Below are 56,973 nucleotides of genomic sequence, written 5' to 3' on the forward strand. Positions count from 1 at the left end.
ACCGCTTTTGATTGGCTGAGTATGCGCTCAATGGTGTCTTTCGTGACCATTGACATCCACGCAGCTACTATGAAAGCAGCAGGCACCACGGGTGCCGCGACCCGCGCGGAAGGAGATGCAGTGCCCGACTCGCCCTTTGGCTCGTCATTCTCGATGCTGCGTCCCGTGAGGGGTGGCAATGCGTTCGAAGAAACCATCGAGCACATACTGCAGACCATCAAGTTGGGTATTTTCGCTCCCTCCGAAAAGTTGCCCCCCGAACGTGAGCTGGCTGAACAGCTAGGGGTCTCCCGTGCAACACTCCGGGACGCTTTGGGGGAACTGCAGAGTGCTGGTTATCTTGAGGTCCAGCGGGGCAGGTATGGGGGGACGTACGTCTCCACCGCCACAGTGCAACGGACGCCTGATGACAGACCCTTGGATCCGGCCGAAGTTGAAGACGTCCTGCTCTTCCGGTCCATCATTGAACCCGCGGCGGCCGTCCTGGCAGCGAAAGCAGATCTATCGGCGGCAGCACGGCGGCACCTCCAGACCTGCCTTTCGGAAGTCAGTGCGTCCTCCGCGAACGGGTACCGCCCGCGGGATGCGCGGTTCCACATTGCAATCGCGGAATTGTCCGGATCCGCCAGCTTGGTCAGTGCAGTAGCTGAAACCCGTGCACGACTCAACGATCTCTTGGACCGCATCCCACTGCTAGCCACCAACCTGGACCACGCCAACGAACAGCACGCAGACATTGCGGATGCCATTCTGCGTGGTGATGCACCGGCTGCCGAACGGGCCACAGTGGAGCACCTTGAAGGTACCGCTTCCCTCCTGCGGGGCTTCCTGGCCTGAGTTCCTTTCCGCGCCCGCAACGGTCACGATCCAGTGGGTTCGCCGACGTCGAACTCGTTGGTCTTGCACGCCAGGTACAACGCCAAGTAGGCCACTGCTGTTCGCGTAGTCCAGCCTTGGAGTTGCTCGATCCTCTCAAGCCGATGAATAAGCGTGTTGCGGTGGATATGAAGGCGGCGTGCGGCGCCCACCAAGGAAAAGCCGCTTTCGCACCAGGCAATCACGGTGCTCCGAACGGTACTCCAATCGCCCACGGCCACAAGGGGCGCGGCCACGGCTGCCGTGTAGCGCTGCCTTGCACGCAGGCCGATGCCTGACAGCAACTGTTCCATGCGCACTTCATCGATGGTGGTGACGCTGCGGCGGGTGATCCGGCGACCCAGATGCAGGGCATCAGCCGCGTCTTCGTAAGCGGTGCGCATTTGGGTGGGACCGGCCCCTTCGGTTCCGATACCAATTTCGACGTCGGCGCCTAAGTGTGCGCGGAACTGGTCGACGCAGTGACGGGCTTGGGACAGGATTCCGACCATTCCATCCGGCGTGGGGCGGGCGAAAACGACGTAACGATTTGCGCTGATGGAGACGGCGATTGTCTGCCGGTGCTGAAAGCTTTCACGAAGCAGCACCAATGCGCGTGGTAGCCACTCCGTGGTATTCGAAGGAGCGGGCGTGCGGCCGGGAAGGTGGACAACCACTGCGATCCGCCGGGCAGAGAGGTCCACCCCTTGGTCGTTGGCTTGGTCCAGCAGGGTTGAATCGTCCGTCTCCTGCGGATCGAAGGCAAGAATGCTGCGTACAAGGTCCTCCAGCTCGCGCTCCCGCTGCAAGGTGGACCGGAGCAGTGAAGCTTGGTGGAGCAGGATTTCCGTCTGGCGTTCCACCATCAATCCAAAGCGCGTGACTTGGGCCGGAGCGCCCGTAATTCCGACCGTGCCCACCGCCTGGCCATTGAGCAGGATGGGCAGCGTGACCCCGGGCTTGACCCCCTCCAACGCCCGGGCCTGGGCGGCAGAATGGGTGGCCGATAAGCGCGTGCGGATCACTTCCAGAGACGCTTCATGGAAGCTGCCAACACGGCTCGTATCGCCGCTGCCGATCACCGTGCCGTGGGCGTCGGTGATAAGGATGTTGAAGCCCACGATTTGGCTGGTGTCACCGGCAATTTGCTGGGCAAGTGCCGGGGTTAGGGGGCCGGCTCCGGTGCGGATGGTGGTCACTGCCATGACGGATCGCTTTCGGTTCTTTCGTACAACAGGTTGGGCAGGAATTGCTAAGAACATGGATGAATAGTCCAATGACTTTCGTCACACCCAAGCCTACGGTTGTTACTAAGCGGCGCAAAGCCGAATCAGCAGAAGGCGTTCTGCATCAGCATTGAACCCATCGAAAGGCGACCACCATGTTTCGTCGCATCCACAAACCCATCCGTTCGTCCGTCGTCGCAGTCCTGGGTGCCGCGACCTTGGCTCTGACAGCCTGTGGCGGCAACGGCGCCGCCAGCAATTCAGATGCCCTGGACACTATCGAACCGGGCAAACTGAAGGTAGCTATCCAGCCGTATATGCCATACACGGCAATGAAAGACGGCCAGATGGTTGGCCTTGATGCCGAGATCCTGCAGGCCGCAGCGAAGAAGCTGAACCTCACGATCGAACCCCAGGTCACAGACTTCAACGGCATGCTTGGAGGTGTCCAAAGCCGTCGCGTTGATATCTCCATTGGGGGAATTGCCTGGACCAAAGAACGCGCCAAGGCTGGATTGTTCACCGATCCTCCCTACTACTCCCCGCCAGCGATGGCCGTGCAAGGCGACAGGGACGTCAAGACCCTTGCAGACCTCCGGGGGAAGAACCTGGGCACCGTTACGGGCTACGTCTGGGTGAAGTCGATCAAAGCGGTTCCAGAAGCCAAACTCAATTCCTATCCTGACGCCAACGGACTGTTCGCTGATGTCGGCTCGGGGCGGGTTGACGTAGGTTTCGTGGACCCCTTGCTCATCTCCTACACCCAGGCGCAACGCCCTGATCTGGGCATCCAAACCAAGTATTTGACGCCGCCCACGGACGAAGAAGTGCAGAAATCTCCGGATCTGGCCTATTTTCAGCCGTACATGACCAGCTTTTACGTGCCCAAGGAGGCCCCGAAGCTGGAGAAAGCGGTCTCCGGAGTGATTCGCGAAATGTACACCAACGGGGAGCTGGCCAGCCTAATTACCAAATACGGTGGCGACCCGGACCAGTACCTGAAGCCGTCGCCGTCCATGACAGCGGATCGGCGGGCCGAGGACCGCCCGGCCGACTGGACGGCTCCTTCGAACTGAACGCCAGATACCACTCCCAAAGGACAGGAACAAACATGAACCCCGCACCCGGCCTGTTTCAGGTGCCATGGCAGGAATATGTGCCAGCACTTGCCGATGGTCTGCTGAGGTCCCTTGGCTACACTGCAGCCGGCTTCGCCGGCGCGGTGGTGATTGGACTCGGCGTCGCGCTCCTGCGCATCAGTTCCCGTCGGCTACTCCGGATTCCGGCTGCCATTTACACGGAACTGTTCAAGAACATCCCCTTGTTGGCCATCATCTTCATTACGTACTTCGGCTTGGCTTCCATCGGAATCCGGCTTGACGCCTTCCAGGCCGGCACCCTTAGCTTGGTGATCTTCTACGGGGCGTATCTTTCGGAGATTTTCCGGGCTGCCCTCCTCGGTGTGCATGCCGGACAACGGGAAGCAGGCCAAGCATTGGGCCTCGGTCCGACGGTGACTTTCACCGGCATCATCTTCCCGCAGGCGCTCCGGCTCGCACTGCCGGGAACCGGCACCATGTTGGTGGACCTTCTAAAGTCCACATCCCTGCTGGTGGTGATTTCGGCGGCGGAGCTCATGTCCCAGGCGCAGCTGATCGCCAGCGAAACGTTCCGTGCCCTTGAGGTCTACATAGTCATTTCCGCCATCTACTTTGTGGTCTGCTACCCGCTCTCGCAAGTGGTCCTGAGGCTTGAACGCCGTGTTCAAGCCGGCGCGCCCTTGTCCCTGCGCCGGTACCGCAGGTTGGCCCAGGCACGCGCCCTCTTGGCAGCCGCGGAAACCACGTCATACTCGGAGGTAAAGCCATGACGATCGGAAGAGCCGAAACCAAAGGCCAAACAGTGAACAATGCCCGTCCAGTGGTGGAGATCAAGTCGCTGGTGAAGTCCTTCTCTGGCCGCGTCGTGCTGGATACCGTGGATTTCACAGTCAAGCCAGGCAACATCGTCAGCATCATCGGCCGAAGCGGCGGTGGCAAGACCACCTTGATGCGATGCATCAACCTCCTTGAACAACCCGATTCGGGCACCATAACGTTGCAGGGTGAGCCCGTGTTTGCTGGGCGGAAGACGGTGTGCAAGGATCTGGCCAAGCTGAGGCAACGGGTGGGGATGGTCTTCCAGCGCTTCTATCTGTTTCCCCACCTGACAGCCGTGGAGAATGTCATGCTCGCCCAGATGAAGGGGCTTAAGATCCCTGAGAAGAAGGCTCTCCATACTGCCCTGCAGTTGCTCGCCGAAGTGGGATTGTCGCACCGGGCCCTCGCATTTCCGGAACAGATGTCCGGCGGCGAACAGCAAAGGGTAGCGATTGCAAGGGCATTGGCACTGGGTCCCAGTCTCCTGTTGTTCGACGAGCCCACGTCCGCGCTCGACCCCGAGTCCACCCGGGACGTGCTGGCCGTCATGCGCCGTCTGGCCCGGTCCGGTATGACCATGGTCATCGTCACGCACGAAGTCCCCTTTGCCAGGGAGATCTCAGACCAAATCGTGTTCATAGATGGCGGACGCATCATCGAACAAGGTCCTCCGTCCGAGGTGATCGACAACCCTCGCGAAGAACGCACCAAGGTGTTCCTCCGCTCCTACAACTCGACCAGCTAAGTTCACTCCACCAGCGGCGCCCCTTCGTCGTAGTACCCCTTTGCCACATCGCGCTTATACGTGCCCAATTTCCTTGAAAGGGAACCATGACTTCGATTCAAAGCCCCGGCCGGACGGTTGATGTTGACGGCATCACAACCCCGGATTCGCCATACCCATCAGCCACCCGGGCAGGGGATACCGTCTACATTTCGGGTCAGGTTTCGTTTGGCGACCGTGGAACCGTGGTAGGTGAAGGTGATATCCAGGCTCAGACGCGGTGTTCCCTGGAGAGGCTTGTCACTGTCCTGTCCACCTACGGCGCCACCCTTGGTGACGTGGTTTCCTGCACGGTCTATCTCCGGGACGCCGCGCTAGCGGAGGCATTCAACAGAACCTGGGTCTCCGTCTTTGGAGGACATCGACCTTCCAGAGCCACTGTTGTTGCCGAGTTGCTGGACCCGCGACTCCTTGTGGAGGTGCAGGCAATCGCTTGTTTGCCACAAGGCGGACCTGACCGGGCGGAGGCACGGAAATGAAACTTCTGGTTGTTGGCGCTGGAATCATCGGTGTCACAACGGCCTACGAGTTGGCCCGACGGGGACACGACGTTGAAGTAGTGGACAGGGAGGCCGCTGAAACACTAGCCACCAGCGACGCTACGGCGGGCCTGATCGCGCCCGGGCACTCCTTTGCCTGGGCCTCACCCTCCGCACCCAAGGAATTGCTGAAGTCAGTCTTCAGTGCCGATACTTCTATCCGGGTAAAGCCACGCCTCGATGCTGAGCTAGTGTCTTGGGGTCTGAAGTTCCTGCGTGAATGCACAGGCCCCCGGGCGCATCGAAACACGCTGGCAAAGCTCCGCCTCGCCCAACGGAGCCAACAGCTCTTCAACGCGATGATCGAAGGAAAGGGCATGGACTTTCGGCCTTCAAACGGCGGCGTCCTCTACCTCTATAGGGATGCGGATGCCCTGGGGCGCGCAATGGCACACGGCAGCGTCATGCGTGAGAACGGCCAGGTCCAGCGGATCGTGTCCCGTGAGGAACTGCTTCATCTCGAGCCAGCGCTGGCCAACAGCCACGTCAGTTTCGCCGGTGCTGTCCATGACGAAACTGACGCAACGGGAAATCCCGCCAAATTTGCCGCGGAAGTCCGCAAGCTGTGTGAGGAGTTGGGAGTGCGGTTCACCTTCGACACTTCCGTTGAAGGCATCAGATTAGACAGATCACGGTCCGCTGCTCCCCGTGTGACAGCACTCAGGAGCAGTCAAGGTGAGCTTGTCGCTGACCGGTTCATCCTTGCAGGTGGCCCCGAAAGCGCGCGCCTGGCCCGAACCGCGGGTGTCCGGCTTCCGGTGTATCCGGCGAAGGGCTACAGCCTCACCGCTCCCATCAATGAAGGAGCCCTCGCCCCCGGCTTGGGCGGCATTGATGAGCGGTCCTTGGTGGCGTGGTCAAGGTTTGGGGACCATTTGCGGATGTCCGCTACGGCCGAGTTCGCCGGTTACTCGCAGCAGTACGCCCGGAAGGACTTTGCAAACATCCTCAAAGCAGGAAAGGAACTCTTCCCCGGGGTGCTGGATCTCAGCAGGGCTACCTACAAAGTGGGACTTCGCCCCATGACTCCGGACGGACCGCCCATCATTGGCCGGGCAGGCGAAAGCAACCTCTACATCAACACCGGTCACGGGCACCTTGGGTGGACCATGGCCTGCGGGTCAGCAGAGATGCTGGCGGACCTGATCGACGGTAAAACTACGGCGCTCGCGGCCGCGCCTTACGCCGTTGGCCGCTAGGTCAGGCTATTTCCACCACGTATCAAAGATCGTGACCGGAACTGTCCTCTTGTGGCGTGTCCGGAGGTACTTCTGCTCGATCAGCTCAGCGGCGCCCTCGGGGATGTCGCGGCCTTCGAGGTAGTCGTCGATCTGGTCGTAGGTGATGCCGAGCTCGTCTTCGTCGGTGCGGCCGGGCTTGTCGTCCAGGAGATCGGCGGTGGGCACCTTTTCCCAGACGCGGGACGGGGCACCCAGTTCTGCGAGGAGTGCGCGGTTCTGTCGTTTGTTCAGACCGAACAGCGGCAGGATGTCCGCGCCGCCGTCGCCAAATTTCGTGAAGAAGCCCGTCACGGACTCGGCACCGTGGTCCGTGCCGATCACCAGGTAGTTATGCTCGCCCGCCAGGGCGTACTGGGCGATCATGCGCGCGCGGGCCTTGGTGTTGCCCTTGTGGAAATCGGAGATCTCCGCGCCCGTGGTTTTCTGGAACTCTTCCTCGAACCCGTCGACGGCCTGGGAGATGTTGTAGGTCCACTCGGTCTTGGCCTTGATGAAGTCCAGGGCGGCCTGGGCATCGTCTTCGTCGTGCTGGATCCCATAGGGCAGGCGGACAGCGACAAAGTTCGCCTCCACGCCGTCGGCTTCCAATTCCTCGACTGCCAATTGGGCGAGGCGGCCGGCGAGCGAAGAATCGATGCCGCCCGAAATGCCCAGGACAAAGCCCTTGGTGCCCGTCGCTTTGACGTAGTCCTTCAGGAAGGCGACCCGTTTGCGGATCTCCTCCGCAGGATCGATCCGGGGCTGGACGCCCATTTCCTCAATGATGGTGGCCTGGAGTTCGCGCATGGTTCAACACTAGTCAGCCCGGCAATGAAGGCTCAACCATATTGCGCCTTTAGTTGGGGGACACCGGCCCTGTTGAGCCCCGGACCGTGAGATGGGTGGGCATGACGGAGCGGCTTCGGCTTCCGCCTCCGGCCAAGGGATTCAACTGCGCCAGCAGCATGGAGACAGCTACGCGGCCGGCTTGTTCGATGGGGGAGCTCATGGTGGTCAGGGGAGGGTTGCAGAAGTCTGCGCCGAAGATGTCATCGCAGCCCACAATGCTCATGTCCTCCGGGACGCGCAGTCCACGTTCGCGCAGCCGCTGCAGCATGCCGATGGCGATCAGGTCGTTGAAGACGATGCATGCCGTGACCCCGCTGTGCACGGCGGCGTCGGCGGCAGCGGCCCCGGACCGGGTGGTGGGCGCGAAAGGGCCCAGGCTCCGGACGTCAACGCCGCGGCTTTCAGCGGCGGCGGACAACGCGGCCCAGCGGCGTGCGCTCGATTGCGAGATGGCGGGCCCGGAAATATACGCCACAGAGGTGTGGCCTACGGAGATGAGGTGGTCAAGGGCCTGCGGCATGGCAGAGGGAGTGTCGATGATGACCGCAGGGACGCCGTCGACATCGCGGTTGACGGTGACCATCGGCATCCTGGACGCGGCAGCGGCGAGGGCTTCATCGGTGAGGCGGGAAGCAGCCACGATGACGCCGTCGGCACTTTTGCGCAATTGCTCCAGCGTGCTGGCCTCGACCTCGTCCGACTCTTCGGTATCCACCAGGAGCTGTGTATAACCGGCGGCCTTGAGTTGGAGCTGCGTCCCACGGATGAGATCGAAGTAGAAGGGGTTGGTAATGTCCGGGACCAGGACGCCTACGGCGCCGGTCTTTCCTGAACTCAGGGCTTTCGCCTGCGAGTTTGGCGTGTAGTTAAGCTCGACGGCGGCCGCCTGGATCCGCTCGCGGGTGCGGATATTGACGCGGTCGGGATTGGTCAGTGCCCTGGACACCGTCGATGCCGCCACGCCACACAGGGCGGCGATGTCATGGATGGTGGCGGGGCGTTCTGCCGCCACTGGGTGCGTAGCCACGGGCGTTCCTCTCTGAACGTTGGCTCATCCGGCTGTGACCGCTGCCACACCGTTGCTCAAGAGTGCCACACTATGGCAGGTTGTGGCAATCGGTTGTCATGATCCTGCCAAAATGGCTACACTCGTGGGGACAAGACACTCCTGTGAACTGGATCACCGCGCTTCGATCGGTGGCATCACGGGACTACCAAGGAGAATTCGTGACCCACCCCCATGCCGTGTGGAGCCTGTCCGGTTTCGGCGACGAAGTAGATCCAGATCCCACCATCCAGGCCGCAGTGCTGCTGGCCCTCGGCGCCAGCCACATCGAAGTGCGCAGCGCTTGGGGCACCAACGTCTCCGAACTGGAGCCGGAAGCCGTTCAGCGGTTGAAGGGAATCCTCGACGGGCAGGGCCTCAAGGTCTCTGCGGTCGCCAGTCCCATCGGCAAGGTGGATGTCAGCCTCCCCGTGGAGCACGAGGTCGCAAGGCTCCGCCGGATCATCTCCGTAGCCAAGGGGCTGGACGCCAAGTACGTCCGGATCTTCTCGTTCTACCGGGGCGAGGGCCGGAGTCAGGAAGAGATCCGGGATGCCGTCATGGAGCGCATGGCTGCGCTGGCTGCAGAGGCCGCTGCCAATGATGTGATCCTGCTCCACGAAAATGAGAAGGGTATCTACGGCGACACCCCGGAACGTGTCCTGGACATCATGGAAACAGTGAACTCGCCGGCACTGCGGGTCGCGTGGGACAACGCCAACTTCGTCCAAGTGGGAGTCAAGCCCTACACCGAGGGCTACGCCCTGCTGCGCCCGTACCTCGAGTACCTCCAGGTCAAGGATGCGATCGCCACCACGGGCGAGGTAGTTCCTTCCGGCGAAGGCGACGGTGAACTGGAGGCCACCATCGCTGCGCTGGCCGCCGACGGCTACACCGGTTTCGCTTCGTTGGAACCGCACCTGGCCAGCGCCCACGAACTCGGCGGCTACTCCGGCCCCGTGGCCTTCGGCATCGCGGCCCGGGCCTTCGCCGGCCTCGCCACCAGGAACGGCGTCACCCTCGCCTAAGCACGGCAGGGCCATCAGCAGCACTATCCGGCAGCATCATCCTTCGAAGGAGCAGGACATGCCTACAGCGGCAATCATCGGTTGCGGTGACATCTCCACCGTCCATTCAGGGGCACTATCCACGCTGGACAACGTGGAATTGGTGGCCGTCTGCGACATCGACCCCGGCAGGTTGGAGGCGGCGGCAGCCGCCCACGGCGTCACCGGCTACGCGGACTACCTGGACATGCTCGAGCAGGTGCGTCCCGACGTCGTGCATGTTTGCACGCCGCACCACCTCCACGCCTCGGTGGCGGCCGACTGTCTTGAGCGCGGAGTCAACGTCATTGTCGAGAAGCCGCTCGCGCACACGCTGGAAGAGGGACAGCGGCTGATTGAGGTGGCGGAGCGGAGCCCGGCGAAGATCGCCGTCTGCTTCCAGAACCGTTACAACGCGACGTCGCAAGCCATGCGTGAATTGCTCGACGGCGGCACGCTGGGTCAGGTGGTTGGCGCCTCGGCCACTGTGATGTGGCATCGGGACGGCGGCTACTACCGAAGCCGGCCGTGGCGTGGAACGTGGGCTGAAGGTGGTGGCGGGCTCATGATGAACCAGGCCATCCACACAGTCGATCTGCTCCAGTGGCTGGTGGGTGACGTGGCGAAAGTTGAGGGCCGGGCTTCCACCCGTGCCCTGGCCGGAGTGATCGAAGTGGAGGATACGGCGGAGTTTGTCGCCGAGCATGTCAACGGCGCCCGCAGCGTTTTTTATGCCACCTTGGCCAATGCCGTCAATGCGCCGGTGACGTTGGACATTGTCACGGAGAAGGCCGTTCTTAGCCTGCGGGGCGACCTTACGGTGACCCACGCCGATGGGACCGTGGAGGTGATCCCTGAACGGGTCGCCGACACGGGTGGCAGATCCTATTGGGGGGTCTCCCACGAGCTGTTGATCGCTGACTTCTACGCCCGGCTGGGCGACCAGGGGAAATTTTGGATCGATCCGGCCGAGGCTGGAAAGTCACTCCGGATCATCAAGGACATCTACGCCCAGAGCTACCCGGAAATGCTGGAACGCGTGGGCTGAGAGGCCTCCCCGCCACGGCTTGGCAACAATCTAAGAAACTTTTGACAATCGGTTGCCAAGCTCGGCCAAAGTCCGTACTGTAAATCCCACAACCAGAAAATGTGGCCCAGGCCACAGCCCTTGTTCTGATCGGAATCCGTTCGCATCAGGCAAAAAGACTCAGTAGGAGCCGACAATGAAGTTAGGTCCCAAGGCGGCAGCAGCCGCCCTCGTACTCAGCGCCTCCCTGGCGCTCACGGCCTGTGGTGGCGGCGGAACCGGTGCTGGAGCTGGTTCGACTGCCGGCGGCAAGACCGTCACCGCCCTGACGCTGGGCACCCTGCGTGACCTCACGTCCTGGGACCCGGCCCAGGCCCACGTTGGCCATGCGTTGCAGCCCTACCAGGCAGCCTATGATTCGCTGATCCTCCGCGAACCGGACGGCAAGCTCAGCCCCATGCTGGCAACAGCCTGGAAGTACAACGACACCAACACCAAGCTGACCGTGGACCTCCGCACCGATGTCACCTTCAGCGATGGAGCCAAGTTCGACGCCACGGCAGCCAAGGCCAACCTGGACCACTTCAAGAAGGCCAACGGCCCGCAGATGGCACAGTTGAGCTCAGTCTCCGACGTCGCCGTAGTGGACGCCGATACGATCGACATCAACCTCAGTGCTCCCGAGCCGGCCCTGGAATTCTTCCTCAGCCAGGCCGCCGGCCTGATGGGCAGCCCCGCAGCGCTGGGCACCGATGCCATCAAGACTGTTCCAGTGGGCTCCGGCCCGTACGTCATGGACAAGGCAGCCTCCGTGAAGGACTCCCAGTCGGTCTTCACTGCCCGCGAAGGCTACTGGAACAAAGACCTGCAGAAGTACAAGAAACTGACCCTCAAGGTCCTCCTGGATCCCACCGCCCGCACCAACGCGCTGGTTTCCGGCCAGATTGACGCCACGCTCCTTGACCCCAAGAACGGCAAGCAGGCCGAAGGCGCCAAGATGAAGCTTGAGACCAACCAGGTTGACTGGTCCGGACTGCTGCTGTTGGACCGCGACGGCACCAAGAACCCGGCGCTGGCCAACGTCAAGGTCCGCCAGGCCATCAACCACGCCTTTGACCGCAAGACCATCCTCGACCAGGTCATGCTGGGCCAGGGCACTCCTACCTCGCAGCCGTTCGGCAAGGACAGCGGAGCCTGGACCGAAGAGCTGGAGAACTACTACAGCTACGATCCCGGGAAGGCCAAGCAGCTCCTGAAGGAGTCCGGTTTTGAGGGCAAGGTCAGCATTGATGTTCCCACCCTCCCGGGCGCTGAGACCCTGATCTCGGTGCTCAAGCAGCAACTCGCGGATGTCGGCATTACGTTGAACCCGGGTGCAGCCATCACCAACACCTTCACCTCGGACGTTGCCGCCCAGAAGTACCCTGCGCTGTTCTACAACCTCTTCCAGGGGGAGCCCACGGTGGCAATCGACCAGATCGTCTCCACCAAGGCGCTGTACAACCCGTTCAAGACCACCACCCCCGAGCTCGAGGCCAAGATTGCGGCCGTACGCACGGGTGGCGAAGACGCCGGCAAGCTCGCCCAGGAAGTCAACAAGTACGTCGTGGAGCAGGCCTGGTTCGCCCCGCTGTTCCGCGTGAACCAGATGTACTACCACAACGACAAAGTGAACGTCACGCCGCAGGCGCAGCAGGCCGTTCCGTCCATCTACAACTACTCGCCTGCCAAGTAGGAACCCATGATCAAGTTCATTGCGAAAAGGCTGGGCAGCGGTCTGGTGGTGTTGTTCGTGGTCTCGGTGCTCACCTTCACCCTGCTGTATACCTCCAGCGGAAGCATTGCCCAGAACATCCTGGGCGACCAGGCAACACCTGAACAGGTCGCCTTGAAGGAACAGGAACTGGGACTCGACCAACCGCTTCTCGTCCGCTATTTCGCCTGGTTGGGCGATGCCCTGACCGGCAACCTTGGAGCCTCCTGGTTCACGTCGGAGCCGGTGGCGAACTCGCTGGCAACCCGGATCCCCGTGACCATGACCATGGTCTTCACCGCAATGATCCTGATCGCCATCTGCGCTGCACTGATCGGTGTTGCCGCGGCCGTCAAGCGCGGCTGGGTGGACAGGCTGGTCCAGATTGGGGCGATCGTGGGGGACTCCATTCCTGGCTACGTGATCGGCGTGTTCCTGGTGACCATCCTGGCCATACAGCTCGGCTTCTTCCCGGCCACCAGCACCATCTCACCCGAGGTGGGGCCGGAGGCCTGGGTTTACTCGATGACCCTTCCGGTGATTGCGCTGCTGATCAACGGAGTGACCGGTGGTGCGCAGCAGATCCGCTCGGCCGTCATCAAGCAGCTGGAACGCGACTACGTCCGGACGCTGCGCAGCCGCGGTATTGGGGAGCGTGAAATCCTCTTCAAGCACGTGCTGCGCAGCGCCGCACCCGCAGGCCTGACCGTTCTGAGCCTGCAGTTGATCGGCATGCTGGGCGGCGTGGTGATCATCGAGCAGATCTTTGCCCTCCCGGGAATGGGTCCGCTGGCTGTTGCCGCCACCACCCAGACCGATCTTCCCGTCGTCATGGGAGTGGTGATGTACACCGTGGTGGTGGTCATCGTCGTAAACCTCCTGGTGGACATCCTCAATGGCTGGCTCAACCCGAAAGTACGTGTGTCATGAGCGACTCCATAGATTCAGCTGCAGTTGCAGCAGACGCCACTGGCCTCGCGGCGAAACCGGAACCAGGCCAAAGCGGCACGGTGGTCCGTTCGACGGTCCTGCGGCGCCTCCTGAAGAACCCCATGGGTATCTCCTCGCTGGTGATCCTGCTGACCATCGCGGTGTTGGCCATTTTCGCCCCGGTGATCGCGCCCTTCGAAGAGAATTTCGCCAACATCTCCAAGACCCTGGCCGCGCCGGATTCAGTCAATATCCTCGGCACCGACAGCGCGGGCCGCGACACCTGGAGCCGCCTGCTCTTCGGAGCGCAGCTGACCTTGTTGTCCGCGTTGCTGTGTGCCGGTGTGGCTATTGCCATCGGACTTCCTGCGGGACTGATCGCCGGATACTATGCCGGAAAGTTCGAGGCAGTTTCCAACTGGGTGGTCAGCATCCTCATGAGCCTGCCGGGCCTGATTGTCCTGCTCACCATCCGCGCAGCCTTCGGGCCCTCGGTGTGGATCTCGATGATTGCCTTCGGCGTCCTGATCAGCCCTTCCTACTTCCGGCTGACACGTACCGCAGTGCAGTCGGTCCGGAATGAGCTCTACGTCGATGCCGCCCGGGTTTCCGGCCTGTCCGACCTGAGCATCATCGCCCGCCACATCTTCTCCGTGGTCCGCGCACCGATCATCATCCAGACCGCGGCCATCGCCGGCGTGGCGATTGCCATTCAGTCCGGCTTGGAGTTCCTGGGCCTGGGCGATCCCACCAAGGCAACGTGGGGCGTCATGCTCTCCGAAGGCTTCAAGAACGTCTACCTCACGCCCACCCTGCTGCTCTGGCCGGCCCTGGCCATGGCGCTCACCATCGGCGGGCTGGTCCTGCTGGGCAATGCCATCCGCGATGCGCTGGAAGACGGCGAAAAGATCAAGCACCCCAAGAAGCGTGCAACCGCCACGGCAGCAGGTGCGGGTTCTTCTGCAACCACGACGGCGGACCCCGCCACGGCGCGCCCGTCACGGAAGTCCGTGGCCGCCGTCGAGCGTGGAACCGAACACCACTTGGTCAAGGTGACCAACCTCGGCGTCGGATATCCGCAAGCTGATGGCTCCATCAAGAAGGTGGTGGACGACGTGTCGTTCCACGTGGACCGCGGCGAAATCCTGGGCATCGTGGGCGAATCGGGTTCGGGCAAGTCCCAGACCGCCTTCTCCATCCTGGGCCTGCTGCCGGACAACGCACGGATTGTGGACGGTTCCATCCAGTTCGACGGCAACTACACTGTTGCCCCGGGCGATGACCGCGTCAGCCAGGAACGGTTGTCCAAACTGCGCGGCAAGCGGATTTCCTACATCCCCCAGGAGCCGATGAGCAACCTGGACCCGGCCTTCACCATCGGCTACCAACTGGTGACCCCCATGGTCCGGGTTTTGGGAATCAGCAAGGCAGAAGCCCGCCAGCGTGCCATCAAACTGCTCACCGACGTCGGCATCGCCAACCCGGAACGCACCTTCAACGCCTACCCGCACGAAGTCTCCGGAGGCATGGCACAGCGTGTGCTGATCGCCGGAGCCATCAGCTGCGAACCGGACCTGGTGATCGCTGACGAACCCACCACCGCCCTTGACGTCACAGTCCAAGCCGACGTACTGGACCTGCTGCGCGAGCTCCAGCAGCGCCTGAACATCGGCGTCATCCTGGTGACCCACAACTTTGGTGTCGTCGCCGACCTGTGCGACCGCGTGGCCGTCATGCAGAACGGCAGGCTCGTGGAAGAAGGGACCGTCCGGGACATTCTCCGGAACCCGAAAGAGCAGTACACGCAGACTTTGCTGGGGTCCATGCTCGAAGGAAAGACGCCCATGACCATGCTTGTTTCACAGAAGGAGTCGGTGGCATGAGCGCCTCGCTTGACCTATCGCAGAAGTCCCCGCTCCTTTCCGTGGAGGACCTGGTGGTCGAATACCCCAGCAAGCGGTTCAGGGCCAAGCCGTTCCGCGCGCTGACGGACATCAACATCACCATCGGCCAAGGCGAAACCCTGGGGCTGGTAGGGGAGTCCGGCTCAGGAAAGACTACGCTGGGCCGGGCCGTGCTGGGCCTTGCCCCAGTGACCGCCGGCAAGGTGATCTTCGAAGGCAACGACATCAGCAACGCCTCCCGCAAGGAACGCCGGACGCTGAGCCGTGACCTGCAAGTGGTGTTCCAGGATCCGTACACCTCACTGAACCCCGCGCTGGAAATCGGTGACATCCTGGCCGAGCCATTGGGTGTCCAGGGGATGGATGCTGCCGCCGCCAGGAAGCGCGTCAAGGAACTGCTGGACCAAGTGGGCCTGCCGTCGGATGCGATCCACCGCCTGCCCCGCGAGTTCAGCGGGGGCCAGCGCCAGCGCGTGGCGATCGCCCGGGCCTTGGCATTGTCCCCGAAGCTGATTGTCTGTGACGAGCCGGTCAGTGCACTGGACCTCTCCACCCAGGCCCGCGTGCTGGATCTCTTCCTGCAAATCCAAAAGGACACCGGCGTTTCGTACCTCTTCGTGTCCCACGACCTCGACGTCGTGCGGCACATCAGCCACCGTGTCGCTGTCATGTACCACGGTGAAATCGTCGAACAAGGTCCGGCGGAGATCGTCACACGGGACCCTGAACACCCCTATACCCAGCGGCTCTTGCTGGCTTCGCCCGTGCCGGATCCTGACCGTCAGGAACAGCGCCGCGCAGACCGGCACCGGCTGATGGCGAACCAGCGCAGCCAGAACGAACAGGCCGGTGCCGTGGCCTGAATGGCCGGGGCATCCAACAGACACCCATCGGCCCGCACCAAGGGCCGGAACTTTCGGAGGAAAAAGTGGCCACAATAGGCGTACAAGCGATGATGTTGAAAGACAGCTTCGCGGAAGTCGGGGCGTTTGAGACGCTTCGCAAGGTCAGCGCGATCGGCTACAACGCCGTCGAGATTTCCCAGATCCCCATGACCCCGGACAACGTTGACGAGCTGGACCGTTCACGGTCGGAGTTGGGCATGGACATTGCCGCGCTCTCCGTGAACATCGAAGGCCGCAAGGGGATGCCGGTGGAATCGCTGGCGGACAATTTCGACAAAATCGTGGACGATGCCAAACGCCTGGATACCTCCTTGCTGCGGATTGGCATGTTGCCCTTTGGTGCCATGAAGTCCCTGGACTCCGTGATTGAGTTTGCCAAGCAGGCCAACGGCTATGCGGAGCGCCTTCAGGAACATGGCCTCAGCCTCTACTACCACAACCACCACATCGAGTTCGCAAAGTTCGACGGCACGTACATGCTGGACATCATCGCCGACAACTCGCCGGCCATGGGCATGGAAATCGACGTCCACTGGGTACAGCGCGGCGGCCTGGACCCCGTCCGTACCCTCGAAAAATATGCGGGAAAGACGGCCATGGTGCACCTCAAGGACTACAGGATCGGCCAGTTGCCGGACTCGTCCTTCGGTCTTCTGGAGAAGGGCGACTTCCCCGGATTCATGGTGGACTTCCGCAACGTGGTCCAGTTCGCCGAAGTAGGCGAGGGCAACCTGGACTTCCCGTCGATCGTTCCCGCTGCGGTGGCTTCCGGCGCCCAGTACCTCCTGGTGGAGCAAGACGAGCTGTATGGCCGCACCGTATGGGACGCCCTCCAGACTTCGTACGACAACCTGGTGGCCATGGGCCACGGCGACCTTTTCTAGACCTCAACACAGGAGATTGCATTCATGAGCAAGAAAGTACGCCTCGGCATTATCGGCCTGGGCCAGCAGGGCGGCGCCTACGCCAGGTTCATCGCCGAAGGCCTCGTCCCGAACATGGAGATCGGTGCCATCTGCGACATCGATCCTGCCAAGAAGGAAACCGCTGCCTCCCAGTATCCGGACGTCCCGTTCTTTGAGGACTACATCGCGATGCTGGAGAGCGGTTCCGTGGACGCGATCGTCACCTGCGTACCGCACTTCCTGCACCCTGAAATGGGAATTGAGACGCTCAAGCGCAACATCCATGCCCTGGTGGAGAAGCCCGCCGGCGTCTACACCAAGCAGGTCAAGGAGCTCAACGAGTTCGCGGCCTCCAAGCCGGAACTCTCTTTCGGCATCATGTTCAACCAGCGCAACAACCCGCTGTACAAGAAGCTCAAGGAAATCGTCGACAACGGCGAGATCGGCAGCATCCGACGCAGCAACTGGATCATCACCAACTGGTGGCGCCCGCAGGGCTACTACAACTCCAGCGAATGGCGCGCCACCTGGGGCGGAGAAGGCGGCGGAGTACTGGTCAACCAGGCACCGCACCAACTTGATTTGTGGCAGTGGATCTGCGGCGTCCCGAAGTCCGTGTACTCGAAGGTGGCGTTCGGCTTCCGCCGGGACATCGTCGTCGAAGATGAGGTGACGGCCGTTGTGGACTACGGCGACGGCGCCACGGGCGTTTTCGTGACAGCCACCCACGACATTGTGGGAACCGACAGGTTCGAAATCCTGGGCGACCAAGGCAAGATCGTGGTGGAAGACAGCAAGGTGGCTACCGTCACGCGGCTGGTCAGGCCGGAACGGGAAATCAGCGACTCCATGGACATGGAGGGTGTCCGGAAGCTCTTCATGGGGCAGTTGAACCGCGATGAGCTCTACAGCAGCGAGGTCATCGAGTTCGAATCCGTCTGGGGAGGCCAGCACGCCGGCGTCCTGGAGAACTTTGCCGCCAACATCCTGGACGGTACTCCGCTGCTTGCCCCGGGCTCCGACGGCATCAACGGTGTCCGCCTGGCCAACGCCATCCACCTGTCCGCCTGGACCGGCAGGGAAGTGTCCCTGGATTTCGACGAGGACGAATTTCTGCAGGAATTGAACAAGCGCATCGCCGAAGAGGGCAAGTTCCCCGAGCGAGGCTGAAACGCCGCGCTTGAAACGCCGCGCTTGAAACGCCGCGCCTGAAACGGCGGAAAAGGGGCCGGTTGCCGATTTCGGTTGGCAACCGGCCTGTTTTTGTTGCCATGCGGTCTACGATGGAGCGGTGACTGACGTGACGAGCACCGGAGCAGCAACAGCCCCCCCTAAACGTGGACGGGGCGAGAAGTCCTCTGCCACCATCTACGACATCGCCAAGCTTGCCGGGGTGAACCCGTCCACGGTGTCGCGTGCCCTGAGCAAGCCCGGCCGTGTCAGCGCCAAGACGCAGAAGATCATCGAGGACGCCGCGGCGGAGCTGAACTACCAGGTGAATCCCTTCGCCCGGGCCCTCCCTACCGGCCGCACCCAGACCATAGGCCTCATCGTCGCGGATATCACCAACCCCACGTTCTTCGACATTATCCGTGGGGCCGAAACGACCGGTTCTGCCCGCGATTACACGCTGGTTTTGGCGGAATCCGCAGAGTCGCCGGAAACGGAAGTGACCGCTGCCCGGAGACTGTTGAGCACCGTGGACGGCCTCATCCTGGCCAGTCCCCGCATGGACGATGACCAGATCCGCGCCCTGGCTGCGGACAAGCCCGTTGCCGTCATTAACCGCGAGATTCATGGCGTCCCGTGTGTTGTCCCGGACGTCAACAAGGGCATTAGTGAAGCGGTGCGCAGCCTGGCCGCCAATGGGCACGCGAAGCTCGCGTACGTTGCGGGCCCCAAGCAGTCCTGGATGACGGCCCGCCGCTGGGATGGCGTCAAAGCCGCCGCGGAATGGTCCAAGCTCACTGCCGTGCGCCTTGAATCGTCAAAACCAACGGTCGACGGCGGCCGGCAGGTTGCGCGCGACGTCCTGGAAAGCGGCGCGACGGCCGTGATCACGTACAACGACCTCCTGGCCATTGGATTGATGCAGGAACTCCAAGCCGGTGGCATGCGCGTTCCTGACCAGATCAGCATTGTTGGCTTCGATGACATCTTCGGCGCCGACTTCACAACTCCTGCCCTGACCACGGTGCGCTCACCATTGGGGGAGTGCGGCACCCGCGCGGTGACCATCCTGCTGGACATGCTGCAAGGCCACGATGCCCCCGACGAAGCAGTCCGGGTGGAAACAGAACTCGTGGTGCGCGGCTCCAGCGGGCGGCTCCTGGCCTGAACCCATCCGGCCAGTTCATCCTCAGTCCTGAGAAACATCCTGGCAACAACTAGTTGGCAATTTTTGGCAACCGGTTGACAAAAGTTGGCCTTGACGGTGAAGATTGATCCATGTCACAGTCCATCGCCGCACACCCTGACAGGCTCCTGCCCGCAGATCCCGGGACGCGCAGCATCGCGCGGTCCTTGCTGGAGCGCGTCCAGGACCTGCCCATCATTTCTCCGCACGGCCACGTTGACGCCGCTGTCATCGAGCAGAACACGCCCTTCCCTGATCCTGCTGCGCTTCTGGTCAGCCCGGACCACTACGTCACCCGCCTGATCCACGCCAACGGTGTTCCGATGGACCAGTTGCTGGCCGGCACCGCGTCCGCACCGGAGTCGCGGGAAATCTGGCGGACTTTCGTTGACGCCTGGCCGCTCTTCGAGGGCACGGCGTCCGGCTACTGGCTGCGCACCCAGTTCGACAACGTCTTCAAGCTGGGTGCCGACCTCAGTGAGCTGCCAGCAGATGCAAGCTACGACGCGATTGCCGCCAAGCTGGTGGAGCCGGACTTCCGCCCGCGCCAACTCTTCAAGGACTTCAATATCGAGGTTCTGGCCACCACGGATGATCCGCTGGACAACCTGGCGAGCCACAAAGCACTGACCGAGGATCCCAGCTTCAATGGTCGCGTCCTGCCCACGTTCCGCCCGGACGCCTACCTGAATGTTGCCCACCCCGGCTGGAGCGCCAACGTCGACCGGCTCATCGAGACCGCGGCCGACGGCGCAACCGGCTACGCCGGCTACATCGCAGCCCTGGAAAACCGCCGTCGTTATTTTGTGGACCATGGCGCGGTCTCCGCGGACCATGGCGTCCGGACCCCGGCGACGCTCAAGTTGGACCCTGCCGAAGCCGAAGCGCTCTTTGAGCGGGCCCGTGCCGGCAAGGCCACAGCTGAAGACCGCGATGCTTTCGAGGCCCACATGATGTACCAGATGGCCCGGATGTCCGTGGAGGACGGCCTGGTCATGACCATCCACCCGGGGTCGTACCGGAACCACCACGGGCCCACCTTCGAGAACTTCGGCGCCGACACCGGGCACGATATTCCGTTCGCAGTGAATTACACGGAGGCCATCCGGCCGCTGCTGCAGGACTTCGGCACGGCCAAGGACTTCCACCTGGTCCTGTTCACGCTCGACGAAACGGTCTTCTCCCGCGAACTGGCGCCGCTGGCCGGCTTCTACCCCTCCGTGTACATCGGTGCACCGTGGTGGTTCCTCGACGCCCCCGATGCCATGCTGCGCTTCCGCTCGGCCGTCACCGAGACCGCCGGTTTCTCGCGCTCCTCAGGTTTCATCGACGACACCCGCGCCTTCTGCTCCATACCGGCACGGCACGACGCGTCACGGAGGATCGAAGCCGCCTTCCTCGCGCGCCTCGTCGCCGAGCACCGCGTGACCGAAGACCGCGCGCACGAGCTGATTCTCGACGTCGTCGATTCCTCGCCGCGCAGGGTGTTCAAGCTGTGAGCGGCCACCCTCCGCGCCTTAACCGCCAGGTTTCGCCCGCAGCCAAAGCTCCGGTCCGGATGGTGCACCTTGGCCTCGGTGCCTTCCACCGCTCGCACCAGGCCTGGTACACGCAGCACGCCGGCGACGCGGGAGAGTGGGGCATCGTCTCCTTCACTGGCCGCCGTCCCGACGCTGCTGATGTCCTCGCCGCGCAGGACGGGCTGTTCACCGTGGTGGAGCGTTCCGATGCGGGCGACTCCTTCGAGTTAGTGGGAAGCATCGTCGAAGCTGTGGATGGCGCCAACGTCCGCCGGTTGGTTGACCTTGTGGCCGCGGCGCAGACGGCCCTGGTGACCCTGACCATCACGGAAGCGGCCTACGGCCTCGGTGCCGCCGACGTGCCACTGCTGCTTTCCGGTCAAGAACCCGCCACACCGCTGGGCCGCTTGGTCCTCGGGCTTGCCGCCCGCAAGGACGCCGACGCCGGTCCGCTCGCCGTGGTTTCCTGCGACAACCTCTCGGACAACGGAAACGTCGCCAAGGATGCCGTGCTGGGTATCGCACAGGATGTCGACGCCGGCCTGGCTGCCTGGATCGAGTCGAACGTCAGCTTCGTGAGCACTTCCGTCGACCGGATTACGCCGCGAACAACGGCTGAGGACCTTGCCTTGGTGAGCGGGAAGTGCGGCTACCGGGACGACGCGCCGGTGGTCACCGAGCCGTTTCGGAATTGGGTGCTGAGTGGGGACTTCCCGGCCGGCCGGCCACGATGGGAAGACGCCGGGGCCGTCTTTGTGGACGACATCGAGCCCTACGAAAACCGCAAGCTCTGGCTCCTCAATGGTGCACACTCGATTCTGGCCTACGCGGGCCAGCTGCGGGGGCACGCCACGGTGGCCGAAGCGTTGGCCGACCACGTGTGCTTGCAGGCTGTCGAAGAGTTCTGGGACGAAGCCGCCAGGCATCTTTCCGGCGCGGATCTGCGCGTTCCGGAGTATCGGGCAGCGCTCCTGGAGCGCTTTGGCAACTCCCGGATCGCACACCATTTGGCGCAGATCGCCCTGGATGCCAGCACCAAGCTGCGCATGCGGGCCCTCCCGGTGCTCCGCGCCGAACGCGCCGCGGGGAGAAGCGGTGAAGCCGCGGCCAGGATGATCGCTGTGTGGTCCGCCTTCGTAGCGGGTCAACCGGGACTTCAGGATCCCCAAGCTGCAGGGGTGGCCGCAGCGAACCAGCTGACAGGCGGGGAGCGCACTGCTGCGCTGGTGGCCCTGCTGGATGCCCGGCTGGCCGGGGACCGTGAGGTGGTGGAGATGATTCATGAGCTCAGCCAGGAGTTTGACCTGCTGGACACGCGGGCAGGCCTCCGCCACTAAGGCAATCGGTTGCCGCTGGCGGCAATCCAACCTACTATCAAATCCCCGAAAGGAAAAGCTGTGAAAATCATTGCCGCTGACGTCTTTGTGACCAGCCCCTCCCGCAACTTCGTCACCCTCCGCATCACCACCGAGGACGGTGTCACGGGCATTGGAGACGCGACGCTGAACGGCCGCGAACTCGCCGTCGCTGCCTACCTCAAAGAGCACGTGGCGCAGCTGCTCATCGGTAAGGATCCGCATCGGATCGAGGACACCTGGCAGTTCCTGTACCGCAGCTCCTACTGGCGCCGCGGACCGGTCACCATGGCGGCCATTGCCGCCGTCGACATGGCGCTGTGGGACATCAAAGGCAAGATGGCCGGCATGCCGGTGTACCAGCTTCTGGGTGGAGCGTCCCGTAACGGACTGCGCGCCTACGGTCACGCCTCGGGCTCGGACATCCCTTCCCTGTTCGACTCGGTCCGTGAGCACCTGGAACTCGGCTACAAATCAATCCGCATCCAGACCGCCGTCCCTGGCATCAAGGCTGTCTATGGCGTGGCAGCACAAGCCCAGGCCTCCGGTGAACGCTATGACTACGAGCCCGCCGGCCGGGGCAACTTCCCGTTGGAAGAGGACTGGGATACCCGCGCCTACCTGCGGCACCTGCCCGGCGTTTTCGAAGCCGTGCGCAACGAGTTCGGTCCCGAGATCCCCCTGTTGCACGACGGCCACCACCGCATGACGCCCATCCAGGCCGCCAAGCTCGGCAAAGCACTGGAACCGTACGACCTCTTCTGGCTGGAAGACTGCACCCCTGCCGAAAACCAGGAAGGCCTGCGCCTGGTCCGCCAGCACACCACCACCCCGCTGGCCATCGGTGAAATCTTCAACACCGTGTGGGACTACCAGACCCTCATCAAGGAACAGCTGATCGACTACGTCCGCGCAGCCTCCACCCACTTCGGCGGCATCTCCCCGCTGAAGAAGGTCATGGACTTCGCCGCGCAGTACCAGATCAAGTCCGGCTTCCACGGACCCACGGACATCTCTCCGGTAGGTTTTGCCGCGCAGTTGCACGTCGGCCTGGCCATCCACAACTACGGGATCCAGGAATACATGCAGCACTCGGACAAGACCAACGAGGTCTTCCAGCAGTCCATGACCTTCAAGGACGGCTACCTGCACCCCGGCGACAACCCCGGCATCGGCGTCGAGTTCAATGAGGAAGCAGCGGCGGCGTTCCCGTACCAGCAGGCTTACCTGCCCTACAACCGCCTCGTGGACGGCACTGTTCATGACTGGTGACCTGAATTCCCGCCATCACATCGTGGTGATGGGCGTGGCCGGCTGCGGGAAGAGCACCGTTGGTGCCGCGCTCGCGGACCGTATTGGCGCTGAATTCCTCGACGGCGATTCGCTGCACCCCCAGTCGAACATCGACAAGATGGCCTCGGGTACTCCGCTGAACGACGACGACCGCGCACCATGGCTGGCCGAAATCGGCAGGCGGTTCCCGGCGTCGAAGTCTGCTCTTGTCATCGCGTGCAGCGCGCTCAAGCGCTCGTACCGGGACATCATCCGCAGCGCCGATCCGTCAGTGGTGTTCGTCCATCTGCAGGGAACCCGGGGGTTGCTGGATGCGCGCATGAACGCCCGCCCCGGGCACTTCATGCCGGCCTCGCTGCTGGACTCACAACTGGCTGCGCTGGAACCGCTGGAGTCCGACGAAGCCGGGATCGTTGTGGACATCGCATCGCCCGTGGAGGACATCGTGAAGGACGTACACACCGCGCTGACGAGCGTTTCAGCGGCGTCGGCTGAGTCGATGAGGACCGGCCCGTTCCTGGTGGATCTCAAGGCTGCTCCGTTCAACCTGGACGACGCCGCGGTGGAGTGGGTGGAGAACACCATTGGCTCCATGACGCTGGAGGAGAAGATCGGCCAGCTGTTCATCAACCACAACAACGATTACTCCGCGGAGTACCTCGATAGGGTACTGGAGAACTTCCACGTGGGTGGCATGCGGTACCGGCCTGGCCCCTCAGCGGCCGTGCAGGAACACATCCGCTACGCCCAATCGAAGACCCGGATCCCGCTACTCATTGCTTCCAACCCGGAAATGGGTGGGGCGGGCAGTTGCGACGACGGCACCTTCGTGTCCACGCATCTGCAGGCCGGCTCGCACCCGGACAAGTCCATCGCCCGGCAAATGGGTCAGGTGGCCGGCGTCGAAACCGCTGCCCTGGGCTGCAACTGGGCGTTCGCACCGATCGTGGACATCCACTACAACTGGCGGAACACGGTCATCTCAACCCGCGCCTTTGGCAACACCCCGGAGATCGTTGTGGAGCGGGCCAAAGAGTACTTCGACGGCATCAGCGAATCACCCACGGTCTGCGCCATGAAACACTTCCCGGGCGATGGCGTGGACGAGCGCGACCAGCACGTGGTCACCTCGTACAACACCCTTGGCTATGACGAGTGGAACAAGACCTACGGGCATGTGTACCGCGAAATGATCGGGCACGGAGTGCAGTCCATCATGGTGGGCCATATTGGTGCACCCGAGGTCGCACGCCATTTCCGTCCCGGTATGGCGGATTCCGAGGTGCTGCCGGCAACGCTTGCTCCGGAACTGCTGCAGGATCTGCTCCGCGGCGAACTCGGCTTCAACGGGCTGGTCCTGACGGATGCCTCCTTGATGGTGGGCCTGACGCAGGCAATGAAGCGGCGCGACCTGGTACCTGCCACGATTGCCGCGGGTTGCGACATGTTCCTGTTCTTCCGGAACCCCGGGGAGGACTTCGGGTACATGCTGGACGGCTACAAGTCCGGTGTCATCAGCGATGGTCGTTTGCAGGATGCCTTGCGGCGGATCCTCGGCCTGAAGGCAAGCCTGGGACTGCACCTGCGGGATGACCTGGTCCCACCCGTGGAGGCCCTGGGTGTTATCGGCAGCGAGGCCCACCGCGACATCGCAGCGGAGATCGCCGACAAGACCGTCACGCTGGTGAAGGACACGGCCCACAACCTGCCGATTACTCCCCGGACGCATCCCAGGATCCGTCTCTACGGCATTTCGGGCGGAGCCGACTTCACCCGCGCAGATCCCCTGGCATACCTGGACACGGTCCGGGAAGAACTGGAAGCTGCGGGCTTCGAGGTCAGCGTGTTCAAGACCGCCGAGCAGCACGAAGCCGCCGGGGAGGCCGGCATGAACTTCATGCGGGTCGTGTCCGAGGAAGCCACCGGCGACTACGCGGAGCGTTACGACGCCGCCTTCGTGTTCGCCAATGTGAAGGGTTTCGCGCAGGAGGCTGCCATCCGGATCAAGTGGTCCTCACCCATGGCTGCCGAGATCCCCTGGTACTCCACGGAAGTTCCCACGGTGTTCGTCTCCTTGAACCAGCCGAACCACCTGATCGATGTGCCCATGGTCAAGACGGCCATCCACGCCCATGCGGGAACGCGCGAGGCCATTCGCGCCACCATCCGGAAAATCCAGGGCAAGTCCGCCTTCCAGGGGACGTTCAACCAGAACGTGTTCTGCGATTCGTTCGACACCCGCCTCTGATTTTCCTGTTCCAGCAGGGAAGAAGTTCCGCCCCGCCATCACGGAGGGACGGCCTGAACCCGGTACCGCTCACAAGCGGGGCCGGGTTTTCCTGCGTTCTGGAGGTGTCCCGATGTCGTGGCCAATTATTGTGAACGCTAACAACGATTCAAGTCAATAGCCTCGGGAGCGGTTCCTGTCCGCAATCAATTCGTGATCCACAGCACTTGACCAACGGTAATGTTAGCGTTCACAATGGCATTCGCACCACCTTTCAGTGGCTAGTGTCGCCCCACGGCACGCAAGCCCACACCGCTTTACCGTGCCGGACGCGCAGATGCTCCGGCTGCATCAGAGTTCGCGGCAATGCTGCCGCGGAAGGAGAGCATCGTGAGATTGAAGAAACTCCTGGGCGCCGTCGCGGTTGTCCTGACCTTGACGGTGGGAGCCACAGGCTGCGGCAGCCGCGGTGGCACTGCCGAATCCACCAGCAGCGCCAACCCCAGCGATTCCCTGGTGGGCATTTCGATGCCGACACAGACGTCCGAACGCTGGATCGCAGATGGCGCAAACGTCGAGAAGTCCTTGAAGGACCTCGGCTACAAGACAGACCTCCAGTTCGCCAACGATGACATTCCCACGCAGGTCTCGCAGATTGAAAACATGCTGACCAAGGGCGCGAAGGCCCTCATCATCGCAGCCATCGATGGCACGACCCTGACCGACGTCCTGGCCAAGGCCAAGGAACAGAATGTCAAGGTCATCGCCTATGACCGCCTCATCAACGGAACCCCCAACGTGGACTACTACACCACGTTCGACAACTACACCGTGGGCGTCCAGCAGGCCACCTCGCTGCTGACCGGCCTGGGCCTGGTTGACGCCAGCGGCAAGAAGGTTGAGGGCAAGGGCCCGTTCAACGTTGAGCTGTTCGCGGGCAGCCCGGATGACAACAACGCCAACTTCTTCTGGACCGGCGCCATGGACACCCTTAAGCCGTACATGGATGCAGGCACCCTGAAGGTCCCCAGTGGCCAGACCAAGTTTGAGCAGGCAGCCATCCTCCGCTGGCAGGCACCTGTAGCCCAGAAGCGCATGGAAGACATCCTCACCTCGGCCTACAGCTCCGGCACCAAGCTCGACGGCGTCCTGTCACCGTATGACGGACTGTCCATCGGCATCATCTCGGCCCTGACCAGCACCGGTGGCTACTCCACAGGCAAGCTGCCCGTTGTTACCGGCCAGGACGCAGAAAAGGGCTCCGTGAAGTCCATCGTCGCCGGCGAGCAGTACTCCACGATCTTCAAGGACACCCGCCAGCTCGGCGCGCAGGCCGTGAAGATGGTTGACGCCGTCCTCAAGGGCAACGAGCCGGAAACCAACGACACCAAGACCTACAACAACAAGGTCAAGGTTGTCCCGGCCTTCCTGCTGAAGTCCGTCATCATCACCAAGGACAACTACAAGAAGGAACTCATCGACTCGGGCTACTACAAGGAATCCGACGTCAAGTAGCCAGTCCCTGGTCTGTGGTCCCCGCCTGCCTGTGCTGCAGTGTGCAGTGCGGCGGGGCCACAGCCTCCTCCAGAGCCTCCGAGTCCTCGGCCTGGCCAAGTTTCAACCAGTCAGCGGGAATTGACGATGAACGTACCCATTCTTCAAATGCGAGGAATCACCAAGACTTTCCCCGGGGTAAAAGCCCTGCAGGACGTCACCCTGGACGTCAACCGCGGTGAGGTCCACGCCATCTGTGGCGAGAACGGCGCCGGGAAGTCCACCCTCATGAAAGTGCTGTCCGGCGTTTACGCCCACAACACGTTCGACGGCGACATCCTCTTTGAGAACGAACCGTGCGATTTTTCAAGCATCACGGACAGCGAGAAGCGCGGCATCGTGATCATCCACCAGGAACTGGCCCTGAGCCCGTACCTGTCGATCGCCGAGAACATCTACCTCGGCAACGAACTGGCCAAGAACGGCTGGGTGGACTGGCGGAAGACCAATCTGGAAGCTGCCAAGCTGCTGGCACGCGTAGGCCTCAGCGAAAATCCGGTCACGCCCATCCAGCACATCAGCGTGGGCAAGCAGCAGTTGGTGGAGATCGCCAAGGCCCTGTCCAAAGAGGTGAAGCTCCTCATCCTTGATGAGCCCACTGCAGCGCTGAACGATGAAGACTCCGACCACTTGCTGGACCTCATCCTGCACCTCAAGGGCCAGGGCGTCACCAGCATCATCATCAGCCACAAACTTAACGAAATCCGGAAGGTGGCCGACGCCGTCACCATCATCCGCGACGGCAAGTCCATTGAGACCTTGCGGCTGGACCAAGGCCAGATCACCCAGGAACGCATCATCCGCGGAATGGTGGGCCGCGACCTTGAAAGCCTCTACCCGGACCGGACGCCCAACATCGGCGAGGAAGTCCTCCGCATCGAAGACTGGACCGTCCAGCATCCCCAGGACCATTCGCGCATGGTGGTGAACAACGCCAGCCTCAATGTCCGCAAGGGTGAAGTAGTTGGCCTGGCCGGCCTCATGGGCGCTGGCCGTACCGAGCTCGCCATGAGCGTCTTCGGCAGGACCTACGGGCGGGCAGTGTCGGGCAAGGTCTACAAATACGGCCAGGAAATCAACACGTCCACCGTTTCCGACGCCATCGAGCACGGGATCGCCTATGCCACCGAAGACCGGAAGCACTTCGGCTTGAACCTGATCGAGGACATCAAGCGGAACATCTCCATGGCCGCACTGAACAAGCTGGCCAAGCGCGGCTGGGTGGACGGTAACCAGGAAACCACCGTTGCCAACCACTACCGCAAGAGCATGAACATCAAAGCGCCCTCCGTCGCTGCCATCACAGGCAAGCTCTCGGGTGGAAACCAGCAAAAAGTGGTGCTGAGCAAGTGGATGTTCTCGGACCCCGACGTCCTGATCCTGGACGAACCAACCCGTGGAATCGACGTCGGCGCCAAGTTCGAGATCTACACGATCATTGCCGAACTCGCGGCCGCGGGGAAAGCAGTCATTGTGATCTCCTCTGAGCTTCCGGAGCTCCTGGGCATCTGCGACAGGATCTACACGCTGTCCGCAGGCCACATCACCGGCGAGGTCCCCATCGCCGAAGCCACCCAGGAAACCCTCATGCACTTCATGACCAAAGAGAAGGAATAGCGAACATGTCCGCCCTACGAGAATCCCTTGGCTTCCTCACAAGCCGCCTCCGCCAGGTTGGCATCTTCGTCGCCCTGATCCTGATCGTCATCCTTTTCCAGTTCCTGACCGACGGCATCCTCCTGGAGCCGCAGAACGTCACCAACCTGGTGGTCCAGAACAGCTACATCCTGATCCTGGCCATCGGCATGGTGATGGTCATCATCGCCGGACACATCGACCTTTCAGTCGGCTCCATCGCAGGCTTCATCGGCGCCGTAGCCGGTGTGATGATCGTGCACTGGGGGTGGGCATGGTGGCTCGCCATCCCGGCCTGCCTCCTGGTCGGCGCCCTGGTGGGAGCGTGGCAGGGATACTGGATTGCCTACGTAGGTATTCCGGCCTTCATCGTGACCCTCGCCGGCATGCTGATTTTCCGTGGCCTGACCCTCATCACCTTGAAGAACCAGCAGATCACCCCGTTCCCGAACGAACTCCGTGCTCTGGGCGGCGGCTTCCTGCCGGACATTTCCGGCGGCACCTCGGTGCTGGAGTGGCTGACAGTCATCCTCGGTGTCGGTGGCACCGCGGCCATCCTCTTCCAGGCACTGAAGGAACGCCGGGTCCGCCGCAAGTTCAACCTCGAGAATGAGCCGATGGCCTGGTTTGCCGTCAAGAACGGCTTTATCGCAGTGCTGATGCTCATCATCACCTTCCTCCTGGCCAGCTACCGCGGAACCCCCATCGTCCTGATCGTCCTGGCTGTCCTGGTGATCGTTTACTCGGCCCTGATGAACAACAGCATCTTCGGCCGGCACACCTACGCCATTGGCGGCAACCTCCACGCGGCTGAACTTTCCGGCATCAAGACCAAGAAGGTCACGTTCCGTCTGTTCGTCAACATGGGTGTCCTGGCCGCCCTGGCCGGCCTGGTGTTTACGGCACGCCTGAACTCGGCACAGCCTGCGGGTGGTACCGGCTTCGAACTCGATTCCATTGCGGCCGCATTCATTGGTGGCGCAGCCGTCCAAGGCGGCATCGGTACGGTAGCGGGTGCCATGATCGGTGGCCTGATCATGGGTGTCCTGAACAACGGCATGTCCATCCTTGGCCTGGGCACCGACTACCAGCAGCTCATCAAGGGCCTGGTGCTCCTGCTCGCCGTCGGCTTCGACATCTTCAACAAGAACCGGACCGGGGCCGGTGGAGGGTCCGGCATGGGCAGGCGTTTCAAGTGGAAGACCACGCCTCCGGCAACCGAAGCGGCCCCGGCCGCCACAGCTGAGCCTGTCGGCGTCGAAGCGAAATAGTCGCTGATGTCCCGAGGGGGAGCGGCCAGGCCTCCCGTCATGGGGGACGTCGCGAAAATGGCCGGGGTGTCGCACCAGACTGTTTCCCGTGTGCTCAACAACCACCCGAATGTGAGCGGACAAACCCGCGAACGTGTGGAATCCGCCATCGCGCACCTTGGGTACACGCGGAACACGGCAGCCCGCAGCCTGGTCACCCGGCGGTCCCGGACCATCGGTGTGCTGGCTTGTGAGACAGGCCAGTTCGGCCCGGCGAACACGCTGCTGGGGGTTGAACAGGCTGGCCGGGAAGCCGGGTACTTCGTCAGCATCGCCAACCTTCGCGAAGTGACGGGTGCGAGCATCAACGACGCCATTGCCCATTTCCGCAACCAATCAGTGGACGGGATCGTCATCCTGGTTCCGCACCCCGATGTCCTGGCCGTCCTGGGCGATGTTTCGGTACCCGTACCGATCGTCGCCGTAGGGGCCGGGGCCGGAAACCAGTTGACGGGCGCGTCCCTCGACCAACGGCTGGGAGCGCGGTTGGCCGTTGACCACCTGATTGGGCTGGGGCACCGCAACATTGCCCATATCTCCGGTCCTCCGCACTGGATTGACGCCGCGGAGCGGATCAAAGGCTGGCAGGAGGCGCTGGGCTCGGCAGGGCTGGAAGCCAGGGTCCTCCTCGAAGGTGGTTGGGATGCCGCCTCGGGCTACCGCGCCGGCCGGGAACTGCTGCAGCACCGCGGTATCACGGCTGTCTTCGTCGCCAACGACCAAATGGCCGTCGGCGTCCTCCGGGCGGTCCAGGAAGCGGGGCTCAGCGTGCCCGGCGACATCAGCGTCGTCGGATATGACGACCAGCCCGAAGCCGAGTTCTTCATGCCTCCGCTGACCACCATCAAGCAGGACTTCGAGGAACTGGGCCGCCGATGCATGGAAGCCGTGCTGCAACAGGTGGACGGAGACGAACCCAGCGACGAACAGATGGTCAACCCGGGATTGGTGATCCGCTCCACCACGGCTGCCCCTGGCGGTCGCAAAGCCTGGCCCGAAGCAAGTTCCCACTAAACTAGGAGCCATGACTTCCTCGCCTGACACTGCAGCTGCCCGCGCCCGCCTTCTTGAACTCATCAAAGAACTCGCGGTGGTCCGCGGCAAGGTGATCCTCTCCAGCGGCAAGGAAGCGGACTACTACATCGACCTCCGCCGCATCACCCTGCACCACGAGGCCTCCAAGCTGGTGGGCCAGGTCATGTTGGCCATGATCGACGACGCCGGCGTTTCAGTCGAGTGCGCCGGCGGGCTCACCATGGGTGCCGACCCCGTCGGTACCGCTGTGATGCACGCTGCTGCCGACGCCGGCCGTGCCGTCGACGCGTTCGTTGTCCGCAAGGCCCAGAAGTCCTACGGCATGGGCCGACAGGTGGAAGGCCCCTCGGTTGAAGGCCGCAATGTTGTGGTCCTCGAAGACACGTCCACCACCGGCGGGTCCGCGCTGACCGCCGTCGAAGGTGTCCGGAAGGCCGGCGGCAACGTCGTGGCCGTCGCCGTGATCGTTGACCGCAACACCGGCGCCAAAGAGAAGATCGAAGCCGAAACCGGAGTGCCGTACCTCTTCGCTTTCGGCAAGGACGAACTCGGCCTCGACTAAAGAGTTTTGTACGGATTCGGCCCTTAATAGCGCATCTTAAGGGCATCAGCTGTACGCAACCTACAGGACTGTGAGGCACCACCTCCCGAAGCCTATGCTTGCTGCGTGGACGTTCAGGTAGGGAAGCTCCCGGCACCGGCGGAGGTGGAAGAAAACCTCCCGGTGCCGGCTTCTCCCGAGGCGGGGAAGGCAGAGGATCCGGGCGCATGGGCCCGGATCCTGCCCTACGCTGCCCGCCTCAAAAAGACGAGCCGCCGCAACTTCCTCATCACCGCCGGAGCCTCCGCAGCGCTCGCCGGGGACATGTTGTTCACCCGCCGGGTCCAAGCTGACCGACGGGCTACCAGGATCCTCCGGGTCCCGGACCCGTACTCCGATCTGTACTTCCCGAAAGCCAGCTGGATCCTCTTCCCCGGGTACAAGACCAGCTGGGAGGAAGCACAGTGGATCCTCAACTCACTTCGTCCCGCCCTCCACCAGCGCGGCCGCCTTGCCGCCGTCGGATATTCCAATCTGGGACTGGACGTGGATGAAATCGTCCGCGAAATCATCCTCCACGTCCGGGAACTGCATCTGGAGAAGCTGTACTTCTACGGGCACAGTTTCGGCGGGATGCTCGCTACGCAGGTTGCCGCCCGCCTGCTGGAACTCCATGGCGTGGAAACGCAGCTGATCGTGCTGGATTCAAGCCCGTTCAGCCGGGCGGACGTCCTGGACCAGAGCTGGTTCGACGGTGTGGTGTTCTTGTACGAGAACGGCTTCCGCATCCCGTCAGTACTGCGCGGTGGTTACGAACTGGGGGAGCGCGTGGCCCACAAGGACGAGCGCACGTGGCGGCAGATCCTTGACCAAAGCCTTGAACAGCTCTCGCCCATCGCCCCTTCCAGCGTGCTCATCCAGACAGAGTCGGCGTACATTTACCACTTTGACGGACTCCGGTTGGCCGGAAAGATCGGCGGCGCGAAGATGGCGTTCATGGGAAACGCCAAGGACGGCACCGTGGATTACGAGTCGGCGCGTGCAGGGTGGAGCAAGGTCTTCGGAGCAAACATGGCCCTGCCCACCCTCAGCACGGAAGGTGCCAGGCCCGCGCATGCCAGCCCTCAGTGGAACGGCGGCGTGTACCGGCCGCTGCTGGAACGGGTCCAGAACGAGCTTGAACCCCTTCCGCCGGAACCCGTGGAGCCGTCGTACCAGGAGCCGAACGGCAAGGTCATCCGCCCGGCCTGACGTCTCTTCGGCTGGGCCTGCAGGCCTTGCCCATTACGCCAAGCACCGGAGGCCCATCGGGCACATGCCGGACGAACGCGGCCTCTACCCACAGATGCCATCCACCCAGGCATTACAGAGCCAGCGATTCAACCTCGACGGCGGTGAGGCCCGCTTCGCGCAGGAAGCTCCGCGCGTCGCCGAACTCCTGCTCAAAGCCGGCCAGGAAATGCCGCATTGCAGCTTCCGGGCTCTGCAGGACCATCAGTTCCGGGCTGAAATATGCTGCGGGGGTGGAAGGGACGTGCAAATGCCACGTCTCAGCCATGACCTCCAGCATGGTGGGGAGGCTGACGGTGGTAGCCGTGTAATCCTTGACCACGGCATCGTCGGACTCGCCTGAGGCCAGAAGGGCAACCGCCGACACCACCCCGGTCCTGTCCTTTCCCAACGAACAATGAACCAGCGTGCGCTTCCCGCGGGCGACGGGTCTCAGGGCGTCGGCCACCCACTGCGGCCGCAACCGGATCCACCCCAAATACAGCTCGCCGAGGTCTTCGGCCGTTTCCACGGCCTGGAGCGACCCCGCGATGGCGTTCGGGTCCAGCGGGTTGTGGATGAGTTCGACGGCGGGCGGGGCGGCGGCAGGCCCGCCGCCGCCGTCGTGAATCAAGCTATCGTCGTGAACCAACCACGGAACCAAGGAACGCTCGAGTTCGCTGCGGAGGTCCACAATGGCCTGGATGCCGTGCTCCGCCAGGAATCCCGACGTGGCAGCGGCATCCAAGCCGAACGGCTGGCTCCCCCTGAGTATCCGGCCACCGGCCAAGGGACGCAGATTGAGCACAGCCATGGTTTTGTCCTCTTAGATTTGGCTCTTGAGGTCGGCCACGGAGTTCAGTATCTGGTTGGGCCGGAACGGGAAGGAGACGATTTCTTCGCGCTGCGTGATGCCGCTGAGCACCAGGACCGTGTGCAGGCCTGCTTCCATGCCGGCCACGATGTCCGTGTCCATGCGGTCACCGATCATCGCGGTGGTCTCCGAATGGGCGTCGATCTGGTTCATGGCGGAGCGGAACATCATGGGGTTCGGCTTGCCCACGATGTACGGCTCGCGGCCCGTGGCTTTGGTGATCATGGCCGCTATGGCGCCGGTCGCGGGCATGGGGCCGTCCTTGGAAGGGCCGGTGGCATCGGGGTTGGTGGCGATGAAGCGGGCGCCGGCCAGGATGTGGCGGACGGCCATGGTGATCGCTTCGAAGGAGTACGTGCGGGTTTCGCCGAGCACTACGAAGTCGGGGTCAGTGTCGGTGAGGATGAACCCGGCCTCGTGCAGGGCTGTGGTGAGGCCTGCTTCGCCGATGGTGTAAGCGCGGTTGCCGGAATCCGAGGACTGGACCTGGTCCTTGAGGAACTGGGCCGTGGCCAACGCGGAGGTCCAGATGTTCTCTTCCGGAACTTCCAGGCCGGACGCGCGCAGGCGTGCTGCGAGGTCGCGCGGAGTGAAGATGGAGTTGTTGGTCAGGACGAGGAAGCGCTTGGACGTATCCACCCAGCGCTGGATGAGCTCAGCTGCGCCCGGGATAGCCTGGTTTTCATGGACCAGAACGCCGTCCATGTCTGTGAGCCAGCATTCGATTTCGTGGCCGTTCCGGTAAACCGAGGTGGATGTGTGGGGCGTGGATTCTTCTGCCATATTTGCCTCCGGCTGGTATTGGTCATTCACTGCCCTCAGTCTTTCATCATTCCGCTGCCCTAAACATCCTGCGCTTTCGCTTATGTGGGTAGTTCTGCCCATGTGGATAACCGTTTTGGCTTGTGTGGCCCGCCCTGACCTGCACTACGCTGGTGGCTGCGCGGCACAGGCCACGCCGTGGGTCGGGGGATCATCACGGTGGCCACTCAGTGCCTGCCGTGCATCAGCAGGTCCCCTTTTTCCAGATTGTCCACCGTGTCCTCAGACACGGTGCCAGCACTGCACTTTGAAAGGGCCTGCCATGAGCAGTAACAACGGAGCACCGCAGCCTCCCTACAACCCCGACGGCGTGCCGCAGCCGCGCTACGACACCGGCCAGGGCCAGTATGGCCAGTACCGGCCGGGGCAGCAGCCGGAAGGTCAGACGGAGGCCTTCCCCACGCAGCCGGCTCCCACCCAGGCCTTCCCCACGCAGCAGCAGAGCCAGCCCGCCGGACAGGGCCAGCCCGGCTTTCCTCCGCCCGGTTCGGGCTACCCCGGCCAGTCCGGCCATCCGGGCTTTCCTCCGCCCGGCTCCGGCTACCCCGGCCAGCCCGGAGGACCCGGCGACCACAACAGGAAGTCGCTGTTCCTCATCCTGGGTGGCGTCGCCGTCGTCGTGATCATTGCGCTGGTGGTGGCGTTCACGTGGTTGATTCCGTCGATGGCCAAGCCGACGGCGGTGGACACCCCGGCCCCATCAGTGACGTCTTCGGATGAGGCTTCCGATGCCGCGGCCGAACCCTCGGCCGAACCCTCCGCAGAGCCGTCCGGCGACGCTTCTGCGTCCTCCGACATCCCGGCCGGCGCCATCCCGCTGCCGGCCGTGTGGGAAGAACTCGCCGGTCCCACCAATGTTCCGGCCGACGGCGATCCGCTGTTCAGCAAATGGGTCACAGGCGAATCGTCCTTCCAGTACTTGGCCGAATGGACCCACGACGAGTCGTTCGGGATCACCAAGGACCCCTCCACGGGTGAAGAGATCCAAAAGAAGGCCCAAGGCACCACGGAGACCGACGGCGACGGAATCGCGCTCGCCTACGCGTTCTTCGCGGAGTCCGAGGAAGGCAAGTTCGGCAAGGATCCCGTGGAGGTCAAGAAGGCCATCCAGGACATCGAAGCCCGGTACAAGGGCATGACGGCCACGGAACTCCCGCAGAACCTGGTGGGCCACAAGTGCACGTCTGACTTCAAGACCTCCATGCCGGAAATCCGCGAGTTCCGCCGTGGTGCCGCTGTTGTCATTGCCTTCACCTGCACCAACGCCCGCGGTGAAGCCATCGAGGCAGTGAACTTGTTCTCCGTAACCCCATGGGGCACTCCCCAGATGCTCGGCGTCAGCGGACACAAGGAATACTGGGATGCCCACCCGGGGCTCTTCGAGCAGTTGGGCAACTCATACCGCATCAACAAGTGGAAGATGAGCTAGGGCCGGCTGGGCGATGACACGGGCAGGGCTAAAGTTGAGGGGTGACTGACCTTCCCCCCGCTACAGCCCTGCCCACGCCCGCCGAATCCCCTGACGGAACCACAGCAGAGGGCGAGGCGGAAGCGAAACCCGAGGTCGGCGTCGGGCCTTGGGAAGGTGAGTGGCCCGTTGGCGAGCACTGGGACCCGGACCTGTTGAGGGATGGTGACCGCCGGAACGTGGTGGACCAGTACCGTTACTGGAAGCACGAGGCGATCGTGGCGGACCTGGATTCCAAGCGCCACGATTTCCACATTGCCATTGAGAACTGGCAGCACGACCTCAACATCGGCACCGTGGTTCGGACCGCCAACGCGTTCCTCGCCAAGGAGGTCCACATTATTGGTCGACGGCGGTGGAACAGGCGGGGTGCCATGGTCACCGACCGCTACCAGCACGTCCGCCACCACCCCACCGTTGAGGACTTCGTCCAGTGGGCCGAGGGGGAGGGGCTTGCCGTGATCGGCATCGATATCTTCCCGGATTCCGTGCCGTTGGAAACCTACGACCTCCCCAAGAACTGCGTCCTGGTGTTCGGGCAGGAGGGCCCCGGCCTGACGCCCGAGGTGCACGAAGCCGCCGTCGCTACCCTGTCCATCGAGCAGTTCGGCTCCACACGTTCCATGAACGCGGCGTCGGCCGCGGCAATCGCGATGCACGCGTGGGTCCGCCGGCACGTATTCCAGCAGCCCGTCGTTTAGCCCCCGAGATGCCATTTAATGACAGTCCCGGAGCGGCGGGATTGTCATTAAGGGCCAACCCGGCGGAAGTGTTAAGGGCCCCAGTGACCCGAAACACGGCGGTCCGGCGGATATCGCTAGGATGGGTGCTAGCCGTAAGCGGTCTACTCCAGGGTTACCAACCCACAGACGAATTCAGCATAGGAGTCACCATGCCCATTGCAACCCCAGAGATTTACTCCGAGATGATCGACCGCGCAAAGGCTGGCGGATTCGCTTTCCCCGCGGTCAACGTGACGTCGTCGCAGACTCTGAACGCTGCGATCCGCGGTTTCGCCGAGGCCGAATCCGATGGCATCATCCAGGTTTCCACCGGTGGCGCAGCCTACTGGTCCGGCGCTTCGGTCAAGGACATGGTGGCCGGTTCCCTCGGTTTCGCCGCGTTCGCCCGTGAAGTGGCCAAGAACTACAACGTCAACATCGCCCTGCACACGGACCACTGCCCGCAGGACAAGCTGGCGGACTTCGTTCTGCCGTTGCTGGCTGCGTCCGAGGAAGCCGTGAAGGCCGGCAAGGATCCGATCTTCAACTCGCACATGTGGGACGGCTCGCACGAGACCCTTTCGGAGAACCTGCGCATCGGCCGTGAGCTGCTGGAACGCGCCGCTGCCGCGAAGATCATCCTCGAAGTTGAAATCGGCACCGTTGGTGGCGAAGAAGACGGTGTTGAGAACGAAATCAACGAGAAGCTCTACACCACCACCGAAGACGCCCTCGCCACCATCGAGGCCCTGGGTGCCGGCGAAAACGGCCGCTACCTGACCGCGCTGACGTTCGGCAACGTGCACGGGGTGTACAAGCCGGGCAACGTGAAGCTCCGCCCGGAACTGCTCAAGCAGATCCAGTCCGAGGTTGGTGCCAAGATCGGCAAGGACAACCCGTTCGACCTCGTCTTCCACGGCGGTTCGGGCTCCACGGAGCAGGAAATCGCTGACGCTGTTTCCTACGGTGTGATCAAGATGAACATCGACACCGACACCCAGTACGCATTCACCCGCCCGGTGGCCGGCCACATGTTCTCCAACTACGACGGCGTCCTGAAGGTCGACGGCGAAATGGGCAACAAGAAGACCTACGATCCCCGCGTCTGGGGCGCTTCGGCCGAAGCCGGCATGGCCGCGCGCATCGTCGAAGCCGCCCAGCAGCTCGGATCGGTGGGCAAGACCTTCTAATGTCCGACGAATTCCGGAAGAACCTGATGGGGCCGGAGCCAACGCTCCTGCCCGCCGAAAACGAGATCTACCAGCACCTGGCCCTCGGCAAGGAAGCACTGGACCTCGTAGCGCAGAACCCCACATCCTCGCTGTTGTGGGCCATTCTTGCCGAGGAAGCCTGGGCAGAAGGCCGTACCATCGAGTCCTACGCCTATGCCCGCGTCGGTTACCACCGCGGCCTGGATTCCCTGCGCCGCAACGGCTGGCGCGGCGTCGGACCCATTCCGTGGGAGCACGAGCCAAACCAGGGCTTCCTGCGTGCGCTCTACGCGTTGGGCCGGGCCGCTTCGGCGATCGGCGAAGCTGAAGAACCGGAGCGGATCGAGAAGTTCCTGAACGACTCGGACCCGAAGGCCAAGGCAGCCCTCGAAGCCCGCTAAAGCCGCAAACAGCGACGGCGACCCGCACCGAAAAGGTGAGGGTCGCCGTCGTCGTTAACCGCCGAAGTGCCTGATCGCCGAAGTCGTTAAAGTTAGTCCGTGACGGCCGCATGCCGTGGACGCCCCAACGGGACCACCAACGGCGTGTGCGTCACGGGGTCGTCGATGATCCGGCAGGCCATCCCGAACACTTCCTCCACCAAGGACTCGGTGATCACGTCCGAAGGGGCGCCCTCGGACACCACCACTCCGTCCTTCATGGCGATGACGTGGTCCGCGTAGCGGCTGGCGTGGTTGAGGTCGTGCAGGACAGCCACCAGAGTGTGGCCCTTGTCCAGGTTGAGCTCACGGAACAGCTCCAACAGCTCGATCTGGTGGGCGATATCAAGGAAAGTAGTGGGCTCGTCCAGGAGCATGAGCGGCGTTTGCTGGGCGAGGACCATGGCCACCCACACCCGCTGCCGCTGGCCGCCCGACAGTTCATCCACCAGCCGCCCGGACAAGGCCGCCACGCCGGTGGCCTCCATGGCTTCAACCACTGCGGACTCGTCCTCCACACTCCATTGCCGCAGCAGCTTCTGGTGCGGGTAGCGGCCGCGGGCCACGAGGTCAGCCACCGTGATGCCGTCGGGGGCAATGGAGGACTGCGGCAACAGCCCGAGGCGCCGGGCCAGTTCCTTCGCCGGCAGCGATGTCACGGACTTTCCGTCCAGCAACACCTGCCCGCTGCGGGGCTTGATCAGCCGGGCGAGGGCGCGAAGCAGCGTGGATTTACCGCATGCGTTCGGACCAACGATCACCGTGAACTTCCCCTCGGGGATGCGCACGTTGAGGTTCTCGGAGATGATGCGTTGCTCGTAGCCGATGGTCAGTGCTTCGGCATGGAGCTGAGGGGCAGCAGTGGTCAGGCTCATGATTTCCTTGCTTCCCTGGCCAACAGCCAGACGAGGTAGATACCGCCGATGCACACCGTCACAACACCAACGGGGAGCTGGATCGGGGCGAACAAGCGCTGGGCCGCGAGATCGCTGGCGGCCAGCAGGAACGCACCCATGAACGCCGAGGGGACCAACGTGATGCCCGCGCTCCGGGTGAGCCGGCGGGCCAGTTGGGGAGCAGCCAGCGCCACGAACGCGATGGGACCCGCGACGGCGGTGACGGCCGCCGTCAACGCCACGCCCAGGATGAGCAGCAGCAAACGGGTGGGTTCGGCCCGGACGCCCAAGGCGCGTGCGGCGTCGTCGCCCATTTCCAGAAGCTGCATCCGACGCGCGGCTGCCAGCGTGGCCAAGCCAACCACAAGAACCACGACGGCGGCGGGCGCCGCTTGCTCCCAGGTGATGCCGTTGAGGGACCCGGCTCCCCAGACAGCTGCCGCCAGGGCGGCCTCAAGTTCGGCCTGCAGGATCAGCCAGTGGTTGAACGCGGCCAGCATTGCGCTGATGCCGATGCCCACAATGATGAGCCGGAAGCCCTGGGATCCGCGCCGGTATGCCAGCAGATAGACCGCCAGGGCTGTGAGGATGCCACCCACCAGGGCGCCTGCTGCCACCCCCGCGTAACCGCCGCCCACCGTGAGCATCACGATGAGCGCCCCGGTGTAGGCGCCCGTGTTGAAGCCGATGATGTCAGGGCTGCCCAGCGGGTTGCGGGTCATCGATTGGAAAATACCGCCGCTCATTCCCAACGCTGCGCCGAACATCAGCGCGGCCACCACCCGGGGGAGGCGCCACTCCACGACGATGGTTTGGGCGAGTCCGGGGGCGTCGCCGGTGAAGGCTTGGAGGACTTGGGGCACGGACACCTCGTAGTCGCCGGTGGCCAGCGAGACCACGGCAACTGCAAGGGCGGCCAGGACCAACGGGATGCAGACGAGGATGCTTCGGACATCGAATCGCAGGCTCAGCGAACGGTTGCGGACCAACGCGACAGGCCGGCCGAAATCGACGGGGTGGAGCCGGCTCACAGCCCGCTCACCTTCCGGCGCCGGGCCAGCGCTATGAGGACCGGCGCGCCGAGGAACGCAGTCACCACGCCCACGGGCAGCTCACCCGGAGCGGCAACCCTGCCCACGACGTCCGATACCAGCAGCAGGATGGGAGAGAGCAGCACGGTGGCCGCCAGGATCCACCGCTGGTCCGGCCCAACGATCCACCGGGCGACATGGGGAATCATGAGACCCACAAAGCCGATGGCTCCAGCCCCGGCGGTAGCGGCGCCACTAAGGAGCGTGATGGCTATGACGCCGAGGATGCGGGTGCGGTTGACGTTGGCGCCGAGGGAGGTGGCGAGGTCGTCGCCCAGCGCTACGGCGTTGAGTCCGCGGACGCAGAACAGTGCGAGCAGCAGCCCAACACCCATGAACGGCACCACTGTGGCAACAGCCTCCATGCTGCGGGTGTCCAAGGATCCGATGCTCCACGAGCGCAGGTGGTCGAACGCCTTAGGGTTCAAGAGCGTGAGCCCGGAGCCGATGCCCGTCAAGACCGCACCCAAGGCGACCCCAGCAAGCGTCAGCCGGATGGGATTTACGACGTTGCGGCCCGAGGTTCCGATCAGGTACACAGCCGCCGTGGTCAGGATGGCACCAATAAACGCGAACCAGATGTAGCCACTGAGCGAACCGATGCCGAAGACGCCAATCGCGATCACCATGGCAAATGAAGCGCCCGCATTGACGCCAAGGATGCCGGGATCTGCCAGCGGGTTGCGGGTGATCGCCTGGATCAGCGCCCCGGCAACGCCCAAGGCAATCCCGACGGCGATGCCCATCACAGTGCGGGGCAGGCGGCTTTCGAGAATGATCGCGTGGTCCGCGGTGTCCTGCGGGTTGGTGAAGGCCTCAAGGACCACCGATGCCGGAATGAACTTGGCACCGACACCCAGGCTCAGGAGGGCGGCGCCCAGGAGGACGGCCGCGGCAAGGGCCAGGACGAGAATCCGCCAGCGGGATTTACTCACGACGCCGGACCCGGCCACCGCGCCAGCAGCTGGAAGGGCGGGAGCGGCTACTTGGGACATAGCGCCGTCATGTGGGACACAGCAGGGGACCATTCCGGGGAGTTGGGCGGCAGGAGGGCGGCCAATCCGTGACTGTCATCACAACGTCACAGAAGTGTGCCTTAATTAGGTTAGCCTTACTCCGTGAAAAACGACGATTTTGAAGTACAGCCGCGTAAGGCTTCCCAAATGCGACGAGGTGGAGGCCGCAAACTCGCACTGAAGGTGGCCGGCGCCGCCGTGGCGATTGCCCTGCTCGCGGGCTGCGGCACCAGTGGCGGCTCGGGTTCGAGCGCCGGCAACGCCGACGTTGCCACCGGCGGTTCCAAGTTCACCACGGCCGACCAGGAAACAGCCAAGCTGGGCACGGACGCCGCTCCCGGTGTTTTCCCACGGACCCTGAAGCATGCCAACGGTGAAACCACCCTGGAGAAGAAGCCCAGCCGCGTGGTGGTCCTCGACACCGGCGAGTTGGACGATGTCGTCAGCCTGGGTATCACGCCGGTCGGCATGGCCACCACCGAAGGCGCCAACCCCGTCCCCACCTACCTGGCCGACAAGGTCAAGGATGTGGCTTCAGTCGGCACCATCCAGGACCTCAACCTCGAAGCAATCGCGGCGCTGAAGCCTGACCTCATCCTGGGCAGCCAGTTGCGGGCGGACAAGTTGTACAAGCAGTTGTCCGCCATCGCTCCCACGGTGTTCAGCATCCGCCCGGGCTTCCCGTGGAAGGAGAACTTCCTGCTGGTGGGCAAGTCGCTGGGTGAGGAGGACAAGGCCGTCAAGGCGCTCAACGACTACCAGGCTGAGGCCGACGCTCTCAAGGCTGACGTCAAGGGTGATCCCAAGATCTCCCTGGTTCGCTTCCTGCCGGGCAAGATCCGTCTTTACGCGAACAAGTCGCTCATTGGCGTCATCCTGAAGGACGCGGGCCTGGCCCGTCCCGAGAACCAGAACATTGATGAACTTGCCTCCGAGATCTCGGCCGAGAACATCGAGCAAGGCGACGCCGACTGGATCTTCTACAGCAGCTACGGCGACCCCGGAGCAACCGGTGAGACGTCGGTGGTGGAAGGCGCCGTCTGGCCCAAGCTCGGTGCAGTGAAGGCCGGACAGGCAAAGGCCGTCAGCGACGACGTCTGGTTCCTCGGCCTCGGCCCCACCGGCGCCCAGCTGATCCTCAAGGACCTCCGCAGCATGCTGGTCGGCTAACGCCGCCGGACACCCCTGGGCACTCGACCACAAGCACCCCCAACGACGACGGCGGCCCTCACCAAAAGGTGAGGGCCGCCGTCGTTTGCTGCTGGTGACTAGGCCTTGCGGGGGATGCCCGTGCGTGCCATGGCCTCGGCGTAAGCGCTGTGGATGGCATCCAGGTATTCCTGCTGGCGGGCCGGGGTTCCGGCGAAGGACCGGCCACCCAGTGAACGGACTTTGAACGTCTTGAAGCCACGGCGGGCGATGCTGGCCGGGGCAGCCTTCATGAGCTGATCGGCAAGGCGGTGTGCCTCGTTGCCGTGTGCCACCAACGCGGAGGTGCGCGGCAGGAGTTGCAGGAGACGCAGGAGCGGCTTGAGGCCTTCGGTGATGTTGGCCGGCGTGAGCTTGCCCGGTTCCTCGGTGGGTTCGATCCACGGGTACGCGTTCCACGGCATCATGAGGGCGGGACGGAGACCCAGCTGCCACTGCATGCCGAGCATGCGGGTGTTGGCTTCTTCGTCACCTGGATTGATGAAGCCCTGGCCGGTGGTGGTGCGCTGGTTGGAGAAAAGGCTGACGATGCGGCAGTCATCCATGCTGTGGGCGGGGTCGATGTAAAGGACCTCGCTGCCCGGCTTCTGCTCCTTGATGGAGTCGCACAGCTCGTTGACCTCGGCAATGTGCGGTTCGTAGCGGCGGTTCCAGAGGATTTCTTCGGGTGATTCAGTCGCCAGTTCTTGCATCAGGGGTTAGGTCTCCTAGGTGTTACAGCGCACCGATCCAGGGGGCCGCGGGCATGCCGCAGCCGAACCTCAAAGGGTGCTGTTGGGGGCTAACTAACCTTACCGGACTATGGGGGTTAACGGGGCCTGCTCCGGCGCGCCCCTGAATGCGACGCGGCGTGTTGCCCGCAAAAGTGGCAGGCATCTCGACGGCGCGTGGTTGGGTCCCGACGACGGCATGCGGCAGGTGAGTGCGGCGCATGAGCCCATTTGCGCAGGTCAAAGCCGTTGACTTTCAGGTGTGGGGATGATGGGTTGGAATTATCGGTTTTGGGGGAAACCAGCGGGGACCTCCACCTCCGGGCTCCGATCTCTTGATCGTCAGCATCACATCTATCGTGGGGGTAATAGTGGTTGCAACATCAGCATCAACAGAGACAGAACCCGATCACGGCGAAGGCAGTACGCGCAATGCGCCGAAGATCCGTGCCATCCTTGCCGGTGGCCTGGTGCTGGGGGTCGGTGCCGCCATCACCCTGGCCGCCTGGAACGACTCCGAATTTGCCCAAGGAACATTCACCGCCGGCGCGTTCAACCTCGAGGGCAGCACGGACGGGACCACTTTCGGTGAGAACCCCGTCACTGCCCCGGCAACGTTGGGCTTCACCGCCGCACCGGCCAACCTCGCGCCCGGGGACGTCGTCACGGCACCGTTCGCGGTAAGGCTGGACGACACCACAAGCAACGACGCCACTGTGACGGTGTCCACGGAAGCATCGACGGGGGCCCTGACCGGACTGAGCTACTCGCTCACGCAATCCACTGACTTCGGCTGCGCCGAACCGGTGACGGCGACATTGGTGGCGGCCGGGCAGGAATTGGGCACGACGCCGGGCAGTGTCACCTTCGCGCTGGCGCAAGGGACCGGGACCGATCCAGGTGCGCCGGTGAACCTCTGCTTCCGGATCACCGCAGATGATGACCTCGTCCAATCCCAGTCCGGGACCACCACCTGGGAATTCGCCGCGCAATCGCAGTGATCCATGGGCCGACGACTAGCCAAGACCAGGCGCGGTGCAGCTTTTCTCCGCATCCGCGCACTCCTTGCGGGGGCGTTGGTGATGGGGCTCGGGAGCTCCGTGACCCTGGCATCGTGGACCGACAGCGACTTTGCCACAGGTTCCTTCGGCGCGAGCGTGTTCCAAACGGAATCCAACGTCACCAAGCCCTACAACGCGTCAGGGACGTGGAGTCCCAATGACGTTGCGCCCGGTGCGGCGATGGTCTTCACCGCAGCTGCGATGAGCCCTGGCACCGTGGCCTACGCGCCCTTCGCCATCCGAACCAAAGCGACGTCGGTCAGCGGAGAAGTGGTCCTCGGCATCCCGACTGTTACCAGCAGCGCCACGGGAACAGCAGATCTGGGGGCCGCCCTGCGCTACCGGGTCGTTCGTTCGGCAACGTGCGATGCTGCAGCCTTCACCGGAACCCCTGCCTTCGTGGTGGGCAGCGACGGCGCCAAGCCGTTCACGCAAGGGCAAGCGGCCGGCGTCGTCAATCCCTTGGCTGCTGCTTCGGCCACGTTGCCCGGGGCGCCCACGCAGTTCTGCTTTGAGGTCACTCTTCCGGCCGGCGCGAATAATGCGCTGCAGGGCCAAACCGCCACCGCGACCTGGCAATTCACTGCCACCTCCAGTTCATGAGCCGCCGCCCATTCCGCAGCAGGCTGCGGGAAACAGTGTTGAACCTGGCGGCGGTGGGCGGCGCCGTCTGCATCCTGGCCGTGGTCTGCGCAATGCTGTTCAACATCACTTTGGTCATGTTCAAGACGGGATCCATGTCGCCGGCCATTCCGGCGGGTTCGCTGGCCGTGGTCCGCGGAATCCCGGCGGAACAGATCGCCATCGGTGATGTGGTGACCGTGGACAGGCCCGGGAAGTTGCCCATCACGCACAGGGTCCAATCGATCGAGGCCGCCGACGGCCCCGCGCGAACCATCACCATGAAGGGCGACGCCAACACCGAAGCCGATCCTGCACCCTATGTGGTGGAGGACGTCCGGTTGGTTCTCTGGTCCTTGCCGGGACTTGCACACCCGCTGGCGGCAGCGGCCAACCCGGTGGTCCTCGGCACCACCACCGTTGCCGTGTCGGCGCTGGTGACATGGGTGCTGTGGCCCCGGGGCGCACGTCGACGCAGGAGCGGGCAGCATGTGGCAGCGTAGGCGGGTGGGGACGGCATGGTTGCTGGGCGTAGTGATGCTTGGGGCAGCGCCCGTGGCGCCTGCGGTCGCCGCGGTCGGTGACCCGCCGGCAGTTGCCGCGGACGGTTGGTTGGAGCTCGACGCCGGTCCGGCGGGGGAAGTGCATCAGCTCGCCCCGGGCGGGAGCGCGGATTGGCCGATGGAGGTGGAGGTCCACGGCGAGCCTGCCACGTCCCTCGAGGTGGGTCTTCGGCCCGAACCGGCGGCAACGGAGGTGCTGCGGGAGTTCCTCAGCGTGGAGCTTCAGGCGTGTTCCCAGCCTTGGGACGGACATTTCTGTGCCCAGGGGCAACGTGTGGTCATGCCTCGGACGTCACTCACCAGCGCAGAGGGGATGCGGGTGGACCTGATGGATCCCGGCAGCCCCGAAACAACCAAAGCCCATGTCCTGCTGACAGCGACCTTGGCGGCGGATGTTCCCCGGGAGGTGCAGGGAAGCCGCACACGGATTGTGGTGGGCGTCCACGGTTCAGGTGACGTTCCCGCCAACCCGGCCGGGCCGCCGTCGGGCGTCCTCGCTGACACCGGTTTCCGGCTGGGAGGGTTCGCGGTCCTCGGTTTCCTGGCTGTAGCGGCGGGATTTGGGCTCGCTCGCCTGCGGGGTCCTGCCGGGTGCGCAAACGCGGGGGGAAAGACATGAGACTGCGGTTCGCATTTCTTGGCGCACTGCTCAGTACGCTGACCCTGCTCTTCGCTGCCTCAAGCCCGCCTTCGGTCACGGAGGCTGCGTGGCAGCGCACGCCTTTCTCCAATGGCAGCTTCGGGACCATCACGGTTCCGCCGGCAGCGCTCAACGGCCCCTGCGAGTTCCACCCCGTCATTCTTGGCGTTGGCGCCTACATCAGGATCTTCTGGAAACCGCCGGCCGGGTATCCCAATCTGACGGACGCCGTGATAGACGTTCACTTGACTACTTCAGGATCTGCCGTGACGACGTTGCAGGGGTATCCGGGAGCGGCTAACACCACCGGAACCTCGGCCGGCTACACCACGGATATTCCGGCAACCCTCCTGGGCGGCTTGTTGGGCTTCAACACACAATTCCAAGTCGATATTTACATCACGAGTGCCGGTTGGAGGTCCACGCCGGTGTCGGTCAGGGCGAACGCGGGCGTCATCGCCGGTATCGGTGGTTCCTGTACAAATGTCGCCTGACCGTCCACCGCGGACCCGGCGGGGTTTCCGTGCGGAAAACTTCACCGGGCCGCCTCATAAGACGCCTTGACACCAGAGAAAGCGGTCTCATCGGCTAAACTTGGCTGGTAAGAGCCCCGTAACTCTTGCGTAAGTCGCCGCTCGCGGCAGGCTGCACCGGTAACGTCGGGGCATTCTCATGTACGGCGCCAAACCATCGCGGTTTGGCCCGAAAGAATGGGGGAGGATCCCATGCCCGCTATCGTGATCGTCGGAGCCCAGTGGGGCGACGAAGGCAAAGGCAAAGCAACCGATCTGCTCGGTGGCCGCGTTGACTACGTGGTCAAGCCCAACGGCGGTAACAACGCCGGGCACACCGTGGTTGTTGGCGGTGAGAAGTATGAGCTGAAGCTCCTTCCCGCGGGCATCCTGAGCCCCAACGCCATTCCCATTATCGGCAACGGCTGCGTGGTGAACCTCGAGGCCCTGTTCCAGGAAATCGACGGCCTCGAAGCCCGTGGCGCGGACACGTCCCGCCTGCGCGTTTCGGCCAACGCCCACCTCGTAGCCCCGTACCACCAGGTGCTGGACAAGGTTACCGAGCGCTTCCTCGGCAGCCGCGCCATCGGCACCACCGGCCGTGGCATCGGCCCGGCCTACATGGACAAGGTGGCCCGCCTGGGCATCCGCGTCCAGGATGTCTTTGACGAGTCCATCCTCCGCCAGAAGGTGGAAGGTTCGCTGCGCCAGAAGAACGAACTCCTGGTCAAGGTCTACAACCGCCGCGACATCGTGGCGGACGAGATCGTGGAGTACTTCCTGTCCTTTGCCGAGCGCCTGCGTCCGCTGGTCATCGACAGCACGTTGGAGCTCAACAACGCGCTGGATGAGGGCAAAGTTGTGCTGATGGAAGGCGGCCAGGCAACGTTCCTGGACGTAGACCACGGCACCTACCCGTTCGTTACCTCGTCCAACCCGACTGCCGGCGGCGCTTCCGTTGGTTCGGGCATTGGCCCCACCCGCATTTCGCGGTCCATCGGCATCATCAAGGCGTACACCACCCGCGTTGGCGCCGGCCCGTTCCCCACGGAACTGTTCGATGACATGGGCGTTTACCTGCAGAAGACCGGCGGCGAGTTCGGTGTGAACACCGGCCGTCCCCGTCGCTGTGGTTGGTACGACGCCGTGCTGGCCCGCCACGCCTCCCGCGTGAACGGCTTCACGGACTACTTCGTCACCAAGTTGGACGTCCTCACCGGCATCGAGCAGATCCCGGTCTGTGTTGCCTACGATGTTGACGGAGTCCGCCACGACGAAATGCCCATGACGCAGACCGAGTTCCACCACGCAGTTCCGATCTTCGAGTACTTCGACGGCTGGACCGAGGACATCACCGGCGCCCGCACCCTGGAAGACCTCCCGGAGAACGCCCGCAACTACGTGCTGGCCCTCGAAAAGCTGTCCGGCACCCGCTTCTCGGCCATCGGCGTCGGCCCGGACCGCGACCAGACGATCGTCGTTCACGACCTGATCAACGACTGACTTTTCTGTTATTTACGACGGCGGCGGGTCACCTTGGTTCCTCACGGAACCAGCAGGTGGCCCGCCGTCGTTTATGCGCAGTTTGTAAAGCTTCGCCCATCCGGGACTAATCTCCCGCCCAGCGGGGTTACGCCCTTCGGAGCGAAACTGGTGATGACCGCGAAAGGGAGCAGATGACGACAGCAACTGAAGAAGGAGTCGGGTTCCGTTCCCGGCGTGGACCCATTCTGATTGCACTGATGCTCGCAACGGGCCTGGTGGCGATCGATGCCACCATTGTGGCCACGGCGGTGCCGTCCATTGTGGAGGACATCGGCGGATTCGCCTCCTTCCCCTGGCTGTTCTCGGCGTACCTGTTGGCGCAGGCAGTCTCCGTACCCGTCTACGCCAAGCTTTCGGACGTGGTGGGGCGTAAGCCGATGATCCTGGGCGGGATTGGATTGTTCCTGCTGGGTTCGATTCTCTGTGGGCTGGCCTGGAGTATGCCGGCACTCATTGCCTTCCGCGTGCTCCAAGGGCTCGGTGCCGGGGCGGTCCAGCCTGTGGCCATCACGATCGCCGGCGATATTTACACGTTGGCGGAGCGGGCGAAGGTCCAGGGATATCTGGCCAGTGTGTGGGCCATTTCTTCGGTGGTGGGACCAACATTGGGAGGTGTCTTTGCCTCGCTGGGAATCTGGCGATGGATCTTCCTGATCAACATCCCGCTGTGCCTGATCGCGGCTTGGATGCTCCTGCGTACGTTCCACGAAAACGTGGAGCGGACGAAGCACCGCATCGACTACTTGGGCGCCGGGCTGCTGACGGTTTCGTTGAGCCTGCTCATCCTCGGGGCCCTGCAGGGCGGTCAAGCCTGGGCTTGGGATTCCGTGATCAGCATCTCCGTTTTTGCGGGCGGAGCCTTGTTGTTCGCTGCGTTCCTGTTGGTGGAACGGAAGGCTGCAGAGCCGGTCCTGCCGCCTTGGGTTGTCTCCCGCAGGCTGCTGGCCACCACGGCCATGATTTCCTTCGGCGTGGGTGCCGTCATGCTGGGGCTGACTTCCTATGTCCCAACGTTCCTGGAAGGGTCGCTGAAGACCTCGCCCCTCCTGGCCGGGCTCGCCCTGGCGGCATTGACCATCGGCTGGCCGATCAGTGCATCGCAAGCCGGCAGGTTCTACCTGCGCATCGGGTTCCGGAACACGGCCGTCATCGGCATTACGATCACGGTGATCGGCGCGGCCGTCCTTGCCCTCACTGCCTTGACGCCCAACATCCTGCTGGTTGCTGTGGCTTGTTTCGTCGTCGGTCTCGGGCTCGGGTTGGTGGCAACGCCCAGCCTCATTGCCGCGCAAACCAGCGTTGAATGGAATGAACGCGGCGTAGTCACCGGCACGAACCTCTTTGCACGTTCAATTGGAAGCTCCATTGGCGTGGCCGTTTTCGGTGCCATTGCCAACGCCATCTATGCCAACGGTCCCAGTGGCGGTCCCGATCCGCAAACCACCACGGACGCGTCCTCGGCGGTCTTCCTGGCGGTGCTCGTCAGCGCTGTCCTCACCGTGGTGGCCGTTCTGGTGATGCCCGCCGACGGAAAGGGCACTGCCAAGGAGCAGGCCCGGAAACCCAGCTCGGAACCCGCGAACGACTAGTCTCGAACACATGGAAGAACTCATCACCGGCACCCTGGAGAAGTTGTTCGAAGGAACAGTCTGGGCTGAGGGCCCGCTCTGGGTTCCCGAGTCGCAGACAGTTCGCTGGAGCGACATTCCCAACAACCGCATCCTGGAGTTCACGCCCGCCTCGGGCGCGACGCGTGAGTACGCGACCGGCGTCGAATATACCAACGGGCGGACCCTCGACCACGACGGCAGCGTGGTGCAGTGCAGCCATGGCCGCAGGCGCATGGAGCGGGATCACGACGGCGTGGTGACGGGTTTGGTTGATTCGTTCGGCGGGCGTCGGCTCAACTCGCCCAACGACGTCGTGGTGGCAGGGGATGGGACGGTCTGGTTTACCGATCCTCCCTACGGCATCATGCCTGGGACGGTGGAAGGACATGAGGGTCAGCAGGAGTACGGTGGGTGCTACGTTTTCCGCTTCGATCCGGTCTCAGAGGAGCTGACGCCAGTGATCACGGACCTGGTCCACCCCAACGGGCTGGCCTTCTCCCCGGATGAGTCGCTGCTGTATGTGGCGGATACTGCGGGTCCCGCCCGGGGAGTTCCGTTCCGGATCTCTGCCTATCCAGTGGCGGACGGTGGGTGTGGGGAAGGCCGGACGCTCGTTCAGCTCGAGGACGATGCGGTTTCGGACGGGTTCCGTGTGGACGTCGAGGGGCGGGTATGGACATCCGGTGGCTCGTCGGTGCGCGTGTACTCGCCCGACGGCGGGCTGCTGGCCGCCGTCGACGTTCCGGAAAGGGTCTCGAACCTCTGCTTTGGCGGACCTGATGGGAGCGATCTCTACATCACGGCCACCACGTCCCTGTACCGGCTGCCAACCTCCACGCAGGATGCGGCCCGGAGGGGCTAGGCGCAAAGAACCATTGGACAGCTTGCTGTCGAGAGGAGCATAATAGTTAGCGGAGCTAATTAGCATTGCTAACTATTATTCCCTTCAGGAGGCGCCTCCCAGTGACGGCAGATAAAACCCACACCGCAGCCCAGGAGCCCGATGGCATCCGGGCCGACACCCTGGCCATCGACCTCCGGACCGCCGTGATGCGTACATCGCGCAGGCTGCGTATCGAAGTGACCGGCGATGTCATTACCCCCGGGCAGTACACAGTGCTCGCCCACCTCAACGCCGGTTCGCAGACCCTGCGCGAATTGGCCGAGCGCGAGCACGTCCAAGCCCCTTCAATGACCCGGATTGTGAACGCCTTGACGGACCAAGGTTTCGCTGCCCGGCAACCCCACCCCGGAGACGGGCGTCAAGTCCATATCAGCATCACCCCCGCAGGCCAGGAAGTCCTGGCCGAAGCCCGCAGCCAGCGGACTGCCTGGCTGGCCCGGCGCGTTGCCGGACTGAGCGAGGAGGACCGACTGACGCTCAGCCGTGCCGCGCACATCATGCAGGAAATGAGCGCCAAATGAGTGCCATGTTCCGGGCCCTGGAAAGTCCCAACTACCGGGTATGGGCGGCCGGTGCGCTGGTCTCCAACATCGGCACCTGGATGCAGCGCGTGGCCCAGGACTGGCTGGTCCTGACCATCCTCACCAACCACTCCGGCACGGCGGTCGGCATCACCACTGCGCTTCAATTCCTCCCCATGTTGCTGCTGGGCCCCTACGCAGGCGTTCTTGCCGACCGGTACCGCAAACGGGTGATCCTCCTGTGGACCCAGACCGCGATGGGAATCTGTGGACTGATCGTCGGGCTGCTGGTGGTAATGGGCTGGGCGCAATTGTGGCACGTTTACCTCGCGGCCCTTGCGCTCGGGATTGCTGCGGCGATTGACGGCCCGGCCCGGCAGGCCTTCGTCTCCGAACTCGTAGGGCCGGACAAGATCTCCAATGCCGTGGCCCTCAATTCCGCATCATTCAACAGTGCCCGCCTTACCGGCCCCGCCATTGCCGGCGTGCTCATTGCATGGATCGGCACGGGGCCCGTTTTTCTCCTGAACGCTGCGAGCTTCGTGGCGGTCATTATTTCGCTTTTCCGGGTGAAGCTCTCCCAGCTTGAGCCGAGCACTCCAGTGGTTCGCGGCAAGCATCAAGTGGTGGATGGCCTGCGCTACGTCCGACAGCGTCCGGACCTGGTCCTCATCCTCGTCATGGTGGGGCTGTTGGGAGCCTTCGGCATGAATTTCGCTGTCACGAACTCGCTGATGGCCACCGCTGAATTCGGCATGGGGCCCGAAGAATTTGGACTCCTCGGCTCCATCATGGCCGTGGGAACACTCGCCGGCGCGCTGCTGGCGGCCCGACGTTCCGGTCCCCGGCTCCGCTTCATGCTGGGAGGTGCCTTGACCTTGGGTGCCTTCACCCTCCTGGCCAGCATCTCGCCAACGTTCTGGATCTACGCGGCTGTCCTCATCCCGGTGGGCCTCGCATCCATCACGTTCCTCAACAGCTGCAACACCACCATCCAGTTGTCCGTGGAACCTCAGTTCCGGGGACGGGTCCTGGCGCTGTACCTTGCCATCCTGCAGGGAGGTACGGCGATTGGTGCTCCCCTCATGGGCTGGATCGGCACGGAGTTTGGTGCTCGATGGGCAGTGGCCGCCGGCGGAGCGATCGTCCTCGCCACCGGCGTCGCGTCGGTGATCCTGGTCAGCCGCCGCAGCCAGCGCACCATCCGCGATCAGGTGCGTGCCGCGTGGCTCCGGAGGCGCGCGACGCAAGCCTCCTGAAGCCCTGGCACACGCAAGCACCCGCCGGATACCCTGAACAGAGCACCAGCACTGCGATCAAGGGCGTGATGGACATGTCAGGCAGCAACCCGGACCCCTACGAGGACAAGCTCACCGGACTGGAGCCCGGCGGTGGAGTCCCTCCGGGGGAAACACCTCCCGGCGAATCATCAACAGCCGGTCCCCAAGGCCACGACGAGGGCGGCCCCCGGAAGGGCACCCAGGTCTTCTGGTTGGCGGCCATCGGTGCCGGCGTGCTGCTCTCACTCTTGTATTTCATCGGCTACATCGTGGGGTTTTTCGACTAGGCGGCGTGGTGTTCTACTCGACGAGCTTCCCGGCGACGGACTCGTCCGCGGTGGCCTCGGCCAGGGCACGGAAGGAATCCGGAGCTGGAGGCAGGCTTTCGAACCTGACGCCCTCATCTGTCGACCAAACAAAGTTCCCCTGTAGTGAGGGATCTGCCGTTGGGAAGTCAGCACGGTTGTGGGCGCCGCGGGTTTCGCGGCGTTCAAGGGCGCACTCAAGGGTGGCTCGTGCTGCCAGCAGGGAGCCGAGCAGGTCGTAGGCGTGGGCCAGATCATCGAACCCTGCGATGTCCGGATGGGCGGTAACGAGCTGGGCGCGTTCCTCCAATGCGGTCAGCTTGGCGAGTCCTTGTTGCAGTCCCTGTTCGGTGCGCACCACTCCGGCGTGTTCCGTCATGAGGTTGCGCAGTTCACGCTGCAGCCGCCGTGCGGACTCTGTCCCGCGTTCACTGAGCAGTGACTGCATTTCCCCGCGGGCTATTGCGACGGCGGCGGTGTCCCTGACGATATGGGTGCGCGAATGGACGTAGCGGGCCACATGCTCGCCGGTGATACGTCCGTAGACGAGGAGCTCAATCAGTGAATTGCCGCCGAGGCGGTTGGCGCCGTGCAGCCCGGAAGAAGCCTCGCCGATTGCGTAGAGGCCGTTCACTCCCGTTCCGTGGTCCTCCGGTGAAACCCACACCCCGCCCATCGAGTAATGAGCAGTAGGCGCAATTTCGATTTTGGTAGTGGTGATGTCCAGCATCTGCAGGTCGATCAGAGTGCGATAGACCCGTGGCAGCTTTTCCATGATGGTTTCCCGTGGCAGGTGGGAGACATCCAGGTAGACGCCGCCCTTCCCGGTCCCGCGACCTTCTGCGACCTCGGTGAATGCGGCCAGCGCAACCCGGTCCCGGGTGGAAAGTTCCATGCGCTCAGGGTCATAGCGTTCCATGAAGCGCTCACCGAGAGCGTTGGTGAGGATGCCTCCTTCTCCACGCGCAGCCTCGGAGACCAACGTACCGGCCGCGTCGTCGGGCTCCACCAGGCCGGAAGGGTGGAACTGGACCAGCTCGGCGTCGCGGATCCGGGCTCCGGCCAGGGCGGCCAGCCGGAAGGAATCCCCGGTGTTCTCATCGCGCCGGGACGACGTGTGCCGCCAGATGCGGGTATGTCCGCCTGCGGCCAGGATGACGGCATCGGCGTGGATCTGCACGGGGGTGCCGTCCACAATGTCGAATCCATAGGCGCCGAAGACGGTGCCTTCGGCGACGAGCAACCGGGTGATGTAGACGGTGTCGATGATCGGCACGTTCAACTCTGCGGCCCGGCGCATCAGCGTGCGCTGGATTTCCAAACCGGTGTAGTCCCCTGCGTAGGCGGTGCGGCGATACTTGTGCGCGCCGAAGAAACGCTGCGAGATGCGGCCATCCTCCTCCCGGGCGAACGGCATGCCCCACTGTTCAAGGTCCTCGATGCCGCGGGCCGCGTTGCGGGCTACTGTCTCGACGATGGACGGGTCGGCCAGGAAGTAGGACTCCCGCAAGGTGTCGGCGGCGTGCTGCTGCCAGCTGTCCTCGGGATCCATCGTGCCCAAAGCGGCGTTGATGCCACCGGCGGCCAAGCTCGTGTGGGCGTCATGCTTGCGGCGCTTACCTACCGCCAGCACCTGCACGCCTTGTTGGGCGAGTTCAATGGACGCCCGCAGGCCGGCGCCGCCGGTACCGATGACAAGCACGGTAGTGGACATAAGACGTTCTGGGATGGTGTTGAGGTTCATGGTTTCCACGCTAGAAGGAGGAGCGTCATGTCTCCAATGAATTGTTTGAGTAAAGTCGATGCGTTTACGCTATGACCATGAAGCTAGAGCAGTTACGCTCCTTTGAGATGATCGCCCGGGTGGGCCATTTCACACGCGCGTCCGAGCAATTGTTTCTCGCGCAACCGTCTCTCAGCAGGCAGATCGCAGCACTTGAGGCCGATCTTGGAATGGCTCTTTTCCACCGCGGACCGTCCGGGGCAACGTTGACGAACGCGGGGGAGCTCCTCTTGCCCATCGCCCGTCGCATGCTCGGTGACGCGGAGATCGCGCGGGAGCAGATGAACGAACTGGCAGGGTTGCGCCGGGGCCGCATTCGTCTGGGCGCACCGCCTACCCTGTGCGTCTCACTGGTGGCCGATGTGCTTGCCTCCTTCCGAAGCGCGCATCCTGGAGTGGAATTGCACATCACTGAAGGCGGTTCGCGTTTCCTGGTTGGTGCCCTGCAGGAGAGCGCACTGGATCTGGCTCTGGTCGTCACCCGTGGAACGGACCCCGCTGTGCAGGGCACTGAACTGATTCCGTTGCTGACCGAGGAGCTGGTGGTTGTCTCCGCCTCCGGCTCGGCGTCGCCCGAAGAACTCACGCTGGAAAAGTTGGCGCGCATTCCGCAGGTGGCTTTCAACCGGAGCTATGATCTGCGGATGGCTACCGAGGCTGCGTTCTCCGCCAGAGGCTTGGAACCGGTGATCGCCGTCGAAGGCGCCGAGATGGACGCCGTGCTGCGGTTCGTGGAACGGGGGCTGGGTGTGGCGGTGGTGCCGGCAATGGTAGTCATCGGTCGGCCAGGACTCCGCAGTTCCCGCCTGGTCAATCCCTCGCTGACAAGAACCGTCAACCTGGCCCGACGCAACGACATTGGACCCTCAGCAGCCGTAGCAGCCATGCAGGAGTTCATCTTCAGCACAGTGGACCGGCTGGCGGCGCCCGGAACCGACCTCGCGCGGTTGGTGACCCCGACAGCACGTCACTGAGGGACATCAGATCAAGCCGAGCTGGGCCACGGCAGCCCGTTCGTCGGAAAGCTCGGCGGCTGTAGCGTCCATCTTCCTGCGGCTGAAGTCGTTGACTTCCAGTCCTTGGACAATTTCCCAGTTTCCGCCGGAGGTAGTGACTGGGTATGAATAAACAAGACCTTCGGGCACCCCATATGATCCGTCGGACGCAACGGCCATCGAAACCCAATCGCCCTCGGGGGTGCCGAGCAGCCAGTCGCGGGCTGCGTCGATGGTTGCCGAGGCTGCCGATGCCGCAGAGGACGCGCCCCGGGCGTCGATGATCGCTGCGCCCCGCCGAGCAACCGTGGGGATAAATTCGTTCTCTATCCAGTCCTGGTCGTTCACCACCTCGGCTGCGTTCCGGCCGGCGACCTCCGCGTGAAAAATGTCCGGATACTGCGTTGCAGAATGATTGCCCCAGACAGTCATCCTGCGGATTTCCCCGACCTTGACTTGGGTCTTTCGAGCAAGCTGTCCAAGGGCGCGGTTATGATCCAGCCTGGTCAGGGCGCTGAACCGCGAGGCTGGAATGTCCGGGGCGTTGCTCATCGCAATCAATGCGTTGGTGTTGGCCGGATTGCCCGTCACGCCGATACGGACGTCGTCGGCCGCGACCCGGTTCAGGGCCTTGCCTTGCGCGGTGAAAATAGCACCATTGGCACTGAGCAGGTCGCCGCGTTCCATGCCCTTGGAACGCGGCCGGGCGCCAACGAGCAAGGCAAGGTTGACGCCGTCGAAAATATGGTCGGCGTCGTCGCCGATTTCTACCGAGTCGAGCGCAGGAAACGCGCAGTCATCGAGCTCCATCACAACACCCTCAAGTGCCTTCAAGGCCGGCGTGATTTCCAGGAGCCGGAGTTGCACAGGAGTATCGGCGCCGAACAGGGCACCACTGGCGATCCGGAACAGGAGACTATAGCCGATCTGGCCAGCCGCGCCGGTCACAGCGATCTTGATGGGTCTGCTCACGTGACGTTCTCCTTATCGATGTGACGTACCGATGGGCTTTGCAAGCTGTACGTCATCGTGCCACAGAGCTGTGGCTCGCAGTACCTGCATGTGCCGGAGTTGCTGGTAGAGCTCGCCCGCTCGACCGACCGCGCTTACGGCCGAGCATCATAATTTCTGATGCGCTTGTGCTGTTTTATTCGCTATGCAGATGCACTTTG

The 56,973-nt window shown here is 63.4% G+C and carries 52 protein-coding genes and 1 pseudogene; 42 read left to right on the forward strand and 11 right to left on the reverse strand.

What is annotated here, in order from left to right; genetic code table 11:
* The first annotated feature begins 42 nt into the window (after positions 1 to 42).
* Positions 43 to 837: a FadR/GntR family transcriptional regulator gene (locus QF015_RS15745; RefSeq protein WP_429390091.1), complete on the forward strand. Its 795-nt coding sequence runs from the start codon at positions 43 to 45 to the stop codon at positions 835 to 837.
* A gap of 23 nt (positions 838 to 860) precedes the next feature.
* Here QF015_RS15745 and QF015_RS15750 read toward each other — a convergent pair whose 3' ends face one another.
* Positions 861 to 2,060 carry a CdaR family transcriptional regulator gene (locus QF015_RS15750; protein WP_429390092.1) on the reverse strand — a complete coding sequence of 400 codons (1,200 nt, stop codon included), beginning with the start codon at positions 2,058 to 2,060 and terminating at the stop codon, positions 861 to 863.
* A 176-nt stretch (positions 2,061 to 2,236) separates the two neighbouring features.
* Between QF015_RS15750 and QF015_RS15755 the strand changes: the two genes are divergently transcribed.
* The 5 genes from QF015_RS15755 to QF015_RS15775 all read left to right on the forward strand — a co-directional run bounded on the left by QF015_RS15755 (position 2,237) and on the right by QF015_RS15775 (position 6,522).
* Positions 2,237 to 3,157 (forward strand): substrate-binding periplasmic protein, encoded by a 921-nt coding sequence (locus QF015_RS15755; protein ID WP_429390093.1) that lies wholly within the window; start codon positions 2,237 to 2,239, stop codon positions 3,155 to 3,157.
* A 35-nt stretch (positions 3,158 to 3,192) separates the two neighbouring features.
* Positions 3,193 to 3,951: an amino acid ABC transporter permease gene (locus tag QF015_RS15760; RefSeq protein WP_429390094.1), complete on the forward strand. Its 759-nt coding sequence runs from the start codon at positions 3,193 to 3,195 to the stop codon at positions 3,949 to 3,951.
* On the forward strand, positions 3,948 to 4,745 hold the full coding sequence (locus tag QF015_RS15765; protein ID WP_429390095.1) for an amino acid ABC transporter ATP-binding protein: 798 nt from the start codon (positions 3,948 to 3,950) through the stop codon (positions 4,743 to 4,745). Before QF015_RS15760 ends, QF015_RS15765 begins: the two co-directional genes overlap by 4 nt.
* Positions 4,746 to 4,831: 86 nt before the next feature.
* Positions 4,832 to 5,263: a RidA family protein gene (locus QF015_RS15770; protein WP_429390096.1), complete on the forward strand. Its 432-nt coding sequence runs from the start codon at positions 4,832 to 4,834 to the stop codon at positions 5,261 to 5,263.
* Entirely contained in the window at positions 5,260 to 6,522 is a 1,263-nt protein-coding gene (locus QF015_RS15775) for a D-amino acid dehydrogenase (RefSeq protein WP_429390097.1), read from the forward strand. The genes QF015_RS15770 and QF015_RS15775 overlap by 4 nt, the downstream gene beginning before the upstream one ends.
* Before the next feature lie 6 nt (positions 6,523 to 6,528).
* Here QF015_RS15775 and nadE read toward each other — a convergent pair whose 3' ends face one another.
* Together nadE and QF015_RS15785 are read right to left on the reverse strand one after the other, a co-directional pair.
* Entirely contained in the window at positions 6,529 to 7,350 is an 822-nt protein-coding gene (nadE, locus tag QF015_RS15780) for an ammonia-dependent NAD(+) synthetase (protein ID WP_429390098.1), read from the reverse strand.
* A 49-nt stretch (positions 7,351 to 7,399) separates the two neighbouring features.
* Complete coding sequence (locus QF015_RS15785; RefSeq protein WP_429390099.1) at positions 7,400 to 8,419, reverse strand: LacI family DNA-binding transcriptional regulator; 1,020 nt, start codon at positions 8,417 to 8,419, stop codon at positions 7,400 to 7,402.
* 200 nt (positions 8,420 to 8,619) lie between these two features.
* Here QF015_RS15785 and QF015_RS15790 point away from each other — a divergent pair, with 200 nt between their 5' ends.
* The 19 genes from QF015_RS15790 (at position 8,620) to QF015_RS15880 (ending at position 32,984) form a co-directional block, all read left to right on the forward strand.
* Positions 8,620 to 9,465 (forward strand): sugar phosphate isomerase/epimerase family protein, encoded by an 846-nt coding sequence (locus tag QF015_RS15790; RefSeq protein WP_429390100.1) that lies wholly within the window; start codon positions 8,620 to 8,622, stop codon positions 9,463 to 9,465.
* Between the two features lie 58 nt (positions 9,466 to 9,523).
* On the forward strand, positions 9,524 to 10,531 hold the full coding sequence (locus QF015_RS15795; protein WP_429390101.1) for a Gfo/Idh/MocA family protein: 1,008 nt from the start codon (positions 9,524 to 9,526) through the stop codon (positions 10,529 to 10,531).
* A gap of 175 nt (positions 10,532 to 10,706) precedes the next feature.
* The gene (locus tag QF015_RS15800) at positions 10,707 to 12,245 is read left to right on the forward strand and encodes an ABC transporter substrate-binding protein (RefSeq protein WP_429390102.1); all 1,539 of its coding nucleotides are present in this window, start codon (positions 10,707 to 10,709) and stop codon (positions 12,243 to 12,245) included.
* 6 nt (positions 12,246 to 12,251) lie between these two features.
* A complete protein-coding gene (locus QF015_RS15805) occupies positions 12,252 to 13,193 on the forward strand; it encodes an ABC transporter permease (protein ID WP_429390103.1) in 942 nt (313 codons plus the stop codon).
* The gene (locus QF015_RS15810) at positions 13,190 to 15,076 is read left to right on the forward strand and encodes a dipeptide/oligopeptide/nickel ABC transporter permease/ATP-binding protein (RefSeq protein ID WP_429390104.1); all 1,887 of its coding nucleotides are present in this window, start codon (positions 13,190 to 13,192) and stop codon (positions 15,074 to 15,076) included. The genes QF015_RS15805 and QF015_RS15810 overlap by 4 nt, the downstream gene beginning before the upstream one ends.
* Positions 15,073 to 15,960 carry an ATP-binding cassette domain-containing protein gene (locus tag QF015_RS15815; protein ID WP_429390105.1) on the forward strand — a complete coding sequence of 296 codons (888 nt, stop codon included), beginning with the start codon at positions 15,073 to 15,075 and terminating at the stop codon, positions 15,958 to 15,960. Before QF015_RS15810 ends, QF015_RS15815 begins: the two co-directional genes overlap by 4 nt.
* An 89-nt stretch (positions 15,961 to 16,049) precedes the next feature.
* Positions 16,050 to 16,886, forward strand: coding sequence for a sugar phosphate isomerase/epimerase family protein (locus QF015_RS15820; RefSeq protein WP_429390106.1), 837 nt, complete (start codon positions 16,050 to 16,052; stop codon positions 16,884 to 16,886).
* 24 nt (positions 16,887 to 16,910) lie between these two features.
* A complete protein-coding gene (locus QF015_RS15825; protein ID WP_429390107.1) occupies positions 16,911 to 18,077 on the forward strand; it encodes a Gfo/Idh/MocA family protein in 1,167 nt (388 codons plus the stop codon).
* A gap of 121 nt (positions 18,078 to 18,198) precedes the next feature.
* A complete protein-coding gene (locus QF015_RS15830; protein ID WP_429390108.1) occupies positions 18,199 to 19,245 on the forward strand; it encodes a LacI family DNA-binding transcriptional regulator in 1,047 nt (348 codons plus the stop codon).
* A gap of 110 nt (positions 19,246 to 19,355) precedes the next feature.
* A complete protein-coding gene (uxaC, locus tag QF015_RS15835; protein ID WP_429390109.1) occupies positions 19,356 to 20,762 on the forward strand; it encodes a glucuronate isomerase in 1,407 nt (468 codons plus the stop codon).
* Positions 20,763 to 20,821: 59 nt separating this feature from the next.
* Positions 20,822 to 22,120: a mannitol dehydrogenase family protein gene (locus QF015_RS15840; RefSeq protein WP_429390153.1), complete on the forward strand. Its 1,299-nt coding sequence runs from the start codon at positions 20,822 to 20,824 to the stop codon at positions 22,118 to 22,120.
* 60 nt (positions 22,121 to 22,180) lie between these two features.
* Positions 22,181 to 23,410, forward strand: coding sequence for a D-mannonate dehydratase ManD (gene manD, locus QF015_RS15845; RefSeq protein WP_429390110.1), 1,230 nt, complete (start codon positions 22,181 to 22,183; stop codon positions 23,408 to 23,410).
* The gene (locus QF015_RS15850; protein WP_429390111.1) at positions 23,400 to 25,679 is read left to right on the forward strand and encodes a gluconokinase, GntK/IdnK-type; all 2,280 of its coding nucleotides are present in this window, start codon (positions 23,400 to 23,402) and stop codon (positions 25,677 to 25,679) included. The genes manD and QF015_RS15850 overlap by 11 nt, the downstream gene beginning before the upstream one ends.
* Positions 25,680 to 26,048: 369 nt before the next feature.
* Positions 26,049 to 27,173 carry a multiple monosaccharide ABC transporter substrate-binding protein gene (gene chvE / locus QF015_RS15855; RefSeq protein ID WP_429390112.1) on the forward strand — a complete coding sequence of 375 codons (1,125 nt, stop codon included), beginning with the start codon at positions 26,049 to 26,051 and terminating at the stop codon, positions 27,171 to 27,173.
* 126 nt (positions 27,174 to 27,299) lie between these two features.
* Complete coding sequence (gene mmsA / locus QF015_RS15860) at positions 27,300 to 28,829, forward strand: multiple monosaccharide ABC transporter ATP-binding protein (RefSeq protein ID WP_310203112.1); 1,530 nt, start codon at positions 27,300 to 27,302, stop codon at positions 28,827 to 28,829.
* Positions 28,830 to 28,834: 5 nt separating this feature from the next.
* Positions 28,835 to 30,118: a multiple monosaccharide ABC transporter permease gene (gene mmsB / locus QF015_RS15865; RefSeq protein WP_310203110.1), complete on the forward strand. Its 1,284-nt coding sequence runs from the start codon at positions 28,835 to 28,837 to the stop codon at positions 30,116 to 30,118.
* A gap of 39 nt (positions 30,119 to 30,157) precedes the next feature.
* The gene (locus tag QF015_RS15870) at positions 30,158 to 31,171 is read left to right on the forward strand and encodes a LacI family DNA-binding transcriptional regulator (RefSeq protein ID WP_429390154.1); all 1,014 of its coding nucleotides are present in this window, start codon (positions 30,158 to 30,160) and stop codon (positions 31,169 to 31,171) included.
* A 10-nt stretch (positions 31,172 to 31,181) separates the two neighbouring features.
* Positions 31,182 to 31,754, forward strand: a complete 573-nt coding sequence (gene pyrE / locus QF015_RS15875) for an orotate phosphoribosyltransferase (protein WP_144652726.1) — start codon at positions 31,182 to 31,184, stop codon at positions 31,752 to 31,754.
* Positions 31,755 to 31,859: 105 nt separating this feature from the next.
* Complete coding sequence (locus QF015_RS15880) at positions 31,860 to 32,984, forward strand: thioesterase domain-containing protein (RefSeq protein WP_429390113.1); 1,125 nt, start codon at positions 31,860 to 31,862, stop codon at positions 32,982 to 32,984.
* A gap of 112 nt (positions 32,985 to 33,096) precedes the next feature.
* On the opposite strand, the gene QF015_RS15885 is transcribed toward QF015_RS15880, so the two are convergent.
* Positions 33,097 to 33,816: a tyrosine-protein phosphatase gene (locus tag QF015_RS15885; RefSeq protein ID WP_429390114.1), complete on the reverse strand. Its 720-nt coding sequence runs from the start codon at positions 33,814 to 33,816 to the stop codon at positions 33,097 to 33,099.
* A 12-nt stretch (positions 33,817 to 33,828) separates the two neighbouring features.
* Positions 33,829 to 34,659, reverse strand: coding sequence for an HAD-IIA family hydrolase (locus tag QF015_RS15890; RefSeq protein ID WP_090826227.1), 831 nt, complete (start codon positions 34,657 to 34,659; stop codon positions 33,829 to 33,831).
* A gap of 301 nt (positions 34,660 to 34,960) precedes the next feature.
* Between QF015_RS15890 and QF015_RS15895 the strand changes: the two genes are divergently transcribed.
* The 4 genes from QF015_RS15895 to QF015_RS15910 all read left to right on the forward strand — a co-directional run bounded on the left by QF015_RS15895 (position 34,961) and on the right by QF015_RS15910 (position 38,500).
* Entirely contained in the window at positions 34,961 to 36,127 is a 1,167-nt protein-coding gene (locus tag QF015_RS15895) for a hypothetical protein (RefSeq protein ID WP_429390115.1), read from the forward strand.
* Between the two features lie 41 nt (positions 36,128 to 36,168).
* A complete protein-coding gene (locus tag QF015_RS15900; protein WP_429390116.1) occupies positions 36,169 to 36,867 on the forward strand; it encodes a TrmH family RNA methyltransferase in 699 nt (232 codons plus the stop codon).
* A gap of 191 nt (positions 36,868 to 37,058) precedes the next feature.
* Positions 37,059 to 38,078: a class II fructose-bisphosphate aldolase gene (gene fbaA, locus QF015_RS15905; RefSeq protein ID WP_310203096.1), complete on the forward strand. Its 1,020-nt coding sequence runs from the start codon at positions 37,059 to 37,061 to the stop codon at positions 38,076 to 38,078.
* Positions 38,078 to 38,500: a DUF3151 domain-containing protein gene (locus QF015_RS15910; protein WP_039239501.1), complete on the forward strand. Its 423-nt coding sequence runs from the start codon at positions 38,078 to 38,080 to the stop codon at positions 38,498 to 38,500. Before fbaA ends, QF015_RS15910 begins: the two co-directional genes overlap by 1 nt.
* 92 nt (positions 38,501 to 38,592) lie before the next feature.
* On the opposite strand, the gene QF015_RS15915 is transcribed toward QF015_RS15910, so the two are convergent.
* The 3 genes from QF015_RS15915 to QF015_RS15925 are packed head-to-tail and all read right to left on the reverse strand — an operon-like array spanning position 38,593 to position 41,554.
* Positions 38,593 to 39,414: an ABC transporter ATP-binding protein gene (locus tag QF015_RS15915; protein WP_310203093.1), complete on the reverse strand. Its 822-nt coding sequence runs from the start codon at positions 39,412 to 39,414 to the stop codon at positions 38,593 to 38,595.
* The gene (fepG, locus tag QF015_RS15920; RefSeq protein ID WP_310203091.1) at positions 39,411 to 40,466 is read right to left on the reverse strand and encodes an iron-enterobactin ABC transporter permease; all 1,056 of its coding nucleotides are present in this window, start codon (positions 40,464 to 40,466) and stop codon (positions 39,411 to 39,413) included. Before fepG ends, QF015_RS15915 begins: the two co-directional genes overlap by 4 nt.
* Positions 40,463 to 41,554, reverse strand: a complete 1,092-nt coding sequence (locus QF015_RS15925; RefSeq protein ID WP_397336625.1) for an iron chelate uptake ABC transporter family permease subunit — start codon at positions 41,552 to 41,554, stop codon at positions 40,463 to 40,465. The genes fepG and QF015_RS15925 overlap by 4 nt, the downstream gene beginning before the upstream one ends.
* Before the next feature lie 135 nt (positions 41,555 to 41,689).
* Between QF015_RS15925 and QF015_RS15930 the strand changes: the two genes are divergently transcribed.
* Positions 41,690 to 42,712 (forward strand): ABC transporter substrate-binding protein, encoded by a 1,023-nt coding sequence (locus tag QF015_RS15930; protein ID WP_429390117.1) that lies wholly within the window; start codon positions 41,690 to 41,692, stop codon positions 42,710 to 42,712.
* Positions 42,713 to 42,810: 98 nt separating this feature from the next.
* Here QF015_RS15930 and QF015_RS15935 read toward each other — a convergent pair whose 3' ends face one another.
* Positions 42,811 to 43,443, reverse strand: a complete 633-nt coding sequence (locus QF015_RS15935) for a uracil-DNA glycosylase (protein WP_429390118.1) — start codon at positions 43,441 to 43,443, stop codon at positions 42,811 to 42,813.
* 389 nt (positions 43,444 to 43,832) lie between these two features.
* Between QF015_RS15935 and QF015_RS15940 the strand changes: the two genes are divergently transcribed.
* From QF015_RS15940 to QF015_RS15990, 11 genes and pseudogenes are all read left to right on the forward strand, one after another.
* The gene (locus QF015_RS15940) at positions 43,833 to 44,462 is read left to right on the forward strand and encodes a SipW-dependent-type signal peptide-containing protein (RefSeq protein ID WP_429390119.1); all 630 of its coding nucleotides are present in this window, start codon (positions 43,833 to 43,835) and stop codon (positions 44,460 to 44,462) included.
* Positions 44,463 to 44,465: 3 nt separating this feature from the next.
* A complete protein-coding gene (locus QF015_RS15945) occupies positions 44,466 to 45,125 on the forward strand; it encodes a SipW-dependent-type signal peptide-containing protein (protein WP_310203082.1) in 660 nt (219 codons plus the stop codon).
* On the forward strand, positions 45,122 to 45,646 hold the full coding sequence (locus QF015_RS15950; RefSeq protein ID WP_429390120.1) for a signal peptidase I: 525 nt from the start codon (positions 45,122 to 45,124) through the stop codon (positions 45,644 to 45,646). The genes QF015_RS15945 and QF015_RS15950 overlap by 4 nt, the downstream gene beginning before the upstream one ends.
* Complete coding sequence (locus QF015_RS15955; protein ID WP_429390121.1) at positions 45,633 to 46,325, forward strand: hypothetical protein; 693 nt, start codon at positions 45,633 to 45,635, stop codon at positions 46,323 to 46,325. The genes QF015_RS15950 and QF015_RS15955 overlap by 14 nt, the downstream gene beginning before the upstream one ends.
* Positions 46,322 to 46,840, forward strand: a complete 519-nt coding sequence (locus tag QF015_RS15960) for a hypothetical protein (protein ID WP_429390122.1) — start codon at positions 46,322 to 46,324, stop codon at positions 46,838 to 46,840. Before QF015_RS15955 ends, QF015_RS15960 begins: the two co-directional genes overlap by 4 nt.
* 231 nt (positions 46,841 to 47,071) lie before the next feature.
* Positions 47,072 to 48,361 carry an adenylosuccinate synthase gene (locus tag QF015_RS15965; protein WP_310203075.1) on the forward strand — a complete coding sequence of 430 codons (1,290 nt, stop codon included), beginning with the start codon at positions 47,072 to 47,074 and terminating at the stop codon, positions 48,359 to 48,361.
* A gap of 137 nt (positions 48,362 to 48,498) precedes the next feature.
* Positions 48,499 to 49,992, forward strand: a pseudogene (locus QF015_RS15970) (MFS transporter); the annotation flags it as partial.
* Positions 49,993 to 50,002: 10 nt separating this feature from the next.
* Positions 50,003 to 50,875, forward strand: coding sequence for an SMP-30/gluconolactonase/LRE family protein (locus QF015_RS15975; protein WP_429390124.1), 873 nt, complete (start codon positions 50,003 to 50,005; stop codon positions 50,873 to 50,875).
* A 188-nt stretch (positions 50,876 to 51,063) separates the two neighbouring features.
* A complete protein-coding gene (locus tag QF015_RS15980; protein ID WP_429390155.1) occupies positions 51,064 to 51,438 on the forward strand; it encodes a MarR family transcriptional regulator in 375 nt (124 codons plus the stop codon).
* On the forward strand, positions 51,435 to 52,697 hold the full coding sequence (locus QF015_RS15985; protein ID WP_429390125.1) for an MFS transporter: 1,263 nt from the start codon (positions 51,435 to 51,437) through the stop codon (positions 52,695 to 52,697). Before QF015_RS15980 ends, QF015_RS15985 begins: the two co-directional genes overlap by 4 nt.
* Before the next feature lie 74 nt (positions 52,698 to 52,771).
* Complete coding sequence (locus QF015_RS15990; RefSeq protein WP_310204041.1) at positions 52,772 to 53,005, forward strand: DUF6480 family protein; 234 nt, start codon at positions 52,772 to 52,774, stop codon at positions 53,003 to 53,005.
* 13 nt (positions 53,006 to 53,018) lie between these two features.
* Here the strand turns inward: QF015_RS15990 and QF015_RS15995 are convergent, their stop codons facing one another.
* Positions 53,019 to 54,767 (reverse strand): L-aspartate oxidase, encoded by a 1,749-nt coding sequence (locus tag QF015_RS15995; RefSeq protein ID WP_429390126.1) that lies wholly within the window; start codon positions 54,765 to 54,767, stop codon positions 53,019 to 53,021.
* Between the two features lie 71 nt (positions 54,768 to 54,838).
* Here QF015_RS15995 and QF015_RS16000 point away from each other — a divergent pair, with 71 nt between their 5' ends.
* Positions 54,839 to 55,780, forward strand: a complete 942-nt coding sequence (locus QF015_RS16000) for a LysR family transcriptional regulator (RefSeq protein WP_429390127.1) — start codon at positions 54,839 to 54,841, stop codon at positions 55,778 to 55,780.
* Between the two features lie 6 nt (positions 55,781 to 55,786).
* On the opposite strand, the gene QF015_RS16005 is transcribed toward QF015_RS16000, so the two are convergent.
* On the reverse strand, positions 55,787 to 56,773 hold the full coding sequence (locus QF015_RS16005; RefSeq protein WP_429390128.1) for a malate dehydrogenase: 987 nt from the start codon (positions 56,771 to 56,773) through the stop codon (positions 55,787 to 55,789).
* Positions 56,774 to 56,973 lie beyond the last annotated feature (200 nt).

Source organism: Paenarthrobacter sp. TE4293 (assembly GCF_050435325.1).
In the GTDB taxonomy this organism is placed as follows: domain Bacteria; phylum Actinomycetota; class Actinomycetes; order Actinomycetales; family Micrococcaceae; genus Arthrobacter; species Arthrobacter nitroguajacolicus_C.

What these genes read in the sequence shown, in the direction of transcription:
- QF015_RS15750 (WP_429390092.1), bottom strand. Translation starts at nt 2,060, where the DNA reads ATGGCAGTGACCACCATCCGCACCGGAGCCGGCCCCCTAACCCCGGCA.
- QF015_RS15755 (WP_429390093.1), top strand. Translation starts at nt 2,237, where the DNA reads ATGTTTCGTCGCATCCACAAACCCATCCGTTCGTCCGTCGTCGCAGTC.
- QF015_RS15760 (WP_429390094.1), top strand. Translation starts at nt 3,193, where the DNA reads ATGAACCCCGCACCCGGCCTGTTTCAGGTGCCATGGCAGGAATATGTG.
- QF015_RS15765 (WP_429390095.1), top strand. Translation starts at nt 3,948, where the DNA reads ATGACGATCGGAAGAGCCGAAACCAAAGGCCAAACAGTGAACAATGCC.
- QF015_RS15770 (WP_429390096.1), top strand. Translation starts at nt 4,832, where the DNA reads ATGACTTCGATTCAAAGCCCCGGCCGGACGGTTGATGTTGACGGCATC.
- QF015_RS15775 (WP_429390097.1), top strand. Translation starts at nt 5,260, where the DNA reads ATGAAACTTCTGGTTGTTGGCGCTGGAATCATCGGTGTCACAACGGCC.
- nadE (WP_429390098.1), bottom strand. Translation starts at nt 7,350, where the DNA reads ATGCGCGAACTCCAGGCCACCATCATTGAGGAAATGGGCGTCCAGCCC.
- QF015_RS15795 (WP_429390101.1), top strand. Translation starts at nt 9,524, where the DNA reads ATGCCTACAGCGGCAATCATCGGTTGCGGTGACATCTCCACCGTCCAT.
- QF015_RS15800 (WP_429390102.1), top strand. Translation starts at nt 10,707, where the DNA reads ATGAAGTTAGGTCCCAAGGCGGCAGCAGCCGCCCTCGTACTCAGCGCC.
- QF015_RS15805 (WP_429390103.1), top strand. Translation starts at nt 12,252, where the DNA reads ATGATCAAGTTCATTGCGAAAAGGCTGGGCAGCGGTCTGGTGGTGTTG.
- QF015_RS15810 (WP_429390104.1), top strand. Translation starts at nt 13,190, where the DNA reads ATGAGCGACTCCATAGATTCAGCTGCAGTTGCAGCAGACGCCACTGGC.
- QF015_RS15815 (WP_429390105.1), top strand. Translation starts at nt 15,073, where the DNA reads ATGAGCGCCTCGCTTGACCTATCGCAGAAGTCCCCGCTCCTTTCCGTG.
- QF015_RS15820 (WP_429390106.1), top strand. Translation starts at nt 16,050, where the DNA reads ATGATGTTGAAAGACAGCTTCGCGGAAGTCGGGGCGTTTGAGACGCTT.
- QF015_RS15825 (WP_429390107.1), top strand. Translation starts at nt 16,911, where the DNA reads ATGAGCAAGAAAGTACGCCTCGGCATTATCGGCCTGGGCCAGCAGGGC.
- uxaC (WP_429390109.1), top strand. Translation starts at nt 19,356, where the DNA reads ATGTCACAGTCCATCGCCGCACACCCTGACAGGCTCCTGCCCGCAGAT.
- QF015_RS15840 (WP_429390153.1), top strand. Translation starts at nt 20,822, where the DNA reads ATGGTGCACCTTGGCCTCGGTGCCTTCCACCGCTCGCACCAGGCCTGG.
- QF015_RS15850 (WP_429390111.1), top strand. Translation starts at nt 23,400, where the DNA reads ATGACTGGTGACCTGAATTCCCGCCATCACATCGTGGTGATGGGCGTG.
- mmsA (WP_310203112.1), top strand. Translation starts at nt 27,300, where the DNA reads ATGAACGTACCCATTCTTCAAATGCGAGGAATCACCAAGACTTTCCCC.
- mmsB (WP_310203110.1), top strand. Translation starts at nt 28,835, where the DNA reads ATGTCCGCCCTACGAGAATCCCTTGGCTTCCTCACAAGCCGCCTCCGC.
- QF015_RS15870 (WP_429390154.1), top strand. Translation starts at nt 30,158, where the DNA reads ATGGGGGACGTCGCGAAAATGGCCGGGGTGTCGCACCAGACTGTTTCC.
- pyrE (WP_144652726.1), top strand. Translation starts at nt 31,182, where the DNA reads ATGACTTCCTCGCCTGACACTGCAGCTGCCCGCGCCCGCCTTCTTGAA.
- QF015_RS15885 (WP_429390114.1), bottom strand. Translation starts at nt 33,816, where the DNA reads ATGGCTGTGCTCAATCTGCGTCCCTTGGCCGGTGGCCGGATACTCAGG.
- QF015_RS15890 (WP_090826227.1), bottom strand. Translation starts at nt 34,659, where the DNA reads ATGGCAGAAGAATCCACGCCCCACACATCCACCTCGGTTTACCGGAAC.
- QF015_RS15895 (WP_429390115.1), top strand. Translation starts at nt 34,961, where the DNA reads ATGAGCAGTAACAACGGAGCACCGCAGCCTCCCTACAACCCCGACGGC.
- fbaA (WP_310203096.1), top strand. Translation starts at nt 37,059, where the DNA reads ATGCCCATTGCAACCCCAGAGATTTACTCCGAGATGATCGACCGCGCA.
- QF015_RS15910 (WP_039239501.1), top strand. Translation starts at nt 38,078, where the DNA reads ATGTCCGACGAATTCCGGAAGAACCTGATGGGGCCGGAGCCAACGCTC.
- QF015_RS15915 (WP_310203093.1), bottom strand. Translation starts at nt 39,414, where the DNA reads ATGAGCCTGACCACTGCTGCCCCTCAGCTCCATGCCGAAGCACTGACC.
- QF015_RS15925 (WP_397336625.1), bottom strand. Translation starts at nt 41,554, where the DNA reads ATGGTCCCCTGCTGTGTCCCACATGACGGCGCTATGTCCCAAGTAGCC.
- QF015_RS15930 (WP_429390117.1), top strand. Translation starts at nt 41,690, where the DNA reads ATGCGACGAGGTGGAGGCCGCAAACTCGCACTGAAGGTGGCCGGCGCC.
- QF015_RS15935 (WP_429390118.1), bottom strand. Translation starts at nt 43,443, where the DNA reads ATGCAAGAACTGGCGACTGAATCACCCGAAGAAATCCTCTGGAACCGC.
- QF015_RS15945 (WP_310203082.1), top strand. Translation starts at nt 44,466, where the DNA reads ATGGGCCGACGACTAGCCAAGACCAGGCGCGGTGCAGCTTTTCTCCGC.
- QF015_RS15950 (WP_429390120.1), top strand. Translation starts at nt 45,122, where the DNA reads ATGAGCCGCCGCCCATTCCGCAGCAGGCTGCGGGAAACAGTGTTGAAC.
- QF015_RS15955 (WP_429390121.1), top strand. Translation starts at nt 45,633, where the DNA reads ATGTGGCAGCGTAGGCGGGTGGGGACGGCATGGTTGCTGGGCGTAGTG.
- QF015_RS15960 (WP_429390122.1), top strand. Translation starts at nt 46,322, where the DNA reads ATGAGACTGCGGTTCGCATTTCTTGGCGCACTGCTCAGTACGCTGACC.
- QF015_RS15965 (WP_310203075.1), top strand. Translation starts at nt 47,072, where the DNA reads ATGCCCGCTATCGTGATCGTCGGAGCCCAGTGGGGCGACGAAGGCAAA.
- QF015_RS15975 (WP_429390124.1), top strand. Translation starts at nt 50,003, where the DNA reads ATGGAAGAACTCATCACCGGCACCCTGGAGAAGTTGTTCGAAGGAACA.
- QF015_RS15980 (WP_429390155.1), top strand. Translation starts at nt 51,064, where the DNA reads ATGCGTACATCGCGCAGGCTGCGTATCGAAGTGACCGGCGATGTCATT.
- QF015_RS15985 (WP_429390125.1), top strand. Translation starts at nt 51,435, where the DNA reads ATGAGTGCCATGTTCCGGGCCCTGGAAAGTCCCAACTACCGGGTATGG.
- QF015_RS15990 (WP_310204041.1), top strand. Translation starts at nt 52,772, where the DNA reads ATGTCAGGCAGCAACCCGGACCCCTACGAGGACAAGCTCACCGGACTG.
- QF015_RS15995 (WP_429390126.1), bottom strand. Translation starts at nt 54,767, where the DNA reads ATGAACCTCAACACCATCCCAGAACGTCTTATGTCCACTACCGTGCTT.
- QF015_RS16000 (WP_429390127.1), top strand. Translation starts at nt 54,839, where the DNA reads ATGACCATGAAGCTAGAGCAGTTACGCTCCTTTGAGATGATCGCCCGG.